This is a genomic window from Ruminococcus sp. 1001136sp1_2201st1_G3_2201SCRN_220225 (genome assembly GCF_040924365.1).
GTDB lineage: Bacteria > Bacillota > Clostridia > Lachnospirales > Lachnospiraceae > Blautia_A > Blautia_A faecis.
Window position 1 is genome coordinate 1 of record NZ_JBCOME010000016.1, and the last position, 57,671, is coordinate 57,671.

A 57,671-nucleotide genomic window follows, 5' to 3' on the forward strand; every position below is an offset into this window, starting at 1 on the left:
ACCTCCAATTATGGAAACATCAGCATTTCCAAAATTGGAGGTTTTCTCATTCATTTTCAGGCTCCCAGTGTCAGGAGCTCTCCAAAACTCTGAATCTTCACATCAGCAGCCGCATATCCAGCTGCAATCCCAATTCCCACAGCCTGCATTCCCGCGCTCTTCGCTGCGTCAATTCCAGCATAAGCATCTTCCACCACATAACAATCCTCAGGCTTTTCTCCAAGGAACTCTGCTGCTCTCAAAAATACTTCCGGATCCGGTTTGGACTTGGTAATATTCGTTCCATCGGAGATCGCATCAAATGCATCCAACAGTTGAACCTTTTCCAGGATAAATTTTGCGTTCTTACTGGAAGAGCCAAGTGCCAGCTTATACCCCCTGTTATGTAATTCCGCAAGAGTTCTTCTTACATCTTCCGTCACATCAGCCGGTGTCATGGATGCCAGAAGCTCTCTGTAAGTATTGTTCTTACTCTCCATCAGTTCTGCTTTTTTCTCCTTGGAAAGAGCCGGTCCTTCATATCTCTCCAGAATAATTTCCAGGCTCTCCGATCTGCTCACACCGCGAAGACGGTTATTTATGGTCTCATCAAAATAAATTCCCATTTCATCCGCCATCTTTTTCCACGCCTGATAGTGAAATTTGTCAGTGAAAACAATAACACCATCTAAATCAAATATAAAAGCTTTCATATATTTCTCCATTCCGTTAACAACTGCAAATAAACCTGCCAGCAATCATCTTAAATATAATTTTTCCCACACAAAGGATCCGCCGGACTTACCCCTGTAAATTCCGAGCGTCCCATAATCTTATCCATTGCTGCCTGAATAAATTCCGGGTTCCCACTGTATGTATTAATGTAAGTTTTCACCATCGGTGCATCAAACAGATGGAATGGATAAGCTGTAGAAATCATCAGCGCCGGAATCTCCGGAGCAAACCAGGGTGCATCATCTCCAAGCCCGAAGCACACATTCCAATTCAAGCGAAGAGTGGTATTATTGGAAGCATTTTCCATGTTACAGATATAAACATACAAGTCGTAGTCCTGCTTCATCTCCTCCACACTTCGGTACATTTCGTGCATCAGTTTTCCTTTTTCCGGTGTCATACCTGCCGGATTCACGAAATCTTCCATAGAGATAGATACCCGGCGGTCACGGACCGTCACCTGGAAGCCTTCCTGCTCAAACTTCTCTTTCCATGACTGCACAAAAGCATTCTCTGGATCCAGATCTTTCTGGATTACATTCAGATAAACCCGCTTGTATTTCTTAGGGGAAATTGGAAGCAGTTCCTGCTCATCCCTTACCAGAGTTATTGCCTGGTCTGCCACCTTTTTCGCCCAGCTTTTGTGCTTCTCACAGCCCACAATTTCCAACGCCTCTTTTTCTGGAACCAGAGTGCCCTCCGCTTTCTTCTTATGAAGCCCCAGTGACGCTTTTGTGGCCAGAATTCTGAGAACTGCCTCATCCAGTCTATCCATGCTCAAATTTCTAGTTTTCGCACCAGCCAGAAGATATCCAAAATCCTCTTCCAGACTTTTGTTGAACAAAATCATGTCACAGCCTGCATTGATTGCCTGAACAATCGCCTCGCTGCGCTTCATAGCTGCGGTAAACCCAACCATAGGTGTTGCGTCTGTGCTGATCAGCCCGTTAAATCCCAGCTTTCCTCTGAGAAGCCCAGTAAGAAGCTCCTTGGATAAAGAAGCCGGACGCAGCATCTCTTCCCTGGTTGCCTGGGGATTGAGCGCCTTCACATAAGCAGGCTGGGCAATATGCCCTACCATCACGGTCTTCGCACCTTTCTTTATCAGATTCCCATAAACATATCCATAGGTTTCATCCCATTTTTCTGTAGAAAAAGAATTAACACTTGTAAGAATATGCTGATCTCTTTCATCCACCCCATCTCCTGGAAAATGTTTGATAGCAACAGCCACACCGCATTCATCTGCTCCCTTCATATATTCCAGGGCAAAATCCAGCACCTTCTTTGGATCACTTCCAAAAGTTCTTACATTGGTAATGGGATTGTGAAAATCATAATTAATATCCACAATAGGCGCAAAAGACCAGTTCAGCCCCAAAGCTGCACCCTCTTTGCAGGCGGTATATCCCATTCGGTATCCATTTTCCGGATCATCTGTAGCCGCCACTGCCATAGGTTTTCCGAAGGAAGTTCCCTCATAGGCAAGTCCGTCTCCGCCTGCTTCCGTATTAGCCGCAAGTAGCAGCGGAATATTGGAAAACGCCTGCAGCTTTCTATAAATATCCTGAATATTTTCCGCGCTGTCTGCACGATACATCAGACCACCCACCTGAATATCCTGGGTAAAATGCTTCAGCGTTTCTTCCTCTCCGTTGAACCCCATGGGGCAAAATACCTGTCCGCATTTCTGCTCCAGACTCATATTTTTCCAGGTATCCAGAACCCAATTTTCTCCTTCTTCATCCAGAAAAAAAGGATTTCCTTTCATATCGATCTCTGTCATTATTTTTCCCCTTTCAATGAGCCGTCTGCTGTAAAATACTTTCTAAGAAAATACGCCGGGCCACAGCTCCAGGCATGGCAGTAGCTGTTCACGATGGTGCCGCCATATGGTGATTCTGAAGGGTTTTCCGGATTATATAATTCCCAGAATGTATCCGCTCCCAGATCGGTCATGCCGCCCCAGTATGCTTCCATTTTCTGCAGAGCCATTTTTTTCTCCCCCACAAGAAGCAGCGCCGCAATATAATTGTGATACATGTATGGCGTCACCATTTTTTCAGCTTCCGAAATGGTCTCCACCCTGCGCAGAAGATTTACTGCTGCCTGGTCTTCAATCGCCTCTCCCAAAATCATCCACACCTGGGAAGCAACTGAAACCTGTCTTTCTTTTCCACTGATGTAGCATTGTTTTTCTCCATCCCAGAGATATAAATTCGCCGCATTTCTGCACTCACAGTAAAGCTCCGCCAGTTTTTCCTCCGTCATAACATCTCCTAGCACCTGGGCAATCCGGATAGCTGCACTAAGCGCATAAAGAAAAATCCCCTGGGCAGACGCCTGTTTATTCAGATTCAGATTCCAATCCACAAAGCACCAGCCCAGCACATCTGAATCTCCTACCAACATTTTCTCATCCAGCTGCTCTTCTGCCAGTTCGATCTGTCTTAATGCTACAGGCCATAACTCCTGCAAAGTTTCCTTATCCTTTGTAGCTTCGTAATAGTCCCAAAGTGTGTTTATGAAAAACAGGGAATAATCAAACATCTGGGTATCATCCACTTCCGGTTCCGGGGAAAGAAACAAGCACGCCCCCATCCTTCCTTTTTCCATAGGAAGTGCTGCAAACAGATACAGGCAGGCTTTCACCATATCATTATTGTTATAAGTTTCATAATTGGTCAGTGCCTGGATACGAAGATCTCCCATCCACAGTCTGCGGTCTCTCTTCGGACCGTCCTCAAACACCTGCTGCATACAATTGTGAAGGGTTCTGCATGCGATCTGATCCATTTTTGCCAGCTTATGATTCTGCGCCTTAAATGCGGAAAGCTCCTGGTCTTTCGCAGAAGAAACAGCGGTACAAAAAGCATCTTCCACAACAAGATCAAACTTGGAACTAATATCCAGAACCTCGATCATCACATACCTGAACGCATATCTCCTTGGCAGGCGCAGCTGGGAAGGAACCACATCCACATGGAGCTGTTCCTCTTCGATCCAAGAAGAACAGATCCAGCCCTGATAGCTTTTTCCATCTTCAAAAAGCTCCGTCGCATTTTCTGCAAAGTGAAGCTTCAGCCACACAGGCGCGTCTGGATGACTCCCCCTGTAATTCAGATTTAAAGTCAGATACCCAACCTGATGATTTCCAAAATCCAGGCATACCCGGTTTCCCTTTTTCAAAACTCTCTTTCTGTAATCAACTGCCTGCTCAATGACAATACTGTTATCATTTTTATAAAGTTCTACTGTCTGCACTGCATCTACTTTTGTCTCAACCAGATCCGGAAGCAGATTTAATGCTTTATTCAACAATTTCTGATTTTTCATTTCAGCCATAAAAACCTCTTGTCACATAGAATTTTGTCAAAATTGTTATAAAAATGCGACCCTACGGAGTTTTCCGGCAGGGCCGCTGCAATCTCAGAGCGTGTTTGAAAAAGGCTTTCTGCAAGATGTGCGTCACAATTTGTGGGAGATTTTGCCCGGATGAGGGCGTCGTAGCGGGCTACGACAACCGAATTCGGGTGAAATATACCGCAAAGTGGGGCGTGCAGATTGCAGGAATGATTTTTCAAACAGGCTCAAGTTATTGTCTGATTTTTCCCGTGAAAATTCTTACCAGTAATTTTTCATTATTCAGATAAATCAGGAATGCCATCAGCAATACTGCATTGATAATAGACTGCATGGAAGCGGTCACCACATTTGAGAGAACTGCAAATGTGGAATTCAGCAAAGACATGCAAACCGCAGCCAGCAAAAATCCAAGTTTCTCATTGCTATACCTGCTTATGTAAGAACCAATAAACATTGGCAAAAATGCTGTAAACATAATGGAAATAGAGCCAAAGTTCAGCTGGCCTCCATTGATGGTCGTACTTCTTGCCGCATTCAAAAATCCAACAATTCCCATCAGCGCACCGCAGATCCCATAACAGCCAATGGCATTTGGAATCTCTTTGATTCCTGTATTTACTGCTACCTTCTGCCCATTTTTCAATGCATTATAGTCATAACCAAACCTTGTATAATCAAACAGAAGAATGGAAAGGACCAGTACCACAGCAATAATAATCGCCGCATAAATCCAGGTTCCTACAAAGCCTGACATGGAAGAATTCTGTACCTCTGTCATTACATATTTTCCGCTTGTAATGGTGTACAAAACACCTTCATAGATCAGGGTTACACCCAAAGATGTTATGATGGGCGGAATCCTGAGAGTCACATAAATAAGACCAGATACCATTCCCAGCACAGCGCCGGCCGCAATAGTGATTACCAGCATAAGTGCTGCACTTCCTGAGCCGCCGCCTAATACTGCATAGCTTATCTTCGCTCCCACTACAGCAGACAGAGAAGCCATGGCTCCAAGTGAAAAATCAAATCTTCCACTGTTCAGGTTAATGGACAGGGCAATTGTTGTAATCATAACAATTGCAGTATAGACCACAAAATTATCAAAGCCCTTCTGATTTGTTATGATGTTTTCTCCATGTGACAGACAGATCACTTCCAAAATAAGTAAGGTCAGTACAGGGATCGTAAATGTTCCCGCTATTTTCTTAGGGGTGCTCATAAATTCCAGCCTCCATCCAGCCTGTCCGATTTCCTGGATATGGGCATCCAGGGTTATCGGTCAGAGCTTTCATAAATTAATTTCCAGTTATTTAAATTCGTAACTGTTTAATGTCTTCACAGTTACCTGCAAAACAATTACTTAGATTCTACTAATGTTTTTACATCCTCAAATGTAACGTTATCGCCAATAATACTGTCCAGAGTTTCTTTGTCATAGATTGGTGCATCACCACTGTCAGAAACAGAGTATTTATCAAATGTGTCGCTGTCAGTTGCTACCAGATATCCCTGGCTGATAGATGGAGCGTTTCCGTCCTCGTCTCTGATCACATTTCCATTGATTGCATTCATTACCAGTGCAAAAACTGGTCCGATAGAAGAAGAATATTTTCCAGCAAGATAAGTAAGGGTACCATTTTTCATAGAATTTCCGTTTGTCTCAGTAAAGGAATCAATATCTGAGAAGGAGATTCCTGCCTCACTTAAGGACTGTGCAAAGAATGTGGTTGCCATACCTACGGAAATAAATGCATCCGGTGTTTTCTGGATTGCTGCGTTTAACTCATCCGTTGTGGTGTCACCATATCCCTGAAGATAGGAAACAACCTCTACATCGCCTTCTACTTTAGATAAATCAACTGTCTGATCCTGGAAAATCTGTCCAGCGATAGCGTTCATATCGCTTTCTCCGCCATAGGTGCAACCCAGTCCGTTAAGGACACCAGCAACACGGTAAACATGCATTGGGTTCGGAATAAAAGCTCCATAGATTGCTACTTTGGAAACACCCTGCTCTTTGTAGTAAGCTCCCATATCTTTTCCAGCTTCAAACTCTGTATCATTTCCAGGTCCTACCTGACCAGCAAAATATTCATAAGTTTTGTAAGTTTCATACTGTGCGTCATCCAGCACACCGGAAGCTACCGCATAGTAAACTCCGTATTTTTCACAAGTCTCAATCTGCTGTACACGATCGTTGCTGGAAAAAGAGATGATTGCCTGACACCCCTGGGAAGCAAACTTCTCAATTGCTGTTTTCTCATCTTCTGCACTTTGCAGCGCATCTGTGTAGTTAAATTCTACGTCATAGTTACCAGCGATATAATTCTCATAATAAGAACGGAAGCCCTGTGCTTCCTCGCCACTTACGTCTGCAACCAGCACACCAATCTTTGCCTTGTCAGCAGCCTTTACTTCACTTGTTCCTGCTCCTGCAAGAACTGCTACAGCCATAGTTCCTGTTAATGCCATGCTTACCATTTTTTTCATTGTTCGTTTCATTAGAATTTCCTCCTTTTTATTTGCAGCGTTATACGCTAATTCACCATTAAAAATCCCATATATCGGACAGTTATTTCTTATTCTCCATTATCTTGGAAGTATATTTGTCTTATAATTCATGCTTGTTACATATACAACGATCAGGAAAAATACTGCACTGATCACCTGGGTGATTCCATAAGCCGCACTTCCGTCAATCACCAGCTCCAGAATGTCATTGAGCAGGATAAAGGAAAAACCGCCAACCAGTGCCGCATAAATTCTGGAACGTGCTCCGCCTGAAATAGGCATTCCGCCAAATACAATTGCAATAAAAATATTCATACCAATGCTGGAGGCCGTAGTGGTTGTTACAGATGGTGTATAAACCAGAGTAAGAAACGCTCCAAGCCCTACGCCCAGGCCTGCCATTACGAAAGCAATAATGGTATATTTGTTGGATTCAATTCCGGTAAGAGCTGCGCACACCGGATTTCCTCCGATAAATTTCTGCCTTCTTCCCACTTTTGTAAGATTGAAAACAAAATAACTGATAATAAAGAAGACTGCCAATACTACGATTTTAAAAACCATATTGTCAAACGGCTTTACCACTACTCCCGGAATACTGATCCCACCAAGTGCACCACCCTTTGTGGTAACGATCTGTGAGGCAATCGCAGAAAGCACAGACATCATGGCAACTGTAGTAACAAATGCTGGAATATGAAATACCGAAGCCAGCAGGGAATTTACAAGGGAACATGCAACTCCGCTTACAAAGATTGCCAGGATCATTAACACTACATTCTGTGTAGTATTGTAAGTAACCACACCCATGGTTGCAGAAAACAAGGTTGCAGCGCCAAGACTGATATCAAAAGTTCCCAATGTGTAAATGAAAATTGCTCCTGTAGCAACCACCGCCAACACAACACCTTCGTTAAAAACAATCTGCAGATACATATCCAGCCGATAGCCTTTTGCACTGACTACTGCCAGGAAGATTCCGAATAAAAGCACCAGAGCCGCAAATGGAAGAACCTTTATCGCAGTTTGGGCTGCTTTATATTTATTCATATTATTTTTCATAATCTGATGTTCCCCCTTAAATCATATATCCAATTACATCTGCGTCTGTCAGGCTTTCACTTCGCATAAATTCACCGGTAATGCTTCCGTCTTTCATAATCAGAAGCCTGTCGCTCATTCCCAGCAGTTCCGGAAGCTCCTCGCTGATCAGCAGGATTGCCTTTCCCTCTTTTTTCAGCTCCATCATCAGCTGATACATGGACTGTTTGACGCCAATGTCAACACCTCTGGTGGGGCAATCCAGGATCAGGATCTCACTTCCACAGCCGATCCATTTTCCAAATACAACCTTCTGCTTATTTCCACCGGACAGCTGGCTTGTCAGCTGGTCGCCATCAGAACATTTAATAGAAAGATCTTTTATCTGTTTTGCCACATATTCTTTTTCCTTTTTATTTGTTATAAGGAATCCGTTTACGGCATATTTTTCCATTCCGCCAACTGCAATGTTGTCCTGGATACTTGCGGACAGGCAAAGGGATTCCACATCCCTGTCCTTTGACACATAACCAATCTTGTTTGCAACTGCGATGTGGGGACTGTTGATCTTCGTTCCATCGTAAGTGGTTACTTCTCCCTCTTCCAGGGCAAGTGCGCCGAACATGGCTTTTCCCAAAGTGTGCATTCCGCAGGCGGCAAGTCCGCCAATGCCTAAGATTTCGCCTTTTTTCAAAGTAATGCTTACAGATTTTAACTCCTCTTTATACTTCAGATTCGTGGCTGTTATGGCAGCTTCTTTCTGACTGCTTGGGGTAAAATCACTTCTGTAATAATCTCCCTGAAGCTCGCGGCCGATCATACTTGTACGGATTTCATCCGCATTGAATTCTTCTTTTTTAAACGTACGGATCAGGTTTCCATCACGGAGAACAGTGAGTGTATCACAAACTTCCATAATCTCTTCCAGGTCATGGGAAATAAAGATTATTGCTTTTCCACTGTCCCGCAGCTTTCGGATCAGGGAATACATGATCTCACGTCCATCCTGTGAAAGTGCTGTGCTTGTCTCATCAATTACCAGAATGTCTGGATTTTTCAGCATAACCTTAGCGATTTCTACCAGCTTTCTGGTCTGAAAATCCAGTGAAGCAATAGGCATATCGCCGGTTACATGTTCTACTCCAATGGCTCTCATTGCCTCTGTCGCTTTCTGGTTCATTGCCTTTTTATTGATCATCCCCAGCTTGTTCCGAAACTGGGAAAGCTCTGCCAGAAAAATATTTTCTGCAACGGTTACCCCCGAAATGGTTCCGCTCTCCTGCACAACCATTCCGATCCCGTTTTGTAGCGCATCTATCATACTCACTGGTTCCCAACTCTGCTTTTTGAAAGTCATTCTTCCACTGGTGGCTTTCTGCATGCCAGCTGCAATAGAAGATATGGTAGACTTTCCAGAACCATTTTCACCGATCAAACCTCTTATTTCCCCTGGATATACCTCCAGATCTACATTTTTCAGTGCTATTACGCTTCCAAAATTCTTGGAAATATTTTTCATTTCAAGAATCGGTTCACTCATGTTTACCCTCCGTTCACTTGAAAACTGTTTATGAGATTATTATATTCTTTCCCCTAAAATTTCAAATTCACAATTTAGCTCAGTTTTATTGATGTATTTGATCTAAGATGTTAAAATACATCATATAAATCGCTTTATTTTAATATTTTGATTGTGTGAAAAGATTTTGTAAAAGGGGGATTTTTATGGATGTTGAAGAACTGAGACATCAGATTTATCAGTTTAATGATGAAGAATTGTTTTATAAAGAACAGTATGAAGCCCGGGAAGCCGGGCAGATTTATGCTTATATCGCAAAACAGGAGATTCAGGAGGTTATCCGCCGCCACTTACTGATTCCGGAAGTGAAAGAAACCATTCCACCGGAATTTAAAGACTCTTTCTTTTTTGATATGGCAGACAAAGATAGCATTGTGGTACAGAAGCATAACCGCTATAGCCCGGCGCTGATTCACTCCCACACATTTTTTGAGCTGGTATATGTTTACGACGGGAAGTGTACACAGGAGATTTCCGGACAGACCATTTCCATGAAAACAGGAGATTTCTGCGTAATCCCCCCTTCTGTAGAGCACTCTATTTCTGTTTATGATGATAGTATTATTATCAACATCATGCTCCGCCGCAACACTCTGCATAGTATGTTTTATAATTTTTTGAATACGCCAAATAAGCTCTCTTCTTTCTTTTTGAATAATATTTATGCCAAAAGAGCAAATGATTATATTCTTTTTCATTCAGGAATGGATTCTTACATCCGGGAATCTTTTTGCTGGATGTTATGGGAAAGTATGAATAAACAGGAATACTCTTATCAGTGCATTACCAATGTACTGCTTCTGGATTTCTATCTATTGGTACGAAATTACTCGGAATCTGTGCAGATGCCTCTTTTCAACAGCAAGATTGATGTGCAGCGTTATGCGATTATTCAGTATATCCAGGATAATTACAGAGATGTGACACTTTCGACTGTGGCAAAGCGTTTTCATTATTCCAATGAATACACTTCCCGTTTAATTAAAGATCTGATGGGAATGACCTATACAGAAGTGGTCCGTACCGTTCGAATCGAACGGTCCCAGGATTTCCTGGCAAATACAACTATGACTGTGGCAAATATTGCGGAAGCAATCGGATATGATACCACAGAACATTATATCCGCCAGTTTAAAAAACATACTGGGATGACGCCTTCTGCTTATCGAAAACAGGAGGCCAAAAATCGGTTGTTTTAATTTTCCATTCTTTTCAGCTCTGGCAGCACCGTCAGCAGCATGATAAAGCCTGCAGTACCCAGGCTGATAATATTTTTGCATTCTCCATGCATCCTGAAAGTTCTTTTTTCTTCAGGAGCCGTGCCTTCATTTCTGCCTTTTTCTCAAGGAAAAGAAGTACATAGGCTGCAGATAAAAACTGGGAGATTACAGTTGCAATGGCAGCTCCCCGGAAACCAAATCCAAACACAAAAATGAATAGTGAGTCTAGGATCAGCGGGAAGCAGATTTCTATTTCAAAGTCGATTCGTTTCATTTTTTGTTTCTCTAAAAAACACTTGAACGCACTTTTTGACTTGTGCAGTAAAAGGTTAGTCATTAGCTTGCCGGAACGTTGCGACGCGCGGCGGTAAATATACATTGTGAAATCGCGTCCGGGATAACGACCAACCAATTAAATAGCAATAAGAAAAGCCCTTTAGGAATTTTTATTTGCTTCCCAAAGAGCTTTCAATATACAATCTTATTAACCTGCCAGATGAAGGATTCCAATGAGGAATACCCATCCAAGTCCATAATATGTCACAACAGCAACAAGGTCGTTGACGGTGGTGATCAATGGTCCAGAGGCTACGGCGGGGTCTACACCTACTTTTTTGAAAAACAGAGGGATACAGGTACCTACGGCACTGGAGATCAGCATTGCAAGGAGCAGGGCGACTCCGATGCAGCCGGATACGGCGTATGCAAATACCAAAGTCTTTCCTTTAAATAAGTAAATGTAAAGTCCAATGAGTACAAAGGACAGTATACCAAGCAACGCACCATTGCAAAGACCAATCCGCATTTCTTTAAATACAAGTTCCAGTTTCTGCTTGCCGGTGAGGGACTCATCCATCAGAACACGGATGGTAACAGCCAGGGACTGTGTACCGACATTTCCAGCCATGTCCAATATAAGGGACTGAAAGGCCATGATAATGGGGAGCTGGGTTACTACGTTCTCAAAGACACCTACTACAGAGGATACAACCATTCCAAGACCAAGAAGAACGATCAGCCATGGCATACGTTTCTTCATACTCTCTTTCAGCGGCTCCTTCAGATCCTCCTCTGCGGTAAGACCTGCCAGCATGGCGTAATCCTCTCCCATTTCATCATCAACCAGGTCGATGATATTGGAAGATGTGATAACACCTAAAAGGCGGTTGTCATTATCCAGCACGGGAATGGAATCCTCGGAATACGCTTTCAGTTCTTCGATACAGTCGTCAATATCCTCTTCGGCATATACATATGGGTAAGAGGTTGCCACCAGATCTTCCAGGGATTTATCCTGTCTTGCAATGATCAGGTCTTTCAGATCAATGGCTCCGTAAAATTTCTGCGACTCGGTTACCACAAAGATTGTGGAAATATTATCGTTCTTAGCAGCCTGCTCTACAAGGCTGTTCATAGCCTGCTTCACAGTCAGGTTCTCACGAATGATAATGCAGTTAGTCGTCATACGGCTGCCGATTTCATCCTCATCAAAGGAAGCGATCATCTCAATATCGTGGCGGACATCATCATCCATTAATTCGAACAGCAATTTCTTTTTGGCTTTATCAATCTTATGAAGAACCTCTACAAGGGCATCAGTCTCCATGCGTGAAAGAATGGCTGCACCTTTTTTTACATCCATCTCTTTCACATATTCTGCTGCATTATCTGAGTCCGTATACTCAAAAATATCGGACAGCATATCCAGTTCCAGAATACGGTACAGTTTGCAGCGTTCCTGAACAGTCAGCCTCGGCATTGCATCTGCAATGTCATTGGCATGAAAATCTCCCAGCTTATCGCTCATAGCTGCCGGAGAGGTATTACTTCTTACTACAGCCAGAATGTCCTGGGTGTAGTCCTGCACTCTTTTCTCCATCCTACTTTCTCCAATCTGACAATAAGACAGTTCACCATTTCCAGGTGTTTATCTTATGTATTTTTGACAGACTTATACAAAGTCCGTTTTTACGGACAGTAAAATCCGTATTTAAACAGAATTCTAGCGTGTAGCTTTTCTGTTCTTTGAGCGTGTTTGAAAAAGGTTTTCTGCAAGATGTACGTCACAATTTGTGGGGGATTTTGCCCGGATGAGGACACCATAGCGAGCTACGGCAACCGAATTCGGGTAAAATATACTGCAAAGTGGAGCGTGCAGATTGCGGGAATACTTTTTCAAACAGGTTCTAGGGAATATTGGATTCTTCTGAAGAACTCATAGGATAGAAAAAAGAAATGAAACAGTGTTCTTAAGCGCAATGCGCCTTTTACATGAAAAGAAGAACAGAATGTGCACGATGCTCATCTGTCATTTCGTTTTTCCATCCTATGCAACTACTTCGCCCATGAGAATCGCAACTATCCATTCTGTTCACCTGCCTTTATTTTCTAATTTTGGGGAACTATTTTTGTTCCCACAGGTCATTCTAACTGCTTTTATAAAAAAAATCAATTCCTAATTTACTATTTATTTGATTTTTCACTGGCTTTTTTCCTTTTTCTTTCCGTTTCTTTACAATACTGGAAAAACCTGTGTGGTTTTATGTGGATTCAAGGAACAGCAAGTGAAGATATTAGCAGATTTTAATCGTACTATTATAGTTTTTATATGACAGTTACGCCCCTTAAGTCCTTTTTCTTGTATTGTTTTTTTATAACAATAGTAACTTCTTTGCTGTATTTCACCGTTTTTACTTCAAGAAATATAATACTTATAACAGCTGGCGCAATGGTCTGATTATAATCCGCAGCACTCCATAGAAAAGTTTTTTCTGCCAGTTCAGCACTTTCGTTTCATACTGTCCCCCTTCAGTCTCCTGTCCGTTTGACAGAACTTCTTTACTTTTTTCTATGTAAGTACTTTCCGTGGACTGAATCTGCTGATTCAGCTCTTTGCTGTCGATAACAAGCATTAATTCCGTATCCAGATAAGTACTTCTCATGTCCAGGTTATAGGATCCGACGACAGAGAGTCGGTCGTCAAGCAGGACTGCTTTGGTGTGAACTGGAACCTCGTTCATCAGCTCATATACATCGGCACCGGTATTCAGGATTTTCTTTTTCTGATTCAGGTAGTCGGTACAGCCCCAGGGGTTGGAGCCTTTTTCTACTGCGTTAAGAATGATCTTTAACCGGGCATGGGACGCGATTTCATTTAAAGTGTCGTACATGTATCCGTTGCAGATCACATATGGGGTCTGGATCGTTACATTGTCTGCGTTCTGCGCCAGATAGCGAATTGTCTGAAGTACCAGGGGCGTTTTGGGACCTGCATGGGTTCCGTTGTTGACAAGCGTAATTTTATTCGCCGGAATGGTATCCTCCTGCCAGGAGCTGTAATCTTCAATATCGGTGTATTTTTCTTTCAGGGAAGCGTAACGCATTTCTAAAGACTGGTACTGTTTTTCGTACTTTGAAAGCTTTTCCTCTGTCTCGTCTGTTATCTCATTTTCAGCATTCGATTTTCCATTCACAATATCAGAGTTTTTCAAATTACTTTCTGTACCCTCACTGTCGTCTGCTGCTTCTTCTGACACAGAAATATCTGAATTATTCTTTTTTCTTCCACTCTTTATTTTCACGCAATCTTCATTCCAAATCTGCTGAAAATATGCTTCCAGGTCCTGCAGAGATTCACCCTTGCCGTTTGCTGTATCGCATACCAGAATATCCCGATCCACATTGATATCTGTGGTATAATCTCCAAGGAAAATATCATTGCTGTTACGGCCACCCAGCAGATACATTTTGTCATCCACAATCACATATTTATCGTGCATACGGTAATTGAGCTTAAATAAGCCAACCGGGCTCACCGGGTTGTAAACACCTACCTCCACGTTTTCCCTCGCCGCAAGTGCCTGAAATTCCTTGCTTCCATTCAGGAACAACTGCTGGTAAATTCCGTCAATTAAGAGCTTGATTTCCACACCTTTTTCAGCAGCGTGATTCAGCGCCGCAAGAAGATCCGTTCCGCTTTCATCCGCCCGCAGATCAAAGGTTGCCAGCACAATACTCTTCTTCGCTGCTCCAATCATCCGCAGTCTCCACAAAAGAGCCTCTTCATTGTCATCAATACAGCGGATCCGTTCGCCCCCTGGCGTATCGGAAGTAAATTCTGTCTGTTTCAGCATTTCCGCAAATTTTTCATCTGGCTTCCTGCAATACAGCGGTGCAAAAACATTTACCAGCACTACGATAAGCAGAAACCATAGAAGTATATTCCTTATTCGTTTTAGATTTTTCTTTATCGCTATACACCCTTTCTAAAATCAACATTCCCACAAATATTTCTTCAAATCTACACAACCATTTTCTTTCAGAGTAACTCCTTCCCCTTTCAGCAGCCACTCCTGCTCCGCCCAACCAGGCGCCAGTCTTCCCATATGATTCACCACCCGATAACATGGAAACTCCCCATAATTTCCTACATGAGACAGCACCCTCGCCACCAATCTGGAATTCTTCTCCCGCCCGATCAGCTTTGCGATCTGTCCATAGGTTGCCACTCTCCCCGCCGGAATTTCCTCCACCACTGAAAGAATCTCATAGGCAAGATCATCGTTTAATTTGGAGATATTTTCTTTGCGCTTGTTTGTTTTCAGTAAATCTGAAAAAGGATCGTCAATCATAACTTTTGTCACCCACTTTTATTCATTTCTATTTTGCTGTGTAGTATTACAACTGCTAATGTACATATCATTCATTTTTATTTATTTCCTTTATGTCATCTGTAAAATCACATATTTCATCATTATTTTCATAATATATTCAGCTATGCTTTTCGTCAATAACTAATATGATTAACATTTCCACTTCTATTTTCGAAAGAATGTTTCGGCTAATCTTGCATATAATATAAAATCAGCCGTTTTTTCTGTAGAATTGCAAAAACCTATTTGAACTGTGGACAAGAACCATATATGTATTACTACCGTGATAAAGATGCCAGAGAAATTGACATTGTTCTGGAACATGATGGGATACTGAATCCTTTGGAAATCAAAAAAACTCTAATCCAGGTTCCGAACTCACTAAAGTATTCGCACTTCTTGACAAGGCTTCTGTTCCCTGGGGAAAAGGTGCAATTTCAAAATGCCATCACACCGGATACTCCAAGTGTGATGGCATTTTGATTTACGGATGGGTAATTGATGTTCCCGCTGGGGAATCACAGATACTGGCTGAACTCTATCTTTTCCTTATTCGGCCCCTCAATTGTAAAAAATCTGACACCATTTTCCCAGAATGGTAAAAAATGGATTATATCCCTGGTGGTATTCAGATCCGCCTGATTGATCAGTTCATATACTTTTTCGATATCTTTTACATCAATTGCGACGTGATCAATAGCACCTGATTCCATTTTTGCGGCTTTATTCTCATAGGTCTCAATTACCAGATTATTCAGCTTGAGAAATGAAACTTTCTCATTTGCTTCCTCATTGACAGTTTGCAAAGCGACCTCAAATCCAAGCTTTCCATAAAATTCAATGGTTGCTTCTATATCATTTGTGGGAATTCCTACATGCTGAATTCCATTTAACTGCTCCCTTAACATTATTTTTCCTCCTGATCCTTATTTTTCTCGTATAAAAGCCCTGCTTCATCCAGCTTTTCCAAAATCTGTCTCTTTTTCTCTTCCGTCTCAACTGGAATCTGCAATTCTCCATATGCAAAATCCGGCAGGCTTAAGACTCCAAGCATGGATTTCGCGTTCACAATATAGCGTCCATAACAAAGATCCACATCGCAGGAAATTGATTCTGCAATACTGACCAATTTACTTGCATTCTGCATAGTTCCCAATGTTACTTTTATTTTCATCGCTTTCACGCTCCTACGCAAACAGACTAATCACAATAGCACAGACCAGACCTGTAATTCCAATAATGGTTTCCATCATGGTCCAGGATTTCAAAGTCGTTTTCTCATCAATCTCAAGAAGGGAACTGACCAGCCAGAAGCCTGAATCATTTACATGACTGAAAGCAGTTGCTCCTCCGTTGATGGCACAGACCATGGCAGCCAGATAAAGTGGTGACAGTCCTGCTACTCCAGGCATAGCGGCCATGATTCCAGCTGCCATTGTCATGGCTACCACAGCAGCTCCAACGGACGAGCGGATCAGTGCTGCAATGAGAAAAGCAATCAATACTAACGGAAGTCCGCTTTTTTCAAGGGCTGGTCCAATAATATTTCCCATTCCGCAGTCCTGAAGCACCCAGCGGACAATTCCGCCGCCAGTAATTACCAGTAGGATTTGTCCTGTAGGGCGCAGGGAACGATCCAGAATTTTCTTTAACTGCTCTCCATCATATCCCTGTTTTTTTCCAAGGAAGTACATGGCACACAACACAGCAATGATCAGCGCTACAAATGGAGTTCCCAGAAATTCCAGCACTGGTCTCGCCGGAGCAATACCAGGAATATAAGTTGAAAGTGTGTTACACAAAATTAGTACCAATGGTACAAGGATAATACATAACACTGTAGAAAACTTCGGAAGATTTCCTTCTTCGGCTTCCCGAACTTCCTGAATATTTGAAGGAAGTCCTGCATCAATTTTACTTCCGATAAATTTTGACCATAAAATACCGGCAAAAATCAGTGACAAAATTCCAACAGGCACACCTACTGCTATCATAATGCCAAGATCCACGTTCAGCATATTTGCCACCAGGACAGAGCCTGCTGATGGCGGAATAAATGCAAAGCCTGTGGCAAGTCCAGCCAGAAGAGGGATCACATAATATAAAGTAGATTTCTTTGTCTTTTTTGCAAGTCCGAATGCCAGTGGAATGAGAATCACCACGCCAGCCTCAAAGAATACGGTTGTACCAACTACCAGCCCTGTGATTCCCAATGCAATTCCAGATTTTTTCTCACCGAATTTATTGATCAAAGTCTGGGCAACACATTGTGCACCTCCTGATACTTCCAGGATTCCTCCAAACAAAGAGCCAAGTCCAATTAGCAGGACAATTCCCTGCAAGGTATCACCCGCACCTTTTTCCACTGTACTTACCAGGGTTGGAACCGGCATTCCGGCTCCAAGCCCAATAACCAATGCTGAAATCAGCAGTGATAAAATCGGATGAATCTTAAATTTAATGATAAGAAGCAGAAGCAATATAATTCCTGTCCCTGCCGCGATCAGCAGTCTGGCTGACTCTGCCACAAATACCGGTTCTGTCATTTTGTATTTCCTCCCCAAATTTCTCATTCAATAGTCTACAGTTAAACAGATAACAACACCCGCATTTTTGCTATCCTATATTCAGGACTTATCAGCATAGTGCATCCCAGATAAATTTATTACGCTGCAACATATTTATGAATTGTAGCTCTCACAGCTCCAGGCCCTGCGATCATTTCCCTGAACATGTTCTCAATCTTCTCTCCCACACCAGCTTTGTAAAGATCTGTGAAAAACAGGCGCTCGTTAGAAAGGATCGGTTTCAGCTGATTCTTAAAAGTCTCAGGCTTTCCAATAACAATATCCTTTAACTGTTCTTGAAGTTCCTCATTCATCGGATCTGGTGCCAGTTCATATTTATTCCCTGCATCATCCACTGCCAGCATATATCTTAACCAGCCAGCGATTCCAAGAGGAATTGCTGTGAGCTTAGATGCATTCCCGAATCTCTTCACATATGCCTTTACAGTCTCTCCAAAACGGATTCCAACCATCTGGGATACATCCACAGCAAGACGAAGGTTGGTATCGCCAAGGTATTCATTTGGGAAACGATCGTTAAAAAGCTCATCCACAAATGCCTGTGGGGAAAGGATTCCAGGATCAGCAACTACCGGAAGTCCCTCACTATAGGCTACCATACGTGCCATTTTCATCATGTCTTCATTTGTATTCAGCATATGGGCAAAAAGGTCATATCCAAGAACCACGCCAAGAGGACCAGTTGCAGAATGAACCGGATTCAGACATACCGTTACTTTCATTCTCTCAGAAAGATTTACTGTATTTCTGTCTGCCATGTATACGCCGAAACCTTTTTCCAGAGCAGGACGTCCATTGGGGAAGCTGTCCTCGATTACAAGATACTGTGGTTTCTCAGCATTTACAAATGGTGCAATGTATGTTTTCTTACTTGTGATAACAGGCTGCATACTTTCTACGCCAAGCTTCTCAAGGTCGGCTGCGATCTGCTCACTGGGACGAGGTGTGATCTTATCGATCATGGTCCATGGGAAAGCAACCACTTTCTCATCACTTACATAGCTTACAAATCCATCATCTACAAATCCGGCTTTCTTCCATTCTTCTGTCATGGTCAGCACAGACTCACGAAGCTTCGCACCATTCTGGGAGCAATTATCCATGGATACAAGAGCGATCGGATATTCGCCTGCTTTATATCTCTCGTAGAGCATTGCCACCAGAACTGCCATGGCACCTGTGGCCTTATCCGGACCATTCTGGATATCAGCCTGTACAAATGGGAACCAGGTTCCGTCAGCTTTATGTAATGCATATCCTTTTTCCGTGATGGTAAAGGATGCCATCTGAAGGGATTTGCTGGTGAAAATTTCTTTCAGACGGTTCCACTGTTCCAAGTCTGAAGACTGAGCCTTTACAGCTTCTGCCAGAGCGCCCAGAACCTTATATTCACGGGTTCCGTCTCCATGAAGGATTACATTTAATCCAAGATTGTCATATGGTTCATAAATCTTATCCACTACATCATAGTCAAAGGTCTCCACACAGGTAATTCCTCTGTCCAGAATTTCGTCTTCCAGAAGTCCGTCTGCAATACCACCGATAAATACACGGAAAATATTGCCGATTCCAAAATGTACCCATACCGGAGCTTCTTTCGCTTTGGCAGATATTTTCTCCACATCATAACCTGGAAGCTGAATTCCTGCATTTTCCCATGCTTCATGCTCTTTGATTCCGTTTAATGTTAATTTCATGTTCTGTTCCTCCCTAATTTTCTTATTGTACAGATCTGATTCTCAATCCCAATCTGTTTTGTTGTTCTTTATGTTTCTTTTTGTTTTAACTTATGTGTATGTCTTAATTGTAAGTTGAGTATATATCTTTTCTTTTCAAAAATCCATTGACAGAAATCCTAATTTTTATTTCTAATTTTTGTATGGTTTTACCAGTAATTTTCTGCTTATTGCTTTTTTAACTGTTCTATACTAAAATGCAAGTAAGACTTAACATTATCTGATAAAGTAAAGATTACATGATTACTGTTCACTTCATAGTCTGCAATACAAGCTTTGTTACCAATGGACAGTAACATTACCTATTTGAATATTTATTAGCAGTCACTAACCTTATGTTGTACTAAAGACATAACCAGGAGACCATCATGAGTGAAAAAGGATTAACCACCATTGCTTTAAAGAAAATAAACCGTTCCAAAATTTACCAATACATTTACCGGAGCAAACTGACCTCAAAGCTACAGATCGTTCAAGATCTGCAGATGGGTCTGTCTACTGTCAGCCAGAATTTAAATCTTCTGGAAAATGAAGGGCTGATTGAGAAAAATGGTTACTTTGATTCCACCGGAGGACGAAAGGCCAATGCCATTCAGATTGTTTCGGATTTCAGAATTTCCATTGGTGTTGGAATATTAAAAAATATGTTTCATATCACCGCCATTGATCTGTACGGAAACACGGTCTATACGGATACAATTCCGCTTACCTACTCAAACACAGCTGTGTATTACCAGCAGATCACTGACAAAGTCAAGGACTTTATTGACAAAAACCAGTATCCGGAGAATAAAATTCTGGGGGTTTCCATCGCTACCCAGGGAATTACTTCCCCGGATAATACCACTGTTATCTACGGAAACATTATGAACAACACCGGTATGCGTCTAAAGGATTTTTCCAGGCATCTGCCTTATCCCTGCCATCTGGAACATGACTCCAAATCAGCTGCTTTTCTGGAATTGTGGAATCATCCGGAGCTTGACAGCGCTGTTGTCCTTTTATTGAATCGAAATCTTGGCGGTGCCATTATCACCAATCACCAGATTCACCAGGGACGTTCTATGCACAGCGGAACAATCGAGCATATATGTGTCAACCCTGACGGACCGCTTTGCTACTGCGGAAACCGGGGCTGTCTGGAAACCTATTGCTCTGCCAACTCCTTGGAACAGGCCAGCGGCATGACTATAAAGGAATTTTTTCCTCTTTTAAGAGAAAAAAAATCCCCCCAGCTTATACAAATCTGGGAGGATTATCTGAAACATCTGGCTTTTGCAATGAAAAACCTGAATCTGGTTATTGATGCACCAATCATTATCAGTGGATATCTGGCACCTTATTTTACGGAAGATGACACGGATTATCTGCTGCGGCAGATCAATTCCATGACTCCATTTGAGCTGAAAGAAGAACAGATTCTCGTGGGCACACATGGACAGTATACACCTGCGATCGGGGCTGCACTTTTTTATGTGAAGGAATTTATCCAGTCAGTTTGACACTAAAAAAGCTACTGTTCACTCTGTGACCAGCAACACGCTTCGGAATGCACAGAAATCATGCATTCGCATGATTTCGCGCCGAGGTTCTCGGTTTTTCTGTGAGCTTTGCTTACAAAAAACACCTCGCAGAATGTTACCAATAAACAGTAACCTAAAAAATCAATGCAAAATATGTAATTACACATTTTTCTTGACAAGATTTTATCCTCTTATTATAATTACCATCGTTAATTAACTGTGGTAATTATTTTTTTGTAAGGAGAAAGACCTATGGACATTGAACTTATCAAGCGGATGATGGATGCCTGTTATCAGGGCAAGCGGATCCGGGATATGCTGCCGCCTCTGCCAGATGGAGTTGCATCTTCTTATATTCAATATCTGGATATCATTGAAAAGCTGGAAAAGCAGGGAATCCAAGTGAAGGTATCAGATGTAAGTGATGCTCTTTCCCTCCCACGTCCCGGTGTAACCCGTACAGTGAAGGACATGGAAGCCAAAGGTTATGTGAAAAAGTTTGCATCTGCAGAGGACGGCCGGGTTACTTATCTTACTGTCACAGAAGCCGGAAAAGCTCTTTCGGAAAAGTACAATAAGCAGTACTTTACTATCCTGTCCGGTTATGTAGACAGTATCCCGGAAGAAGACATTCTATGTACCATTCGGACCATGGAGAAATTTTATAAGATTATGTGTGAAAGGAGAATCGACCTTGACAAATGAAAAGAATGATTTTACACAGGGAAGCATTCTGAAAAAGCTTGCCCTTTTTATGCTTCCGATTTTCGGGGCCCTTGTACTGCAGGCAGCATACGGTGCCGTAGACCTTCTAGTAGTTGGACGCTTCGGCTCTACATCCGGACTGTCTGCTGTTTCTACCGGAAGCCAGGTACTGAACCTTGTTACCTTTGTGGTGACACAGTTTGCTATGGGAATCACAGTCCTCATAGCCCGCTATCTTGGCGAAAAAAAGCCGGAACGAATTGGCTCTGTTATTGGCGGTGCTGCAGTTGTTTTTGCTGTCATTTCTGCCATACTTTTTATTGTAATGATTGTTTTCGCCCACCCTATTTCCGTGCTTATGCAGGCTCCTGCGGAGGCTGTTTCACTTACCACAAGCTATGTAAGAATCTGTGGAAGCGGCATCTTCTTCATTGTTGCCTATAACCTGCTTGCTGCTATTTTTCGTGGGCTGGGTGACAGTAAATCGCCGCTTTTATTCGTTCTGGTAGCCTGTATTGTAAATATTTTCGGAGATTTGTTTCTGGTTGCAGGGCTTCATCTGGATGCCGCCGGCGCAGCTCTCGCAACTGTTTTCGCACAGGCGGTCAGTGTAGTATGTGCAATCGTCATCCTGCTGAAAAAGGAGCTGCCCTTTTCCATCCAAAAATCCGACTTCCGTTTTAATTCCCAATGTAAACGCTTTCTGGGAATCGGGCTGCCTCTTGCTCTCCAGGAATTTCTTACCCAGCTGTCCTTCCTTGCACTTTGTGCATTTGTAAACAGATTGGGACTGGAAGCCTCCTCCGGATATGGGGTTGCCTGCAAAATTGTAAACTTTGCCATGCTGATTCCAAGCGCACTGATGCAGTCCATGGCATCCTTCGTTTCCCAGAATGTAGGAGCGGGAAAGCCGAAGCGTGCAAAGCAGTCCATGTTCACCGGAATCGGAGTCGGACTGCTATTCGGATGTTTGGTTTTTGTTCTGATTCTATTGAAGGGTGATGTACTTGCCAGTCTGTTCTCAACTGATGCAGCAGTTATCCAGAAAGGCTTTGAGTATCTGAAGGGCTTCGCGCCTGAAACAATTTTAACAGCAATTATGTTTAGTATGGTTGGTTATTTTAACGGAAATAATCAGACCTTATGGGTTATGTTTCAGGGATTGTTCCAGACACTTCTGGTGCGTCTTCCAATGTCATATTATATGAGCATTCAGCCTGCTGCCAGCCTGACAAAAATCGGTCTGGCAGCACCTGCCTCCACACTGGTAGGCATTTTGCTTAATGTAATTTTCTTTCTGTACTTCAACAAAAAAATCAATAACAGGCAATAAGTAAAAAAACAGTCCCCAACGCAGTCTGTAAAATGTACTGCGTTGGGGACTTATTTTGTGACGGGGTTATTCTTATTATACCCGTTCTGCTTTCTTTTCAGTTTCCGGTTTTTCCAAAAGCTTCTTAATACCCTGGATTGCAACCAGCACACCTAATATTAACAGTAATACTGCAAATATCAGCTGTAAAGAATTTCCAAGATCCAGACCTGTTGTTACAAATGCTTTGGAAAGCTTTACAATTGTCATTCCAAGTGCGGTAAAGGTAACTGCCATCATAAATACCATTGGTACCCAGAGCATCCAGCCCTGACGCTTGGTTTTCTTTAAGAATACTGCGCAGGCTACCAGTGCCAGTACAGATAACAGCTGATTTGCAGAACCAAACAGTGGCCAGATTTCTGCATATCCAACCTTGGTAAGCAGGTAAGCAAGTACAAGTGTAATGATGGTTGCAAAGTATTTGTTTGTTACCACTTTCTGGAATGGACTCATATTTTTCTCATCTGTGTCGGAATCAAGGAAAAATTCCTGGAAGGACAGACGTCCTACTCTGGCTACAGAATCAAGAGATGTAAGCGCAAATGCGGATACTGCAAGATTGATCAGAGTGAACACAAGGGAGTGAGGCAAACCGATCACAGAAAGGAAGTTTGCAATCGCACCTGCGAAAATCTGTGGCTGGGTGGTAAGTCCCTGTGCAGCTGCCTCTCCTTTTCCAAATGATGCAACTGCGATCAATGCGATGATTGCAAGCATACTTTCCATAAGCATTGCACCAAAGGAAACCGGCAGCATGTTCTTTTCATTTTTGATCTGCTTGGAAGCAGTACCGGAAGATACTAGGGAATGGAAGCCGGAAACTGCACCACAGGCGATTGTTACAAATAAGATTGGGAACATGTATTGTCCATCTACATTAAAGCTTGTAAATGCCTGAAGATTACATGCCGGGTTTGCTGCAAATACACCGATAACAGCGCCCACGATCATGAAAATCAGCAGATAGCTGTTCAGATAATCACGTGGCTGAAGCAGCGCCCATACAGGAGCTACACTGGCGATCAGAATATATACAAAGATAATAATGTGCCAGGTTCCAAGGCTTACATACATCGGGAACTGCAGTCCCAGCACAATTGCTGCAACCAACAGCACAATTGCAAAAGCAGTATTTACCCATTTATTGAACTTTGTGTATTTCAGGAAAAATCCAAGTCCAACAGCTTCAAAAATGAATAACATGGAAGTTGTCGCAACAGCTCCGTTTGCCACTACCTTTGTCACTTCTCCTGCATCATTTGTGGCAAATCCGTTAAAGGTTCCGGCTACAACATCTGCGAATGCCGCAACAACCAGAATACAGAACAGCCAGCAGAATAAAAGGAATAATTTTTTTCCAAGTTTTCCAATGTACGCTTCAATAATGTATCCGATTGTACGTCCTTTGTTCTTTACAGAGGCATACATAGATGCAAAGTCCTGAACTGCTCCAAAGAACACACCACCGATCAGGATCCAAAGAAGTACCGGAAGCCATCCAAAAATGGCTGCCTGGATTGGTCCGTTGATCGGGCCAGCACCGGCAATGGATGCGAACTGATGTCCAAATACTACATTGGTATCGGCCGGTACATAATCAACTCCATCCTCCATTTCGTAAGCCGGAGTTTTGGCTTTCGGGTCAATTCCCCATTTGTTCTGGAGGTAACGGCCATACAGAAGATAGGCGCCGCCCAGAACTACGATAGCGATTACCATCATCATAATTCCACTCATAATCTTTCTCCTCGTCTTTCATTTGTAGTCAAGTGGTTAATATATATAAAAAACGCCCTTGCTATCCAATGGATAACAAAGGCGGAATTTCCGTGGTACCACTTTGTATTATCGTATCTATTACTAAATACGACCACTCATTGCTGTCTGTATAAACAGCTTCTTCTGTAACGTGAAGACTACGTCCCAGCTTACTGAAATTAGTTATTATTTTTTCAGCGGGATGCTCCCAGGTGATACCACAAAATACCTTCTGCCGCCTCTCACCAGTCTGCGGCTCTCTGTGTTCCGGTTATCTTTTGTAATTTGTCCTGTTCAATGCATTTCTCTTTATCTAACTAAAGTTTTACTACTTTTTTTAGAAAATTGCAATACATTTTTTGTATATATTATACGATTTTATCAATCTGTTTTTGTGCATTTTCGCTGGCCGGTATCAGTATCTTCAGGTCAAACCAATTCTCCTTTGTATCAATGGAAACAGCGCCATCATATTTATTTACCGTATAGCGAATGCTTTTCAGTCCATAACCGTGGAATTCTTTGTCCCGCTTCGTTGTGATAAACGCTCCGCCCTGGTAATTCAGTTCGGTATCATAATAATTTTCAAACCGGAGAAGCAGAAAGTTTTTCTGTTTTGAGACACTGACGTGTATTAACCTTTTTTCTTTATCCGGAATCTTCAATTCACATTCAATGGCATTATCCAATGCGTTTCCAAAAATACTGCAGATATCCATAACCTCCATAAAATCCAGCAAGGTTCCATCTGCAACGCAGGTAAAGGTTATGTTATGCTTTGCGCAATAAAGGCTCTTGGTAGTCAGCACGGTATCCAGCACTTTATTTCCTGTTTTGTTCTGACTTTCATATTTCTTTATATCTGCTTCCATTTTATCCAGAAATGCTTCCCTTTTTCCAGGATCAGCTTCACTTCTTAACACAGCAATCTGATGCTTCAGATCATGATACTTATAATTAATCAGCTCAATGCTTTCTTTTGACTGCTTGTATTGCGCATACTGATTCTGAAGCACATTCTGTACCGCCTCCAGTTCTTTTCTCACCCGAAGCTCACAGCACTGTATCAAATGTGCATATAGAATTGCAATTCCTGCAACATCTACTATAGTACGGATATTCCCTATTTCAAAAGAATATCTGCCTGTAAATGGCGTGTTCACATTCACATAACTCATATTGCTGACAGCAAATACGGCAATACTGATCAGGAGTCCGGAAAAATATTCCCTTCTGGTGATTTCCATCTGTCCATCCTTTGGCAGATGAACATGGAGAATTTTGTACAAAATCACTGCAATCACACCATAGATCAGAAGAATTGCCATTCCCTGCTGCCACCAGGACATCCTTGCTTCTTTCCCTGCATAGCATAGGATCTGCCACCCGGCAGAAGCCATAAATTCGGCTGCTACAAAAGCAATCATTCCAAAATATGCCGCATCAGTCAGCCTGATCTCACAGCAGCAAAAAACAAAAGCAACCATCAGAAAAACCGCAAATATCATACAGGGGATCCAGAAAATCAGCCTTACCCCACCGGTAGAGATCAGAAATATGCTCTGTATTCCAAACGCACCTGCCACAAGACAGCCTGTTACAGCCGGTGAAAATCTTTTTTTGAAAGGCAAAATAAAAATCAGACAAGCCATCCACTCTGCAAGTGCCGTATAAAGTCTTGGAATATCGGGCAGATAATATTCTGTCATTTTATCACCTCTCCCCAATATCTGGTCAGGGCTTCCATGAAGACCTTTCTTCGTGCACGGCTCAATGTCAGATTTTCTCCCTTCACCAAAGCACATCCATCCTGGATCCGGTCCACATGCTGGAGGTTGATCAGATATCCCTTATTTCCACGGCAGAAATTCATCTCCGAAAGCTTTTCCTCCATCTCCTTCATTTTCCCTGTTGTTTCATAGTTTCCCAGTATGGTATGGAGTATCAGAGTATGTCCCTGACTTTCAATATAATAAATATTTGCAACATTGATTCTGACCATGCCGCCTTTCATATTCACCATGATGATCTTCGTTTTCCGCTTTTTCATCCGGCTGATAGCACGGTTAAGCCGCTGGGAAAATGCGAAATAGGACACCGGCTTCAGTACATAATCCAACGCATCCACTGCATATCCCCTGATCGCATATTGTGCCATATTCGTAATGAAAATGATCACAACCTCCGTGTCAATTTTACGGATTTCTTCAGCGGCAGACATTCCGTCCATAAATTTCATTTCCACATCCATCAGGATAATATCATACTGGGATTTATATTTATTTACAATCTGATCGCCATCTGAATAGACTGTAATGTCAAACATCTCTTTGTTCTCTTTTTCATATTGATGCAGAAACTGCTGAAGCTGCTTTGCATACAGTTCTTCATCTTCTACAATCGCAATGCTGATCATACCAGTCCTCCTTTTTTCCTGTTATTACAACTCCTTTCATAATAAATAATTTTCCCTCACTCTGCAAGACAAAAATCACATAAAAAAATCCCCCTTTTTTCTCTGAAACTTTTACAGATTCCTTGCTCTGCTTTTTCCAGATTTAAAAGGGGGACTTATGTCTCCAGATTACTGTTTAATTATTCGTTTACAGCCTGTTTTTTCTTTTTTCTCCAACGTACAATTACAATTGTATCAACTACAATAAGAACAACTGCAAGAATCACGTCAATCATTACAAACAGTTTTGTCATATTGGTCATTCCGCTTGCCGGATTTCCATCTGCATAATATCCGCTGTTTGCTACTGTATAAAGGATATTTTTGCAAGCCTGACGCATTGCAAGAACTGCTGTTGCGCTCTCATCTGTCAGTTTGTTGGACTCTGCACTGTTAAATCCAAGCATCAGATCATTTCCGTTTCTGATACAATGATCGGTGATCATGTAACCATAGGAACCGTCATAATCGGTTTCTACCATTCCAACGAATCCCCATTCTCCACGGAGCACGTTGTTCAAAAGCTCGTTGTTTGCACAGCTTGGCACTGTACCGATCCAGTTGAAGGAGGACATAACTGCCATTGCTTTTCCTTCAAAGCCCTTTGTTGCAAGCTCAAATGCTTTCAGATATCCTTCACGGATGGTCTGCTCAGAAGCAAATGTGAGAAGGAAGGAGCATCTGTTTGTTTCCTGATCATTTAATGCAAAATGCTTCATGTATGGATAAACACCCTTGGTGGCTGCTCCATTCATTTCATTTGCTGCCATGTATCCGGACAACAGACTGTCTTCTGAATAATACTCGAAGTTACGTCCTGCAAACGCTGTACGGTGGATGTTCATAGCGGGTCCGTACCATCCGTAGTTGTCAGCATCTACATATTCCTGTCCCATAGAAACGCCGATTTCATTTGCAAGTTCTTTGTTCCAGGTCTGAGCCATAAGAACTTCAGATGGATAAGCAGTTCCATATGCCTTTGTGATGAAGTTGTTTAATCCTGCAGGTCCATCACAGTCAGATGTGGCAATTTTACCTACTGATTTGATTTCTGCAGTCTGCCATCCACCAACATTGATCAGAGTAGTCATATCTTCAAAGCTAAGCTGGTCTAACAGCTTATCCCAGTCTGCATCGTCATAATCTTTTCCGGTAAGGTCAGCAAGCTGAAGTCCGTTGTCTGCTCCCATTTCCGGCATTTCATCAGAATCATTGTTATATTTGGTTCCATCATAAATACCAAATACATTCTCTTCTACGGCTGCTCTTGTCTCGTCGCTCATTACATAAGCATCCTCTTCCGGCACACCGCATGCTTTGTCATAATTTGCAAAACCGTCCTCACGGGAAAGCTGCTCAAAGTCGCCTCTCGCATAATCCTCAAACTGGTTTGTTGCAACAGTTTTGTCAGAAGAGCGACCATCTTTGCTGTAATCAATATCTTCATCAACGGTGAACTTCTCTTCACCAAGAACTGTATGAGAGTCTGAACGAAGAGAAATTGTGTATTCGCCAGCCTCTAAGATATAACCGCCTCCGGAGATCTTAATACCTTCAGAATCATAGGAAGCCATATCTTCTTTGTTGATGGTAAAGGATTTTGTCTGTGATTCTCCCGGCTCAATAGAATCTGTTTTCTCAAAAGCGATCAGGTTTGCTGCTGCTTTCTCAATTCCACCGTTTGTGTAAGGTGCTGTGTAATAAATTTCCACAACATCTTTTCCAGCAACAGAGCCTGTGTTCTCTACTGTTACATCAAAGGTGACGGTATCTCCGTTATCCTTGAAATTCTCAATCTGTTTGTCAAAGGTTGTGTAGCTGAGTCCATATCCAAATGGATACTGTACCATATCCTCATACTTGATAAGACCCTCTTCAGCTGCTGTTTCATAGAATTTATATCCTACATAAATTCCTTCTGCATAGTTTACAAATCCCATGCTTCCTTCGTAAGCCGGATCATTTGCTGCGATCTGCTCTTTCAGATCTTCTACGTTTGTATAAGCATTCAGACCCATATTGTTGTAGTATGGAGTCTCTGTCAGATCCTTTACAAAGGTATCTACTGTTTTTCCAGATGGGTTTACAGAACCATTGATGATCTCGCCCAGTGCTTCGAAGCCTGTTGCACCTGCTCCAGGAGCAAAGATAACAGCACCGATCTGCTCATATTTGTCAACCCAGTCCAGTTCCATTGCATTATTTGCATTTACAACTACAATAACATTATCAAACTGGGAGCATACTGTATCCAGCATATCTTCCTCTGTGTTGGAAAGCTCGAGATAGCTTTCTCCCTCATCGAAGTCATCATAGTCTCCATTGTTTGTGTAGCTTCCTTTTACATATCCGTAATTATCCGGGGAAACCGATACTTCCTCTGCCATCTTTGCATAGCTTCCATCAATTACAGACTTCATATCGGTTGGAAGGTCTGCACCCTCTCCACCGGAACGTCCAATTACAACTACAGCTGTGTCAGAATACTCTTTTGCTTCGTCCATCAGGCTGTCTGTGTAATAATCCTTTGTCGGCTCAGGAAGTGTCCAGTCCTGCTGTGCCATAGCAATTGTAGGACGGTCAGCTCTGTAGTCAGTATACATCTTGGTAAGAGACTCGTTTGTCTCATATCCGGCATCCTTTAAGGACTGCAGGATACCGATTGCTGTGGAAGAATCAGAAGATCCTGATCCTGTTCCGCCAAACAGCGGGTTTGTAGAATCCCAGCCGAATACATTCAGTTTCTTTGTATCTGAGGAAAGAGGTAAGATACCATCGTTTTTCAGTAATACCATTCCTTCTTCAGCAACCTTCTGAATGGTTGCACGGCTCTGGTCTGTAGTCTCTTGTGCAAGTACTACTTTCTTTGCGTTTAAAACACTTGATACGTTGTTGTACATCGGTCCGTAGCAGATTACATTTACAAGCACTGCAACAATTGCAATAAATGCAATGGCAGCCTGCCAGCGGATCACATGGCGGAATCCCTTTTTGGCTTTATGAGCCACAACCATTACTACGATCATCACAACAAGTAAAGCAAAGATTGCGATAACGTAGCCGATCAGCTTCTCAATATAGGATGTAAGGTCAGCCTGACTTACACCGAGACTGCTGAAAACCGGGCTCAGTAAGTTTACTAAAAATCCTGTCATAATCATTTCCTCCCTTTGTTATTTGCAGGAGCATTTTATCATATTTCAGCAGATTCTGCTGTATTTTACATAAACGGTTCTTTTTTTACATAAACGGTTCTTTTTTTTACATAAACAGTAGTTTTTATGGCATTCGTTTTATTAATCCATTCGGAAACACTTGGTGTAAAAGTCAATAATCCGACCTGCTTTTTAAAATGTTCAGATTGGAACACTTTAAATTGCTACATCTTGTACATTAATTATCCTATTCTGGCAGGCTACTTTCCAAACAGAGTCGTCCCCACCCGATTAAGTCATTTGGCAACTTTTCCGATCCTTGCAAGGCTTTTGCACCACGACGGAGATAGGCTTTTAGTTTTTCGCCATAGAGGTAGGGATCGTTTCGGCGGGTGATTCCCCATTCCATAAGGAGGGCGGCTGCACCGGTAACGAAAGGCGTGGAAAAGGAGGTGCCAGTGAAGGATGCATAGCCTCCACCAGAGCGGGGAGCATAGATATCAACACCGGGAGCGACAAGGTCGGGTTTTGGATAGGGGAGGGCACGACAGCCGCGGCCAGAGAAATCGGCATAGGTGTTTTGGCGGGCATCGTAGGCGCCGACACTGATTACGCGCCTGGCAGTGGCAGGGATTGTGAGGGTTCCCTGAGGACGTGGAAGATAGAAGGCTGTGCCTGGGTTTAGCGTTTTGCCACCTGGAAGCCACAGGAAATATTCCCCGTTTTTTATATTTCTTGCTGCTAAGATTATTTTCCACACACCGCTGTCTACATAGGGGGTTTTCTCATCCTGCGGCAGAAAATCCACATAAATCTCCTGCGTCACATGATACGGTGCCGGTTTTCCATAGTAGATCAGAAGTTTCGTATTTCCCGCCTGCCAACGCTGGGCGCCCAGTGTTTCAAAAAGTGGACCAACACGCTCCCCGGCTGGATGTTCCAGATAAATTTCCATCTCATCTTCGTAATTTTTCCAAAGCTGCACATTTAAGGTAGGCTCAAAGGCACCAACACCAAGTTCAATTTCCTGGATTTCACCTGGCGAAAGCATGCCTCCGGTATGCAGAGCATCATTTCCATTGTTGCCCATTCCTACACAGATCACATTTTTCCCCATGCCGGACACATTGTCCAGGTAAGTTTCCAGCAGAGAATCGCCTCTGTGTGAGCCATAATTATTTCCAAAGCTTAAATTGATCGCAATTGATCTTCCAAGCCGTATGGCCTGCCGAACCAGATAATCCACGCCTTGCATCAGCTCTGTAGTTCTTGGAAAAGAATCCTGTCTTGGAATTCCCATTTTTACAACCAGAAGGTCACTTTCATATGCCACACCCCGGTTCACTGCCCCACGGGAAAAATCGCTGCCAGCTGCCACTCCAAGCACAGCGGTTCCATGACCGCTTACATCTTCAGACGGAACAAGGCGCCGTCCCTCCTGCACAGAAAGGGACAACGCCTCATTGATTTCCTCGTTAGTATATTCAGTTCCTGTTGCATAGCCTTCCGGGGGATTACCGGGAATGCTCTGATCCCACAAACGCAGAATCCTGGACTTTCCATCTGCTGTGAAAAATGCAGGATGCCTGTAATCCACCCCGGAATCCACAATTCCGATCAACACGCCGTGCCCTGTCAGCCGTAGATTTCCCGGCTCATCGCGCTGTACCTGGGTAATACAGCTTGCCTCTTTCGAAAAAAGATCTTCGAAATACAAACGGGTGGGCTTTTCTATAAATTCTATCTGGGGACGCCGAGAATATTCATCCAGCATACTTTCAGGAAGCGTCACAATGGCATACCTGCCAAGGAGAGGGACCACGGAGATTTCGGGTCCACCAAGCAACACCTTAACAGAATCACCCATTTCACTATACTTCACAATAATTTCCCACTTTCGTGTCTGCTTCTCATACCCCACATTCAGATTCCGGGATTTCTCTCTTTCCTCTTCTGTAGCATCCATTGCAAGGTTTAAAAGATTATCCAGCTTCTGATCTGGCATATTCCCTCCATTTTGCAGCATATGCATACACAGAATATACTTATCTTTAATTTACGCCAACCCGTTTTAAATAATGCCTCAGAGCCTTCTTATCAGATTGTAAAGCGGACATTCCAGGTCCGCTTTGCTACTTGCTCATGAACGCAGTTGCTTCGCGACCTGTCAGTGGGAGCTTTCAACTCCCACTGACATAAGCATCCCCCTTACCCACCGCTTAGTGCTCCGCGCACTTGAAGCGGGGGGGTAAGGGGGATGCTTATCTGCGTTCAAATACCAGTTATTTTTCCTCTACTTTCACCTTTTTCAGCAGAAAAACCATCACCAGCAACACAACTGGAAAAATCAGTCCTACGCCCATACCCACGCGGATGTTATCTCCTGCATTCTGTGTGACACGGCCAACGATTCCAGGGCCTATACTGCCTCCAAGATCTCCTGCCATGGCAAGAAGAGCGAACATGGCAGTTCCGCCTGCCGGGAATTTCTTAGAGGAAATACTGATGGTTCCAGGCCACATGATTCCAACGGAAAATCCGCAGACAATACAGCCGATCAGTCCTGCTGCCGGATTTGAGGACAGAGATGCAAGAAGATAGCAGAATACGCATAAAATTCCGGATCCTGCCATAAATTTCATCAAGTCCATTTTATCTCCGTATTTTCCAAAGATCACACGGCTGATTCCCATCGTAATGGCAAACATGCAGGGGCCGGCCAGGTCTCCGATGGTCTTTGACAGTCCAAGTGCCGCCTCTGCATAGGCAGATGCCCACTGGGACATGGACAGCTCTGATGCCCCTGAACACACCATCAGACACACGGCAATCCAGAATACAGGCTTACGAAACAGTTCCCTGATCTTCATGCCTTCCCCTTCATCCACCAGATGTTCGATGGGACAGGTGGCAAAGTTGTAAACATTAACTGCCGGAACGATTGCCCACAAAACTGCCAGCCACTTCCAGCTGTCCATTCCAAAAACTGCGAAAAACAGGGTGGAAACTGCAATGGTTCCCACAGAGCCCCAGCAGTAGAAGGAATGAAGAAGACTCATGGTCGCCTCTTTATTTTTGAAAGGACATGCTTCCATAATAGGACTGCAAAGCACTTCAATCAGTCCGCTTCCAACAGCATAAACAATAACACTGATGATAATTCCCACAAAAGGATCTGGCAAAAGCTCCGGAAGAAATGCCAGCCCCACCAGTCCTAAAGCGGAACTGATCTCAGAGGTCACAATGCACACGCGATATCCGATTTTGTCCACAAATCGGGCACAAAACAAATCAACCAGCAGCTGGGTAAAGAAAAAGCAGGTGGAGATCAGTGCAATATTTCCAAGGGAAATATGATAATCTGTGTGAAATTTCAGAAACAGCAAAGGTGCAAAATTCGCTGCTATGGCCTGGGTGATAAAGCCCATATAACAGGCTCGTTTGGTTTTCTGGTAATTTTGCATGATTGGTTCTCCTTTTTTCTTCTTTAAAGAAGATTTTTGTCTTATTGGATTATATTATATTTGATTGTGTTTTTCATTGGATTATTTATGATTTTTATTGTATAATATCGTAAAAACAATAATTTTCTATTTTTCGGGGCACTTCTCAGAGCATGTTCGAAAAAGGTTTTCTGCAAAATATACCGCAAAGTGGAGCGAGCAGATTGCGGGAATGATTTTCAAACAGGCTCCAGGTCTCGATTTGAGGATAAACAAGACATGAAAGAAACCAACGTATATACAAAAATTATTACCGATGAAAATTTAATGGAGACCATTCCCCACGGAAGCCAGGACTATCCCTTTCGCTACTATTATGAGCATTTAGCCCAGTTTGATTTTAACTGCATAGACTGGCACTGGCATACGGAGCTGGAATTTGTGTATGTTCAATCCGGAACCGTAACTGTCTGGATTGGGGAAAAGCAACTGGAGCTGCCATCTGACAGCGGCATTTTTATTAATTCCAAATTCCTTCACCGTTTTTCCTCTCCTGTGGATGCTGTCATCCCAAACTTTCTCTGCATGCCCTCTTTCCTTGCAGCTACAGACAGCTATATTTACCAGAATTATGTGAAGCCTATCATTTCATCGAATATTCCTTTTTGGATTTTTCGCAGGGAGATTTCCTGGCAGGCCAGAGTTCTTGATCTTATGAAGCAGATTATTTCTGCGCAGACTTCCGGTTCTTCCTGCCATCTTCTGACCTCTGCCCTTATGCAGCAGCTCTGGCTGGAAATATACAAGCATACAGACCTTTCCACTATACCGGAAATCACTGGACAATTCTCTGTAAACCGCGCAAGACTCCAGCTGATGATGCAGTTTATTCACGAAAATTACAGAAGAAATCTTTCCCTGGATGAGATTGCTGCACAGTCTATGATCAGCAAAAGCTCTGCCTTAAATCTTTTTCGGAGCTATCTTCACATCACGCCGGTTAACTATCTAATAAACTATCGGCTGAAACAGGCTGCCCTCCTACTCTCCCATACAGAGAAAAAAGTCAGCACCATTTCAGCCGAAACCGGTTTTCACAATGTAGATTATTTTTGCAGAGCCTTCAAAAAACACTACCAGGTGACACCTGGAGAATATCGGAAAGAAAAGTGGGATAAATAGCTGTTATTTGTTAATTTTACATTCCGCATTCAATGCATTTACAACAGCTTCATACATCGGTTTCGCCTGCGGTGCAGCTCCAATCAGCTCTGCCAGTGTCATTCCATACACAAACTGGATCATCGAACCATCCAGCATTCCCGGTTCCATTTGATTGAACATTTCTACTGCAAGGGGTTCTGCCACAGTCTCACCAAGGGTGCTGTCCATACTGAAGCGCTCTGGCCTGTCTGCCTTTGCATTTAAAGTACTTTTGGAACTGCCTACGTTGAAAAAGCTGAAGGTTGCCATAGAAATATCATTCCTATAATGATTCATTTCTTTCACATCACCACGTAGCAATGCGCGTACAAATTCATTATATGGTACATTTTCGTCTGAAAACCAGTCTCTTATCATATTTTCAAACATCATTCGGACTTCCCGATTTGTAACACTTAAATATTTCCCTTTTGGATCAGGGAAATTATATCGTCACATAAAGATAATTGAACACCAGCTTTCTCTGATACTCATAATACTTCGCCTTTTTCTTGATCATCTCCATTACCGCACGGTCAACCTCATCTCCGCGGAGGTCGAAGGGATTGTAAGAATTGACATTATCCCGAATCCGAAGTATACATTCGCCATTGTTGTCCATTACTTTTACAGATACATAATATTTCTTATCTGTTTCGCCGATGCCAAATTTCATAATGTTCAGAAGCAGTTCTTCCACGATCAGATGAATAAAAAACGACTGCTTAAAATCCAAGTTCCATTCATCACACAACCCTTCCAGATTCTGGGACATTTTTTCCATGCTGCCTTCCTCGATGGGATAATATTCCTCAAAAACCCGGTTGGTAAAACTGTATTTTTCTTTTATGTAATCTTTTATTTTTCCAAATATCTGTATTGCCAAAACCAGCAGCAGGCAAATTCCCTCACTTATCACATACACAAGCGCAAGCCCTACAATACCCTTTTTCTCAATCAGCAAAAATCCGGCCACCAGCATGAGAATGAAGTTGCGTAAAACAGATAACCCGGAAGCATACCTTGTCTTTCCTATTGTTTGCCAGAAAGATGTAGTTACCACATTCACTCCTGCCAGAGCCACACTTAATGCGTAAATACGAAACGCCACTGTTGCTGTTTCCAATGCCTGGCCATCATTCAGACCAAAGAAAACCAGAATATTCTTTGCGCCGGCAGCAAAAAACAATGCCATAAGCATTCCTGCAGCTGCAACGATCCGCAGTCCATCGTGGTACACTGCCAGCATTCCTTTCCAGTCCTTCTCACCGCCTAAAATAGAGATAACCGTTGAGGCTGCAGCTCCGGCTCCGTCAAACATGGCTCCCGGAATAGTGCTCATGGTATAAATAACGCCAAATACAGCCACAGAAAAAGTGCCATTTTCAAAATTTTCCTTTAACAGCATGGTATTAAACACCAGCATAACCACTGCCTGAAAAATAAATGCAGAGCCTACGCCAAATCCATTTTCCACATATTCTTTGATCTGATTCCAGGTGGGAATGTGAAAATGAAAGCTTAAAAGCGCCTGCTTGTTCCAAAAATGAGTAAGCAGAATCAGAGTTCCTACTGTTTCCGCAATACATAAAGACGCCGAAGCCCCAACAAGTCCCCAGTTCAGCACTTTCATAAACAGCAGATCCAGGCTTAAATTTGTGACAATAACGCCAGCTGAAGAAATGGCAGCCAGCTTTGGTGCGCCGTCTGTACGCACTGCTATGGAAAGAATATTATACACTACATAAATCGGGGCAAAAGCAAATACCACAGTCAGATACTGCAGGGCCTGTGGCAAAAGCTCCGGTGTGGCACCAAGCAGACTGCATAATGCGCTGCGAAATACGAGAGATACTGCTGCGAAAAGCACACCTGTTATCAGGCCTGCACTTAATACGGAGCCGAAAACCCGATTTGCACCTTTCAGATCTGCTTCACCAAGTTTTTTCCCAATTAAGACGCCTGCACCGCCGCCTAGGGTGATTCCCATAAGTAAATAAAGCAGAAATACCGGTGTAGCAATGTTCGCCACAGCCAATCCGGTACTGCCTATAAAATTTCCTACCAAGGTTGCGTCCACAAGGGTGGATACGGTAACCCCAAGAGAAGAGCATACTCCCCAGAATAAAAAGGTTCTGTATGCACTTTTGGCATAGTTTGTTTCCATATAATTTTCCTCCTGCCCCATCATTTTCCAATAATAAAATTATATCGTTTCTTTCCCCTTAAAACAATTCTATTTTTATTTCTATTGCGTCATAATTTCCAATTACGAAACAAAACGGGCAAGTTCTCTTCAAATTACAAAAAAAACGAGCCATCCTCCACAAACGCAGATTCCTGCGTTCATGTTTCAGACGGCCCGTGTAATTTTAATTTTCAGATTTCAGCTGCTTTTCGCAGATCCGAATTTCAGATTTCAGCTATTTCCAGCAAATTCGAAATTCAGATTTCAGCTAATTCCAACAGTTCCGAAATTTAGATTTCGGCTAATTTCAGCAGATCCGGAATCTTGGACTCCCAGCCAAGTGCCATGATATGAACACCCTGGCAGTATGGCTTACACTCTTTGATAATACGTGCAGCGATCTCAACACCGGTAATTCCAGCTTTTGTCTTTTCTTTGTCAGCCTTCAGCTCCTCGATCATCTCATCCGGAACATGAATGCCGGCAACGTTATTATTCATGAATTTCGCCATTCCAGCGGATTTCGGAATAATAATTCCAACCTGTACAGGTTTTCCGAACTGTTTTGCTTTTTCCATAAATTTGATAAATTTCTCCGGCTCAAATACAGCCTGTGTCTGGAAATAGTCAGCGCCTGCTGCAACCTTTCTCTCCATCTTCGCAAGCTGTGCATCAACAGAATCACTGCATGGAGACACGACAGCACCCTTGGAGAATTTCGGAGGCTCTCCAACAAGCTGGTTTCCGCCAAGATCCACACCGGACTCCAGAAGCTTCACTGTGTGAAGAAGGGATACGGAATCAAGGTCGAAGACCGGTTTTGCCTGAGGATGATCGCCCATCTTAGTATGATCACCGGTAAGGCAGAGAATATTGTCAATACCGAACATAGCTGCGCTGAGAAGATCAGACTCCAGAGCGATACGGTTTCTGTCACGGCATGCAAGCTGGAAAATGGGATTCATGCCTGCATCTTTAAGAACCTTACACATTGCAAGAGATCCAAGACGCATAACAGAAGACTGGTTATCTGTTACGTTAACTGCATGAACACCTGTAAGGTATGTTTTGGCTTCTTCTACCAGCTCATCTACATGGATTCCTTTCGGTGGTCCTACTTCTGCTGAAACTGCAAATTCACCACGATCGAATAATTCTTTCATTTTCATATTATATTTGCTCCAATCATTAAAAATTTAGGATTAACCTTTTATTTCACTTCATCATCTGTAGCAAAATTGTGGATCTGTGTCGGGCATTTCAGCACATCAAGGCGTCCAATCTCTTTCAGGCGTCTGTAAATACGTTCCCATCCACACTCCATTTCGCTGTCCACTTCGCATTTTCCATTCTTGGAACCGCCGCACTGGCCATTCACAAGGCTCTTGGAACATGCTGTGATCGGGCAGATTCCACCTGTCAGATTCAGATAACACTCACCGCACTGATCGCATTTATATTCTAATGGTGTCACTCCCTGGAAACCAGGTACCGGATATGTATCACAGGCAGCACAGACCATCTTATCTTCCAGATATTCAGAAATTGTCTGCACGCCAACACCACAGGAAAATACAAGAACCAGATCTGCTTCCTGAATTTTGCTCATATGTTTCTGAAGACGCAGCTCCATGTTCTCCGGATTACAAATATAATCAGTAGTCATAATTCCTGTCACATTTCCTTCAGCGGAAAGCTCCTTCTGAAGTTCAACAGCTTCTTTTTCCGGAAAATGAACCTCTTTACATCCATGACAGTTAATAATGAAAACTTTTTTTCCGGCTGTCAGTGATGTGATTGCTTCTTTTGCTTTTAACTGGGTAATCAACATATCACTTCATCCCCCTTACTGCATTTTTTCCGGCTTTAATACTGTCGATGATCGGAATCTTGGAAGAACAGATATACTGACAGCATCTGCACTCAACACAATCCATAACATTCATGTCCTTCATGCCCTGCCAGTTCTCGTCTTTGGCATATTTTACAAAGTACAGCGGAGACAGTTCCATCGGACAGACATCTACACAGCGTCCGCATTTGATACATGGCTGCTCTTTGGTCTCATCTGTATCAATTGCAATGATACCGTTGGAGCCTTTCATCATAGGTACATCCAGTGTATTCAGAGGGAATCCCATCATAGGTCCGCCCATCTTAACCAGAACATCCTCATCTGTAAATCCACCACAGTAGTCGATCAGCTCTCTTACGCTTGTACCAATTTTGATGATAAAGTTTCCAGGATTCTTGATCTTCTCACCTGTAACAGTTGCAACACGCTCAATCAGAGGCATTCCTGTCTGGATTGCGTCTGAAATTGCCTTTACTGTACTGATATTATCTACTACAACACCAACATCTGCCGGAAGACCGCCGCTTGGAACAATTCTGCCCATAACACGCTTGATCAGAGTTTTCTCAGCGCCCTGTGGGTATTTGGTTCTGGCAACAAATACTTCCATATCTCCGATATTGGCAACTTTTTCCTGCATTAATTCAATGGCATCCTGCTTGTTATCTTCAATAACAATGATACCCTTCTGGGCACCGGTTGTCTTAAGAACTGCTCGCAGACCAAAAATAATATCATCTGCATACTCAAGAAGTACTCTGTGATCTGCTGTCAAAAGCGGTTCACATTCGCATCCATTGAGAAGGATGGTATCAACTGGTTTCGCCGGTTTCAGCTTGACACAGGTCGGGAAACCTGCACCACCCATACCAACGATTCCTGCTTCACGAATGATATCAATGATTTCATCCTGAGTAAGCTTGTCAAGGTCTCCATGTGGCTGTACGGATTCGTGCAGAGTATTTTTTCCATCCGATTCAATAACAACAGCCATCACTTCACTGCCTCTTGTGCCGTGCATACGAGGTTCAACAGCAACTACCGTTCCGCTTACGCTGGAATGTACAGGAGCGCTGATAAATCCAGCAGCTTCGCCGATCTTCTGACCGACTTTTACAGTGTCACCAACCTGAACGATTGGATTCGCCGGAGCACCCAGATGCTGAGACATGGAAATTACAACCGTCTTCGGATCCGGGAACTTCTTAAGAGCAATGTGCTCACTGAATTCCTTGCGCTCTGACGGATGAACACCACCATAATAACCATCTAGTCTGTTTTCTCTGATTGATTTCACATAATCATTGATCACCTTGAAATTAACCTTGGAGAAATCACGAACCTGTACGGGCTGATTAAGGAATTCTTCCAGACGTCCCTGTTTCGCCAGTCTCTGGTAAATTTTCTCCCATGCACAGTCCTTATTGGGATCTACTTCGCACTTTCCATTCTTTGCTCCTCCACACTGACCATTCACAAGACTCTTGGAACAGTCAACGATGGGACAGACACCACCGGTAATATTCAGATAACACTGTGCACATGCATCACAGCTCTTCTTGGTAAGTGCCATGCCATGATGACCTCTGTAGTTAAGGGTATTGCTTGCAGCAACAACCGGCTTACCTGCCAGATCTGCAACAGTCTGAATACCAAGGCCACAGGAAATTACTACCACATTCTCTGTTCCTTCCGGAAGCAGGTCCTGCAATTTTCTTTCTGTGTGCATTTTATTGCATAAGAAATCAACTTTCGCATTACCTGTGACCGTCTTTCCCTGTTCTTTGGCAAACTTCAGGAATTCATCGCAATCCGGTTCCTCAACCGTCTCAAATTCCTTAAAGCACTTATTACAGGCAATCACAAACAGGTTGTCCTTGCCGTTCAGCACTGATGCAAGCTCATCACTGCTTTTCAGCTTGTACTTAGTATAATTTTCCAATTGCTCACCTTCCTTATAATAGAAATTATATTCTTATACTATCTGTTCTTATCCGTTCCCTCCACAAAAAAACTTATAAAAGCAGATAAATAAGTTACTGTTTTTCCTTTATAATTTAACACAAACTGACTATTTTATCCAGTCTTTGTGACTATTCTGCCTTCAAATTATCTACAAAAATTCTAAAAAGCCAAAAAAGACGTTCTCTTTCTTCGCCAGAAAAGAAAACGTCTCATTCTTTATAAACTATTTATCTGTTACCGCATTCTACGCATTACCGCCACATTCCCCGCCTTTTCCGAATGGTATAATACATACTGTTCTCCATGGCCATAACCTTCTGAAGAGGCACGCTTTTGAATACGGGCATTTTCATCTTGTATTTGATCCAGAAGAAGGAGTAAATACCAAGCATCAGGAAGGTAATGCCGGTTACCAGCCAGATCATGTTCCGCTCTACAGGATCTGTAGAAATATTCAGAATCATATATACTGTTCCACAGATTCCGATAATTGGGAAAAGAGGACCACAGGGAACCTTGAAGGAACGAGGTGCCTTTGGAAGTCTTTTTCGCAAAATCAGTACATCAATATGAGCCAGTATGTAAGAGATCATCCAGAAAACAGAGCCAACCAGGATCAGGAAGGAAATGGCATCTGATGAGCCATCACTGAGGGCTGCGAATACGAAAATAAATGCACTTACAAATACAACTCCGAAATACGGAACCCCATGTTTATTTGTTTTTGCAAAAACACGAGGCATCATGTTCATTTTCGCCATTCCCTGACAGATTCCTGCCAGACCGTTTACTGTAGAATTCTGGGTACTTACAACTGCGAGTGCCGAGACAAACGTCATCCACACTTTTCCCGCATTACCAAGAAGATTTCCACCATAAAGCAGGTGTGGTGCAGCGGAATTTTCCAGTTCCGCCCAGGGTGTATAGTTATGGAAACCAAGAACCATCACAGACTGCACCAGACAGATCAGGGCAAGTCCGATCATCATTCCAAGAGGGACATTTCTTCTGGCATTTTTCACATTCTTAGATACCGGTATTACATATTCCGCTCCGATAAACAGCCAGAATGCCACTGCTATGGTGGACACAACACCTTTAAAATCCGTAGCCATACTGTAAGGCTGATGCACCACTTCCCCAGTACCAAGTCCCAGCATACCGATCACTCCAAGGATCAGCATGGAACCGACCAGAAGAAATGCTACCAGATCCTGGATCTTGGCAAACATATCCACACCGTACAGGTTGGCTATCATAACCACTACTGTCATAATGAAGGTGTACATCAGGCTTGGAATCGGCAGATGAATGGTAGATGCCATAGCATAAGCAAAAATAGAAGCCTCAACACCTGATGACATGATATTGCAGATCAAGTATCCGCCTACCATAGAAATCAGTGTCGGAAAAGGTCCCATACAGGCCAGGGTATACTGAGCCAGACCTCCTGTGGTATTTGGCATCAGAGCATTCAGCTCAGAGAGCGATGCCACCGTGGTCATATTTAAAAGACAGGCAATCACCATCGCCCCGATAAATACCACACCAATACTTCCGGCTCCCTGTCCCAGAGAAACCAGACAACTGGTCGCAATAACAAGTCCCACTGAGATGGAAACCACACTTCGCAGTCCCAAAGTTCTGTCCTTTTCTTCCATCCTGAATCACTCTCCTTCATTACTGATCAAATATCGCGCTGCACCGGTCTGAGGGGAATAACGCTGGCGCTTTGTCTGAATAGCTTGCAGAAAGCCTTTTTCAAACACGCTCTATAGTGCATCGATTCCCTCATCGCCAGTTCTCACACGGATCACGTTTGTAATATCATAAACAAAAATCTTTCCGTCACCAATATGTCCTGTATAAAGCTCCTGTTTGATCAGCTCCACGATCTCCGGCACCCTGGACTTCTCTACAACCACCGCAATCTGCTGCTTCGGAAGCAGCTCCATCTCATAGTTTTCATCCACTTCATATTCCTTAGTGCCTTTCTCAATACCGCATCCCAGCACCTGTGTCACTGTCATTCCGCGAACGCCAGCCTTGCTCAAAGCAGATTTCAATCCGTTAAATTTTGACATTCCTGTGATAATCTCAATTCTTGATAATTCCATAACAATCATCCTCCAGCCAGATTAATATCTTTATCCTCTATTCCCGTTATCTTTCATCCTAAAATTGGAATTTTAAACTCTCTATTCTATTTTCCCCGCTGCTAAGTTCTTACTTCTGTCCTTCGCCGCCAGATACTTTTTATATTTCTCCGGTGTGGTCCCTGCAAAAGCCCGGAAATCCTTCAGCATATGAGACTGGTCATAATACCCGCAGTTCAGAGCCGTCTCCTCACTTCCCGCCTGCTCTGGCGACTTGGTAATTTCTCCCAGAAAAGCCTGAAAACGGATAAACCGCTCAAACTCTTTGGGCGAGATCCCATGGATTTCCTTAAACACTCTGCGGATGTAACACTCAGAATATCCTGTCTCACGGCTTAGCATCTGAATGGAAATATTTCCATCTGTAGCGTAAATCCTCTGCCGCATATATTCTTCCAGAACATGTGCAGAATCCTTTGAATGATTTCCCTGATTGCTAGAAAGATACTGCATCAGGATCTGCGCCCTCTGCTTCACATCCGCCGCCTCCGCCAGGCACTCCGTAAGTCCGCTTCCATACTCATTCCGGTCGATCTCCATGTCTGCATTTACCACTTCTTTTATGGAAAGAGATTTTGGCAAAATACATTTTCCTGGCAAAAATCTTGCCCCAAAATAATATCTACCATCATCAAACTCCCAGTTCTTTGCCTTCAGCACCGTTCCACCAACCAGAACTTTTACATCTTTTTCTCCAATTCCAAAAACAAGATCTGTGCTCCCATCTGGAACTGCCCGAAAATTCCCTGAGTTTCCATTTTTTACATTAAATTCATAAAAACTGGAAATTCCCATTCTTCTGTTCAATAATTCCTGATAATCTTCCGCATCCAGTGTCAGATAAGGCTGCACCGGGGTTACGATTTTCTTGTCTTCCATAGGCTCAGCTCCTGAAATTCACCGCTATGGAGCCTTTCCTCACGCCATCTCCGGTTTGTCCCACAGCGGTAATTTTATTCCGATGCCAAGCTTCACTGCATTGCGATAAACGGTTCCCCCCCAGGCAATGTCCTCAACTGGCATGCCTCCTACAGAATATACAATAATCTCGTCATCACTTGTTCTTCCCGGATGTCTCTTCTCAATAATGTCTGTAATGTCGATAATATCCTCTGCCTCAATTTTTCCATCATGCTTCAGGTCTGTGAACTTGGTTCCGATGATCTGAACCTGCGGATAGGTAGGATAAGGATACTCTTCCTCCCAGGCCTCATAAAGCTTGGAGTTATCTACCACCAGCTTACAGCCTGCAAGAAAATCATCGTCAAATCTTGCAGCTGACGGCATACTGATCAGCGCGCCCTTTTTGATCCAGTCTCCGTTAATATAAGGGAAGGAAGAAACATCATCGCGGACAGTTGTGGTAAAGCTGATGATATCACTGTCCTTTACTGCTTCCTCCACAGAATCACAGATCTCAATATTTTTGATCTGAGGTAGCTCCTCCCTGATAAACCTGGTAAAAGCATCCAGAGACCGCTGGCTTCTTCCCTTTATTTTTACCGTATCCAGGTTCGGGCAGACACTGACGAAAGCTGCCAGAGATGTTTTTCCCATAACACCAGGTCCGATAATGGACACTACCCTGGAGTCTTTACGCGCCAGATATTTCGCGCCAACTCCAGGAATTCCACCGGTACGGTAAGCGCTTACCAGATTTGCTGACATCAGCGCCAGTGGAGCACCAGTATCCTTATCGTTCAGCATCATCATAAGAATAGATCTGGGCAATCCCACTTTCTTGTTCTCTACATTGGAACCATACCATTTCATTCCAGCCATCTGATAACTGCCGCCCAGGTACGCCGGCATTGCCATAAATCTTCTGTCATCTGCATTCTTCGGCATTCCTGGAAACTGTGGATCATCCGGGAACATGATCATGCAGCCATGGGAATTATGATTAGCACCTCCCATTACATAGTCGCCTTTATATAATGTAATCAAAAGATCCTCCATCACATCCACGCAGGATTTCATATCCTTCACACCTGCTTTGATCATATCCGGTTCACTTAAATATAAAAAATCAATTTTAGCATCCATATCCATGTCTCCCTTCTGAGTCTGTAGCTGTCAAATATATACTCATCCAGGAGCCGCTTTATTTCGCTTGGCTTCGCTAGGATGGAGTATAGCACATCTTTTTATTTTTGTACACTAGCATTTTAACGTGTGAAATTTTTAGCTTATTTTAAATTGCGGCATGAAACCTATCATACCTGAACGCTGACAGATCCAACGTTGTCTCCTCTTCCAGTGCCGTCTCCGCCAGCAATTTTCCCACAATCGGTGAAATTCCAAATCCATGTCCGGTAAATGCACAGGCCACGATCAGCCCCGGTACCTCGTCCACATTTCCCAGAACCGGTACACCGTCAATGCAAACATCCTCATAACCAGCCCAGGTCCTTACAATCTTTGCATTTGCCAGCTTCGGGATATACTTCATAATTCCACGGCAGATACAAGGAGCTGTAATCCCCGAAGTCATATTATGTCCATTGTCCTTATTCACTGTTTCAAATCCGGAAGCTCCGCCGAATACAAAAGAGCCATGGTCTGTCTGGTGTCCGTAGAAATCTGCATCCGCAGTACCAAGCATCTGACCGAACATTTTCGGCTCTGCCTCTGTAACCAGCGCCTCGATCAGATCATTTGACATTGGAACATCAATTCCCACAGTACCAAGAAGCTTCCTGCTGGCATAACCAGCCGCCACAATTACCTTATCGCCCTCGTAAACGTTTTTCTGCGTAACAACCTTTCTCAGCTTTCCCTTCACCTTCTGAAGCTCCACAACTTCTTCCCCGGTGAAAAACTGAACGCCCAGTCTCCTTGCTGCCCTGTAATAGCCCAGAGTGGTCAGAAGAGGGTTTGCATGTCCGTCTGTAGCGCACCAGCTGGCTCCAATTACCTCATCACTTAAGAAAGGATTGATTTCCCGAACCTCTTTTCCATCGATCATTTTTACATCCAGCCCACAGGCAGTTGCCCGGTCTGTAAGCCCCTGGAGGATTTCCATATGACGAGCTGTTTTTCCAAGCCGCAGGTTGCCCTCTTTGTGATATTCCACATTGATTCCCAGCTCCTCGGAAAGAACCGGCCACATATTTTTCACTGCATACATGGCAAGTGGCAGCTCCCTTGGATCTCGGCCTGACTGACGGACACCGCCTCCATTTCTGGCAGAACCACCATTTCCAATACTCTCATCACGGTCAAGGACGATTACGGAAGTCCCCTTTTTGGCCAGATAATAGGCTGCGGCACATCCAATTACGCCGCTTCCCACAATGATCACATCTGCTGTCTTACTCATCGTCCTCACCTTCCTTTGCGTAAATTTTCATCTCTAAGGGTCTCATAGGAGCTCTTGAGGTTGCCGGTTCCAGAAGTGCCGGGGAAACTCCAAGCTCTGCCGCCACGATCCTTTTTACCAGTTTGGCACAGGTCTGTCCCTGGCAAAGCCCCATTCCACAGCGTAGATATCTTCGGATTTCCGTGATGGTGAACATTCCATCATGAACTGCCCGTCTGATTTCTCCTTTTGTTACTTCCTCACATCTGCATATAATTCTGTCATCGTCAGGCTCCGGGACGTATTCTCCCAGCTGAACGGTTCTATCATAAATACTTTCCATCATACAATCCCTCCGCCTTATTTTGCTCTGTAAAATCTGGCCTTCATTGCCATATCTGCTGGAACCTTTATAGTAAGAAGATTGGTATGGTCAAAGGCTTTCACACTCTTTACCGATACCACCTCAGCCTCACAAACCGGCTGGCCGTTTCTTCCAAGTCCCAGTCCCTTTTCCCCTTTTTCCGGCAAAGGAAGAAATTCATAAGGAATGGTGACTGTGGCAAAACCAGGCTCAAAGGTTTCATCTACCAGGAAGATGGCCTGTCCTGAACAGGAGGCTACGCACATTCCGCAGCCAACACATGTGGCGTTTTCCTCCACAGCCGGAAGGGAGGTAATATGTGCCCCAATCTTAATGCAGTGCTTTGGACATGCATCCTGACAGGGGTTGCAGGGAATGTTCTGTGTGCACTCCATCACCGGATGAACACCAGCTCTGTGGGTAACACCTGGGAAACGCTCGATCTCCTCATCTGCCACATAGCCTTTTGTGAGAAGATTCATGGAAACATCGATTCCCTCTTCTGTCTTTTCAATCAGCCTGCCTCTGTTCTTAGGGGCAAACATGCCCTGGCGAAGTCCGTCAAGGGCTGCCTCATTTACCTTTGCCCCTTCTTCCAGTTCTGCCTCCTCTATGTAGCCAAGATATCTGGAAGCTGCAATTCCAGCAATTCTTCCCTCAATCATGGCGGAGCTTGCTTCCTCGATTCCGGATACATCGCCCGCTACGAAAATTCCTTTAATGGAGGTCTCCCCATACTCATCTACGATTGGCACCTGGCCACCGCGCTTCGGATTGTCTTCCATCTCACAGCCGGCCATTTTTAACAGCTGTGACATTGGGGAAAGACCAACTGCCAGACAAATGGTATCCACGTCGAAATGCTTTTCTGTTCCTGGAATAAACTGAAAATGATTGTCAACTTCCGCAATCGTTACACCTGTCACATGATCTTTTCCTTCTGCTTTCACAATGGTATGGGAAAGGTAAAATGGAACTCCCGTTCTGGCAACCTTTGCAGCATGTACGCCATAACCTCCGATTCTCGGTGCCGCGTCAACCAGTGCAACCACATCACAGCCACACTGTTTCAGCTGGAAGCTGACAACCAGACCAACATTTCCGCTTCCCAGCATCAGGATCCGGCTGCCAGGCTTTACACCGTGAAGGTTCATCATTGTCTGTGCTGCGCCTGCTCCGATCACACCCGGAAGAGTCCAGCCGTCGAAGGTAACCATATTTTCTGCAGCTCCTGTGGCAATAATAATGGCATCTCCTTTATAATGGAAAATTTCTTCTCCCTTTTTTACCACGATTTCTTTATCCTGATACATTCCAATGACTGTGGAATTCAGTTCTACATCAACACCTGCCTTGGCAGCCTCTGTAAGAAGCTCTTCTCCGATGACGAAGCCTCTGATCTTTGCCTTATGCTCTTTGGAACCGAAGAATTTATGGATCTGCTTAAACAGCTGTCCGCCAGGCTTTTCATTCTCATCAAATACAACTACCTTCAATCCTCTTTTTGCTGCCTCAATTGCTGCTGACAGACCAGACGGGCCTGCGCCAACTACGATCAAATCATATCTTTTCATCTTGTCTGTCCTCCTGTTTTCTGTTCCTCAAACGGTTCTGCCGATACACCATATTGTGTCTGAACCTTCATTCCTGCTTTCAGCGGGGTTACACAGGTTCTCACATTTGGAACTCCGTCCACAACCATAACACAGTCCGTGCAGCGTCCGATCGCACAAAAGATTCCTCGAGGCGTATGCTCCTTCTTCGTGTAACGGTGGATCAAAATTCCCGCCGCTTTTAATGCCGCTGCGATTGGTTCCCCTTCATACCCCTGAATCTTCTGACCATCATATGTGAAATTTACTAATCTTCCCTTCTGCGGTACTCCTAAAATCGGATGCTCTGTAATACGTGTACCCATGGTATTTCCCCCTTTTTGATAGACGGACAAATCTGCTGTCCGGGACTTTCATCGCCAAAAAGGCGCCTGCAAAATAAATTGCAGACGCCTTTGTCTTTTACGTTGTTGATTCTTTTTCTTAAGTTGTTCGTATTATAGTTTATGTAAATGGATATGTATTGTAAAAAACGATACCAGAGCATGTTTGAAATATTTCCAACACTATTTTTACAAAATCATCTACAGATATGTTATAATGGGAGTATCTGTTGAATATCGTTAAAAGAAATATTATGCTTCCATTCAGCATAGAACATTAAAGCATTAATGAAAAGATACTTACGAGGTGTAAAGCTTATGAAATACAGAGATGAGTTCCACATTGCATCCACTGCGATTCTGCTCAGTGTGGCCATGGTGGGAATTTCCGTAGTCGTTCCCAAAGAAAACAGAGTACCAACTGCCAAGACCACATTAACAGAGGCTCCTGAAACAGCTGCAGAAGCGGAAGCTGCACAGCAGGAAGAATTTCCAATTTACAGTCAGGACAGTAATTATGACGAGACTTACGATTACAGCCAGGGAGATAGTTCCTACGATAACAGCTATGATTCTTCTGGCGGTGATTCTTCAGGAAGCGACCAGATCACTTATCCTACTGAGGATTCTGGAGATAGCTCAGGAAGTGACACTTCCGATATTCCGGATTATACAGAAGATACCTCCGATGATTCCGGACAAGATAACGATGAGAACTGGGATTATATTGATAATGGAGATGGTTCTGGTTCCGATAACGGAGGAAACTATACGGAGGATACCTCCGATCAGGATATTGAATACTATGAATAAAAAGAATCCTGCCCGGCAGGGCTTGGAAATTCCAACAGAATTTCCTGCTACATAATAAAATCCCCGGATTTCCGGGGATTTTATTATTATCTGATCTTATTCAAAAATCCAAATGGTTCCTTATCTTCCAGAAAATGCATCAGCATATATGCCGTCATGATCGCTACATTCTCTTCCTTCAGAATCCGCTTCACTTCCTCGCGGTCCGCCAGAATCACTTCAATCTCTTCCGTATCTTCCTGTGCCTTGGAACTGATTTCGCCGCTGGCATATCCATATACAGTCGCACAAGACTCGTCTGTCATTCCTACAGTAGTGAAATAAGGCTTCTGGTAAGCTTCTGCTACCGGAATGGGATCAAGCTTCAGTCCGGTTTCCTCGTACATTTCACGAATTGCGCCTTCATGGTAATTCTCATCCGGCTCTACCAGACCAGCTGGAAATTCATAAATATAATCGCCTAATGTATAACGATATTGGCGAATCAACACCACTTTGTCATGTTTTTCGCCATAAATGCTATAAATGATCACACCGTCCGGATTGTTCTTATGTGTCACCATTTTCAAGCTGTCTACATCTTTTGCACGGGAAGACACAAAATAGTTTACCGGGGTATTGTGCACACTGGTGGCTTTTACATTATAAAGGTTTACATAACGATTATCTGTCTGTTTGGTAATGCTGTTGATTTTTCCCATAGGAACCTCTTTTCGTCAGTTCTTGCTGTTCTGGTCAGAGGTCTATCTAGATCTCACCAAGGAACAGAGAATCAGTCACCGCGAAGAATCACACGAATTCTTTTATAAATAAAGAACACGATCACTGAGGTTAATGTGTATTTGAATAAATTGAATGGTACAAGGATCATAATTGCAAAAGTAAGAAGGTTGGTTACACCGCTGTGTACTGCTGCACCCATTTCAATAAATGCCTGTACCGGCATTCCAAATGCCTTGCCGTATGCAGGAAGAAGTACAAATGCGTTTACAAAGCATGCAAGCACTGTGGTAAGAATTACACCAGCTGCCATACCTGCCACTGCATGTGTTCTTGTCTTCTTATGCTGATAACGATAGATCAGTCCGGCTGGAACTACATAAGAACAGCCAAAGAGGAAGTTTGCCACATCACCAACGCCTGCTGTCATAGTTCCCTTAGTTACCAGATGTACCAGAATCTTCACCAGTTCGATCAGTATACCTGCTACAGGTCCCATTGCAAAAGAACCGATCAGTGCTGGAATCTCAGAGAAATCCAACTGATAAAAGGACGGTGCCAGAAATGGCAGCGGTACCTCAAAATTCATCAACACACCTGCCACAGCGCCTAACATTGCTACCTGGGCAATGGTTCTGGTGCGGCTTCGCTCCATTACATTTCCATTTTTGATTACTTGTTCGCTCATACTCATTGCTCCTTAAATTATAATATTTAAAGAAAATTTCTGCAAGTATGGGATTAAAATGTTACCAGTAAACAGTAACGGTTACTGTTCACCAGTAACGTTAAAATCACCACATAAAAAGCCCCGAAATCTCTTCCGGGGCAATGAGCACGTACAAAAAAATCAACCGATCTAAATATTCTGCGCGTTCTTCTCTCATCCAGACTTTACTGTCGGTTTTGGAATTTCACCAAATCAGCCGCCAAAGCGGGTCGCGGACTATACCGCCGGTAGGGAATTTCGATTTCCAAGGATTTCGATCACCCTGCCCCGAAGAAATTTTCTTTTCATGGTGGATTATACAATAGAAATAGGATAATTTCAATAGGAAATCTATTTGTACATTTATTTCATATTTTCTATTATATATCTATTATCATTTGTCTTTATTTGCCTCCACAACATGCACATCCATCTGCGGATACGGAATAGAAATTCCGTTGGCATCAAAAGATTCTTTGATTTTCTCATTCAGCCGCCATTTGATCTTCCAGTATTTATCGGTGGGAACCCAGACGCGAAGCCCCATGACTACGGCGCTGTCAGCAAGTTCGTCTACAAAGACCAGCATGTCTTTGTCCGATTTGGTTCCGGGATCTTCCTGTAAAATGTGCTGCAAAAGCTTTTTTGCTTTCTTAATATCAGAATCATAGGAAATTCCCACTTTGATTTCCAGGTTACGCAAATTCTGCGCAGTTACATTGATAATGGTGCTGTTGGATAATTTTCCATTTGGAATGATTACATGCTTATTGTCAATGGTGATCAGGGTCGTATAGAACATCTCAACCTTATATACGGTTCCCTCCGTCCCACCAGCCTGATCCTGTATAATATAATCTCCTACCTGAAATGGCTTAAACAAAAGTAGCATAACGCCGCCAGACAGATTCTCCAGACCGCCCTGCAAAGCAAGACCAATGGTAACGCCGGCAGTTCCCAGAAGAGCTGCTACTGAAGATTCCTTCACACCGAAATTAGTAGCTATATTAAAAATCAGAATCAGATACAGCAAAAATTTTCCAAAAGAACAGATGAACTGGGCAACCCCCATGTCTATGCCGGCCTTTTCCATGGAACGCTTCGCAACTTTCAGCAGCCACTTGATCAGCTTTGTTCCCACATAAAAAGCTACAATAGAAAGAACCACTTTCATTCCGAAGCTGATCAAATCCGGAATATGACCGTTAAAGTAAGCCTTGATCTGATCCCAGTTGGAGCTTACTTTATCCACTGTTTCCTGGACAGTCTCCTGAACTGCATTCTCTATAACCTGTCCTTCCAAATTCCCATCTCCTTTTTTCAGTCCTTTCCCGTAAACAATTCTGTTTCTTGCTATCCAAAAACAATTTCGTCCTGTTTTCCACCGGAAATTCATTTTGGAAACAAATTATCCACCGTCTACTGCAAGACTCTCCACAGTATCAACTGCGCTGCCAGAATTAACGGCACACCCAGACGGAATTTCCATTTTCTGATTTTATGATGAAAAAATTGCATTCCAAGAAGAGCTCCAGCGGAACCGCCAATGGCAGCCACCGCAAGAAGCTGGGCTTCCGGGATGCGCCACTGTTTCCGGATGGCTTTCTGTTTATCGATGCCATACATCCCGAATGCTGCAATATTAACGAAAACCAGATATACAACAAGAATATTTTCTAACATTTTAATCCAACTCTCTAATTTCCCTGCCAAACACGCTATAAAGCGTGTTTGAAAAAGGCTTTCTACAAGGCAATGGCAAGAGAAATAATGTTTTCCCTCTTCTCTTTATTTATTTAATCCCTTCATAGAAAGGCTGATCCGGTTCTTCTTCTCATCCACACCGAGAACACGAACCTCCACAACATCTCCAACGCTTACAGCTTCCAACGGATGTTTGATAAATTTTTCACTCATCTGGGAAATATGAACAAGTCCGTCCTGATGAACTCCGATATCAACAAAAGCTCCGAAATCGATTACGTTGCGGACAGTTCCTTTCAGGATCATACCCTCTTTCAGATCCTTGATATCCAGTACATCTGTGCGGAGAATCGGCTTCGGCATCTCATCACGCGGATCTCGTGCCGGTTTCTCCAGCTCTTTTACAATATCCCGAAGAGTGATCTCTCCAATTTCCAGTTCATCAGCAGTCTTCTTGTAATCCCCGATCTGTCTGGAAAGTCCGGCAAGCTTGCCTCCTGCAATATCCTCAGCGGAATATCCCAGTTTCTCAAGAAGCCTGGAAGCCGCCTCATAGCTCTCCGGGTGAACGCTTGTCGCGTCAAGAGGATTGGAGCCGCCTGTAATACGCATGAAACCAGCGCACTGCTCGAATGCTTTCGGTCCAAGCTTCGCAACCTTCAGAAGATCTTTTCGGCTTGTGAAACGGCCATTCTCCTCACGGTAAATTACAATGTTCTTTGCAATAGCCTTGGAAACACCGGAAATATACTCAAGAAGGGAAGCAGAAGCAGTATTTAAATCCACACCTACTTTATTTACAGAATCCTCAACCACACCTGTCAGAGCCTCGCCAAGCTTCTTCTGGTTCATATCATGCTGATACTGCCCTACACCAATGGATTTCGGATCGATCTTAACCAGCTCAGCCAGAGGATCCTGCACACGTCTTGCAATGGAGGTAGCACTTCTCTGTCCTACATCAAAATTTGGGAATTCGTCTGTAGCAAGCTTGCTTGCAGAGTAAACAGAAGCACCTGCCTCATTTGTAATCACATACTGAACCTTCGCTTCCGGAATCTCCTTCAGCATATCAACAATAACCTGCTCAGACTCTCTGGAAGCAGTACCATTTCCAACAGAAATCAGGGAAATGCCATACTTCTTGATCATAGCTTCTACTGTATCCTTCGCAGCGCGAATCTTCTTCTCGTTAGTAGGAGCAGTTGGATAAACAACTGTGGTATCCAGAACTTTTCCAGTAGGATCTACAACGGCCAGCTTACAGCCTGTACGGAAGGCCGGATCCCATCCAAGGACAGTCTGTCCGGCGATTGGAGGCTGCATGAGAAGCTGCTCCAGATTTTTGCCAAATACTTTGATGGCTCCGTCCTCTGCCTTCTCAGTCAAGTCACTTCTGATCTCGCGCTCGATTGCAGGAGCGATCAGACGCTTGTAACTGTCCTCTGTCACTTCTTTCAGAATCGGTGTAGTAAATGGATTGTCTCGGGTGATCACCTGCTTCTCAAGGTAACGAAGAATATCTTCTTCTGGTGCAGCTACCTTGATAGTGAGGAATTTCTCTTTCTCACCACGGTTCAGCGCCAGCACACGATGTCCAGCCAGCTTCTTCACCGGCTCCTCAAACTCATAATACATCTCGTATACAGACTGTGCCTCCGGATCTTTTGCCGTAGAACTGATGGTTCCTTTTTTTGCAGTAAGATCACGGATGTGGATTCGATAATCTGCCTCATCGGAAATATGCTCTGCAATAATGTCCTTTGCACCAGCAATGGCATCTGCCACAGAAGCAACCTCTTTTTCCTCGGAAACAAAGGCTTCTGCTTCTTCCTCGATGGACTTGCCTGTCATCTGAAGCATAATAATATTTGCCAGCGGCTCCAGACCTTTTTCCTTGGCAATTGCTGCCCTGGTACGTCTCTTCGGACGGTACGGACGATAAAGATCCTCTACCACTACCAGTGTCTGTGCTGCCAGGATCTGTGCTTTCAGCTCTTCTGTCAGTTTTCCCTGGTCCTCAATGCTGGAAAGAACCTGATTCTTCTTGTCTTCCAGATTTCGAAGATAAGTCAGTCTCTCGTTCAGGTTACGAAGCTGCTCATCATTTAAGGTTCCAGTAGCTTCTTTTCTATATCGTGAAATAAAAGGGATGGTGTTTCCCTCATCGATCAATTTAACAGCAGCTTCTACCTGCCATTTCTGCACCCCAAGTTCCTGGGTGATTACCTGTAAAATATCCATTTTTTCAATCTCCTCTTGTTGCTTGTATTTCTAATTTCTGTAACCGTCATTATTTTCTGTATCATATCCGTTTCCAGAATCATTGGTCCAGTTATGAAAGCCGCCGTCAGCAGTTCCATCTCCTGGCAGTCTGTAGTCCAGTTCCCCATCCAGATCCCGATAAAATGCCACCATGGACATTTCCATATAAGGCATGATCCAGAAAAGTGCAATATAGAACGTGAACACAGATAATAACAAAAGCGGGATAAAGCTGAGATTCAGCTTCACATATCTCCAGATATTTCCCTTCATCAGCCTTGCGCTCTCTTTCAGTGCCTGGATTCCTCCAAGCTCTGTGTCATCCGCCATGAGAAAGTAGGTCATGGCAAATGGAAGGGAAATAAGAAAATTCAGCAAAGTGCTTACAGCCAGCAGTCCCAGAGTCATGGAAAGCCACTGGATCTGGGAATCCACAGTCAGTCCCGGATCTGTGGTAAAGCTCACATAATAGTAAGGGATTGCTGTGACCAGCTGGATCAGCGCCAGCACAAAGCCTGCAACGATCACCCTGTCTGGCTGGTTTTTGAAAAAGTAGCCCAGATCTCCCAGAGAAAACTCCTTTCCCCTGGAAATATTCAAAAGCATATACCCCAGACCAGCGGAAATGATCCCCACGATCAGTGACACCACCAGCATAAATACTTCACTGAGAACCAGATCCAGCGCGGATGTGCCAGAAAATAAATTGGTAGAAAGGATTGTTCCTAAAGTATTCAGACCATACACTGCCAGAAGCCCAAGGATCACAGTTCCAACATGTCCCTGCAATGCCTTTTTTGCCTGCAGTTTGATTTCCTTCGTACTTCTTTTTTTCATAATCATCATTCTCCTTTGCAGTGAAACAGCAGGCCGGGATTCTGATGCATCCCGGCCAGATATATTGCAGCACCATTTCGCTGTTTTCACTTTTTGCTCCATTAAGCCATGCCAGTTGTTCCCAATATAGCATTCTTCCATCTGACATCTGTAATTTTTTAATTACGCCGTTCTCTTGTTTCCCCAGAAAAACAGCGCTACCGTACCAGGACCTGTATGGCTTCCGATGGTAGTTCCGATGTTATTGATCTCAACCTTCCCATTTAATTTCGGGAAACGCTCTTCCACCAGCCTTGCCACTTCCCTGGCATCCTCTATACATGCGGACTGGGAAATATAACATTTCCCACTATAGTCAAGTCCGCCCTCAGCGTACTCTTCCATTTTGTCTACAACAGCCCGGATCACCTTTTTCTTGGTACGGATCTTAAATCTTGGGATCAGTTTTCCCTGATCATCCATATTCAGCAGCGGGCAGATATTCAGCATCGTGCCGAAAAAGCCGCTGGCCTTGGAAATACGGCCTCCTCTGATATAAAACGTAAGATCTGTGGAAAAAAACCAGTGATGCAGGTTCAGCTTGTGTTCCTCCGCCCAGGCATGAACCTCCTCAATGGGTCTGCCCTCATCCCGAAGGTCTGCAAGTTTATCCATAAAAAGCCCATATCCGGAGGATGCTCCCAGAGAATCCACCACCAGGATCTTACGCCCCGGATATTTTTCCTCCAGATCCGCTTTTGCAACGTTAGCTGAATTGATAACGCCAGAAATTCCTGAAGACAGGCAGACATGGAGCACATCTTTTCCCTCTTTCAGAAATCCTTCGAAATATTCTTCGAATTCATCTGCATTTACCTGGGAAGTCTTGGTGGATGCACCATCCTGCATGGCCTTATAAAATTGGTCAAATGGCATAGACTGTCCCAGATCATCTGCATATTCTTTTCCATTTAGTTCATAATGAAAGCAGATATAGGAAATATTTCTTTTCTCAAAATGTTCTTTCGTAAGGTCTGCTGTGGAACAGCAGCTGATCACATAGTCGCTCATATTTCCCTCCTGTTACTAATTTTGCAAAACCTCCAGATCGGGTTCTCCCTTATTCTGGAAGAATTTCATTTCTGTACGCAACACTTGCCACTGTATCCGGATCCTCATCCTTGTTAAACCAGAACTGTGCCCGGTTGTCAATCTTGGTATCTGCAGTCTTATAAATATTCAGGTAATCTCCGTCCTCATCACACGCATAGCCTTTTTCCTCTGCAGCTGCGATCAGGTCCGCCTTCTTCGCACCCAGGGTAAATCCACCGGAAAGAGTAAGGGTAAGAGCATCACTGTCGTAATTGCCTACCTCAAGCTCCCGTACAAAACAGTTCTCGATGGCAGTTGCATCCTGGGTAAAATTGTAAACACTGAAATGCACACTCTGGTTATTCTTCATCATGTCTACAAATTCCAGATCCCGGCCAGCCACATAAGCGCCATCTTCCACATCCTGAAGCTCCCAGCCATTCTCAAGGAATGCAGACACCGGAGCCGGAAGGGAATAAAGATCTCCGCAGAATTCCAACTGTGGAGCCAGCAGATCATCTCCCAGCTCAGTAGGAGCGGTATAGGAAGATACGATTTCTGGAACTTCCTCGCTTACACTTCCCTTGTCATATCCTTCTGGCTCTACGAAGTTACGCATATCTACCTGCTTCAGAGTATTGTCATCCTTATATACATAGAAATGAACTTCCTCGTAATAATCTTTCGAGTAGGAATACTTGGTATACAGGTCTCCCTCGTAAGTATCGCTTGGATCACCATAAGCAGCTTTGATATCATC

Annotated in this window: 53 protein-coding genes, 1 pseudogene, 1 riboswitch and 1 other annotated feature (1 of these 56 running past the window's edge); of the genes and pseudogenes, 10 read left to right on the top strand and 44 right to left on the bottom strand. The window is 43.4% G+C overall.

The genetic code is table 11. From position 1 onward, the window contains the following. Positions 1-56: 56 nt before the first annotated feature. Genes pgmB through AB5642_RS07170 form a run of 4 tightly spaced genes read right to left on the bottom strand, consistent with a single transcriptional unit; the run spans position 57 to position 4,256 of the window. Complete coding sequence (pgmB, locus tag AB5642_RS07155; RefSeq protein ID WP_173717891.1) at positions 57-692, bottom strand: beta-phosphoglucomutase; 636 nt, start codon at positions 690-692, stop codon at positions 57-59. Positions 693-742: 50 nt separating this feature from the next. After that, the gene (locus tag AB5642_RS07160; RefSeq protein WP_173717890.1) at positions 743-2,500 is read right to left on the bottom strand and encodes a glycoside hydrolase family 3 protein; all 1,758 of its coding nucleotides are present in this window, start codon (positions 2,498-2,500) and stop codon (positions 743-745) included. Continuing rightward, positions 2,500-4,059, bottom strand: coding sequence for a GH116 family glycosyl hydrolase (locus AB5642_RS07165; protein WP_202026090.1), 1,560 nt, complete (start codon positions 4,057-4,059; stop codon positions 2,500-2,502). The genes AB5642_RS07160 and AB5642_RS07165 overlap by 1 nt, the downstream gene beginning before the upstream one ends. Further along, positions 4,047-4,256 (bottom strand): DUF6783 domain-containing protein, encoded by a 210-nt coding sequence (locus AB5642_RS07170; protein WP_308768373.1) that lies wholly within the window; start codon positions 4,254-4,256, stop codon positions 4,047-4,049. The genes AB5642_RS07165 and AB5642_RS07170 overlap by 13 nt, the downstream gene beginning before the upstream one ends. On the opposite strand from AB5642_RS07170, the gene AB5642_RS07175 reads away from it, so the two are divergent. Then, positions 4,176-4,367 carry a DUF6783 domain-containing protein gene (locus tag AB5642_RS07175; RefSeq protein WP_306467780.1) on the top strand — a complete coding sequence of 64 codons (192 nt, stop codon included), beginning with the start codon at positions 4,176-4,178 and terminating at the stop codon, positions 4,365-4,367. The genes AB5642_RS07170 and AB5642_RS07175 overlap by 81 nt on opposite strands. Here the strand turns inward: AB5642_RS07175 and AB5642_RS07180 are convergent. The 4 genes from AB5642_RS07180 to AB5642_RS07195 form a co-directional block, all read right to left on the bottom strand. Further along, entirely contained in the window at positions 4,310-5,302 is a 993-nt protein-coding gene (locus tag AB5642_RS07180; protein WP_173717889.1) for an ABC transporter permease, read from the bottom strand. The two genes, AB5642_RS07175 and AB5642_RS07180, sit on opposite strands and share 58 nt — an antisense overlap. 137 nt (positions 5,303-5,439) lie before the next feature. Further along, entirely contained in the window at positions 5,440-6,585 is a 1,146-nt protein-coding gene (locus tag AB5642_RS07185) for a substrate-binding domain-containing protein (protein ID WP_173736033.1), read from the bottom strand. 87 nt (positions 6,586-6,672) lie between these two features. Then, positions 6,673-7,656, bottom strand: coding sequence for an ABC transporter permease (locus AB5642_RS07190; protein ID WP_237925871.1), 984 nt, complete (start codon positions 7,654-7,656; stop codon positions 6,673-6,675). Positions 7,657-7,672: 16 nt separating this feature from the next. Then, positions 7,673-9,175 carry a sugar ABC transporter ATP-binding protein gene (locus AB5642_RS07195; RefSeq protein WP_173717887.1) on the bottom strand — a complete coding sequence of 501 codons (1,503 nt, stop codon included), beginning with the start codon at positions 9,173-9,175 and terminating at the stop codon, positions 7,673-7,675. Positions 9,176-9,360: 185 nt separating this feature from the next. Between AB5642_RS07195 and AB5642_RS07200 the strand changes: the two genes are divergently transcribed. Further along, positions 9,361-10,413, top strand: coding sequence for an AraC family transcriptional regulator (locus tag AB5642_RS07200; RefSeq protein ID WP_173717886.1), 1,053 nt, complete (start codon positions 9,361-9,363; stop codon positions 10,411-10,413). A 31-nt stretch (positions 10,414-10,444) separates the two neighbouring features. Here the strand turns inward: AB5642_RS07200 and AB5642_RS07205 are convergent, their stop codons facing one another. The 3 genes from AB5642_RS07205 to AB5642_RS07215 form a co-directional block, all read right to left on the bottom strand. Further along, positions 10,445-10,708 carry a polysaccharide biosynthesis C-terminal domain-containing protein gene (locus tag AB5642_RS07205; RefSeq protein ID WP_330590165.1) on the bottom strand — a complete coding sequence of 88 codons (264 nt, stop codon included), beginning with the start codon at positions 10,706-10,708 and terminating at the stop codon, positions 10,445-10,447. Between the two features lie 210 nt (positions 10,709-10,918). After that, positions 10,919-12,313, bottom strand: coding sequence for a magnesium transporter (gene mgtE / locus AB5642_RS07210; RefSeq protein WP_148461056.1), 1,395 nt, complete (start codon positions 12,311-12,313; stop codon positions 10,919-10,921). Between the two features lie 123 nt (positions 12,314-12,436). Next, positions 12,437-12,571: a DUF6783 domain-containing protein gene (locus AB5642_RS07215; RefSeq protein WP_368371521.1), complete on the bottom strand. Its 135-nt coding sequence runs from the start codon at positions 12,569-12,571 to the stop codon at positions 12,437-12,439. Between AB5642_RS07215 and AB5642_RS07220 the strand changes: the two are divergent. Continuing rightward, positions 12,530-12,655 (top strand): annotated as a pseudogene (locus AB5642_RS07220) (DUF6783 domain-containing protein); the annotation flags it as partial. The gene AB5642_RS07215 and the pseudogene AB5642_RS07220 sit on opposite strands and share 42 nt — an antisense overlap. 490 nt (positions 12,656-13,145) lie before the next feature. Here AB5642_RS07220 and AB5642_RS07225 read toward each other — a convergent pair. Both AB5642_RS07225 and AB5642_RS07230 read right to left on the bottom strand, forming a co-directional pair. Beyond that, a complete protein-coding gene (locus tag AB5642_RS07225; protein ID WP_368371511.1) occupies positions 13,146-14,567 on the bottom strand; it encodes a phosphatidylserine/phosphatidylglycerophosphate/cardiolipin synthase family protein in 1,422 nt (473 codons plus the stop codon). A 138-nt stretch (positions 14,568-14,705) separates the two neighbouring features. Then, entirely contained in the window at positions 14,706-15,011 is a 306-nt protein-coding gene (locus AB5642_RS07230) for an MGMT family protein (RefSeq protein ID WP_195590586.1), read from the bottom strand. Between the two features lie 345 nt (positions 15,012-15,356). Between AB5642_RS07230 and AB5642_RS07235 the strand changes: the two genes are divergently transcribed. Beyond that, positions 15,357-15,569 (top strand): hypothetical protein, encoded by a 213-nt coding sequence (locus AB5642_RS07235; protein ID WP_202026088.1) that lies wholly within the window; start codon positions 15,357-15,359, stop codon positions 15,567-15,569. Between the two features lie 35 nt (positions 15,570-15,604). Here AB5642_RS07235 and AB5642_RS07240 read toward each other — a convergent pair whose 3' ends face one another. From AB5642_RS07240 to AB5642_RS07255, 4 genes are all read right to left on the bottom strand, one after another. Next, positions 15,605-15,994 (bottom strand): VOC family protein, encoded by a 390-nt coding sequence (locus tag AB5642_RS07240; RefSeq protein WP_173770033.1) that lies wholly within the window; start codon positions 15,992-15,994, stop codon positions 15,605-15,607. Further along, complete coding sequence (locus AB5642_RS07245) at positions 15,994-16,260, bottom strand: HPr family phosphocarrier protein (RefSeq protein ID WP_368371512.1); 267 nt, start codon at positions 16,258-16,260, stop codon at positions 15,994-15,996. Before AB5642_RS07245 ends, AB5642_RS07240 begins: the two co-directional genes overlap by 1 nt. A 13-nt stretch (positions 16,261-16,273) precedes the next feature. Next, positions 16,274-17,632, bottom strand: coding sequence for a GntP family permease (locus AB5642_RS07250; protein WP_173773984.1), 1,359 nt, complete (start codon positions 17,630-17,632; stop codon positions 16,274-16,276). Positions 17,633-17,751: 119 nt separating this feature from the next. Next, positions 17,752-19,371 (bottom strand): mannitol dehydrogenase family protein, encoded by a 1,620-nt coding sequence (locus AB5642_RS07255; protein ID WP_368371513.1) that lies wholly within the window; start codon positions 19,369-19,371, stop codon positions 17,752-17,754. A 407-nt stretch (positions 19,372-19,778) separates the two neighbouring features. Here AB5642_RS07255 and AB5642_RS07260 point away from each other — a divergent pair, with 407 nt between their 5' ends. From AB5642_RS07260 to AB5642_RS07270, 3 genes are all read left to right on the top strand, one after another. Then, the gene (locus tag AB5642_RS07260) at positions 19,779-20,912 is read left to right on the top strand and encodes an ROK family transcriptional regulator (protein ID WP_368366009.1); all 1,134 of its coding nucleotides are present in this window, start codon (positions 19,779-19,781) and stop codon (positions 20,910-20,912) included. A gap of 273 nt (positions 20,913-21,185) precedes the next feature. Then, positions 21,186-21,638, top strand: coding sequence for a MarR family winged helix-turn-helix transcriptional regulator (locus tag AB5642_RS07265; protein WP_195590562.1), 453 nt, complete (start codon positions 21,186-21,188; stop codon positions 21,636-21,638). Next, positions 21,628-22,971, top strand: coding sequence for an MATE family efflux transporter (locus tag AB5642_RS07270; RefSeq protein ID WP_368371514.1), 1,344 nt, complete (start codon positions 21,628-21,630; stop codon positions 22,969-22,971). Before AB5642_RS07265 ends, AB5642_RS07270 begins: the two co-directional genes overlap by 11 nt. A 75-nt stretch (positions 22,972-23,046) precedes the next feature. Here AB5642_RS07270 and AB5642_RS07275 read toward each other — a convergent pair whose 3' ends face one another. The 6 genes from AB5642_RS07275 to AB5642_RS07300 all read right to left on the bottom strand — a co-directional run bounded on the left by AB5642_RS07275 (position 23,047) and on the right by AB5642_RS07300 (position 33,845). Beyond that, positions 23,047-24,750, bottom strand: coding sequence for a carbon starvation protein A (locus AB5642_RS07275; protein WP_148461049.1), 1,704 nt, complete (start codon positions 24,748-24,750; stop codon positions 23,047-23,049). Between the two features lie 74 nt (positions 24,751-24,824). Beyond that, positions 24,825-25,078: a binding site (T-box leader), on the bottom strand. Positions 25,079-25,139: 61 nt separating this feature from the next. Then, positions 25,140-26,480 carry an ATP-binding protein gene (locus AB5642_RS07280; RefSeq protein WP_368371515.1) on the bottom strand — a complete coding sequence of 447 codons (1,341 nt, stop codon included), beginning with the start codon at positions 26,478-26,480 and terminating at the stop codon, positions 25,140-25,142. Further along, complete coding sequence (locus AB5642_RS07285; RefSeq protein WP_173716530.1) at positions 26,477-27,187, bottom strand: LytTR family DNA-binding domain-containing protein; 711 nt, start codon at positions 27,185-27,187, stop codon at positions 26,477-26,479. The genes AB5642_RS07280 and AB5642_RS07285 overlap by 4 nt, the downstream gene beginning before the upstream one ends. Before the next feature lie 179 nt (positions 27,188-27,366). Further along, complete coding sequence (locus tag AB5642_RS07290) at positions 27,367-30,381, bottom strand: glycoside hydrolase family 3 C-terminal domain-containing protein (RefSeq protein ID WP_173736046.1); 3,015 nt, start codon at positions 30,379-30,381, stop codon at positions 27,367-27,369. Between the two features lie 247 nt (positions 30,382-30,628). Then, on the bottom strand, positions 30,629-32,386 hold the full coding sequence (locus tag AB5642_RS07295; protein WP_368371516.1) for a S8 family peptidase: 1,758 nt from the start codon (positions 32,384-32,386) through the stop codon (positions 30,629-30,631). A 277-nt stretch (positions 32,387-32,663) separates the two neighbouring features. After that, positions 32,664-33,845 (bottom strand): sugar MFS transporter, encoded by a 1,182-nt coding sequence (locus tag AB5642_RS07300; RefSeq protein WP_313719365.1) that lies wholly within the window; start codon positions 33,843-33,845, stop codon positions 32,664-32,666. A gap of 97 nt (positions 33,846-33,942) precedes the next feature. Here AB5642_RS07300 and AB5642_RS07305 point away from each other — a divergent pair, with 97 nt between their 5' ends. Both AB5642_RS07305 and AB5642_RS07310 read left to right on the top strand, forming a co-directional pair. Next, complete coding sequence (locus AB5642_RS07305; RefSeq protein WP_368366794.1) at positions 33,943-34,107, top strand: DUF6783 domain-containing protein; 165 nt, start codon at positions 33,943-33,945, stop codon at positions 34,105-34,107. Then, the gene (locus AB5642_RS07310; RefSeq protein ID WP_313719367.1) at positions 34,104-35,006 is read left to right on the top strand and encodes an AraC family transcriptional regulator; all 903 of its coding nucleotides are present in this window, start codon (positions 34,104-34,106) and stop codon (positions 35,004-35,006) included. Before AB5642_RS07305 ends, AB5642_RS07310 begins: the two co-directional genes overlap by 4 nt. 3 nt (positions 35,007-35,009) lie before the next feature. Here the strand turns inward: AB5642_RS07310 and AB5642_RS07315 are convergent, their stop codons facing one another. From AB5642_RS07315 to AB5642_RS07375, 13 genes are all read right to left on the bottom strand, one after another. Beyond that, on the bottom strand, positions 35,010-35,420 hold the full coding sequence (locus AB5642_RS07315) for a hypothetical protein (RefSeq protein WP_368371517.1): 411 nt from the start codon (positions 35,418-35,420) through the stop codon (positions 35,010-35,012). Between the two features lie 52 nt (positions 35,421-35,472). Next, positions 35,473-37,194: an MATE family efflux transporter gene (locus AB5642_RS07320; protein ID WP_368371518.1), complete on the bottom strand. Its 1,722-nt coding sequence runs from the start codon at positions 37,192-37,194 to the stop codon at positions 35,473-35,475. 311 nt (positions 37,195-37,505) lie between these two features. Beyond that, on the bottom strand, positions 37,506-38,384 hold the full coding sequence (locus AB5642_RS07325) for a methylenetetrahydrofolate reductase (RefSeq protein WP_118071790.1): 879 nt from the start codon (positions 38,382-38,384) through the stop codon (positions 37,506-37,508). A 41-nt stretch (positions 38,385-38,425) separates the two neighbouring features. Further along, positions 38,426-39,046 carry a methylenetetrahydrofolate reductase C-terminal domain-containing protein gene (locus tag AB5642_RS07330; RefSeq protein ID WP_118580418.1) on the bottom strand — a complete coding sequence of 207 codons (621 nt, stop codon included), beginning with the start codon at positions 39,044-39,046 and terminating at the stop codon, positions 38,426-38,428. A gap of 1 nt (position 39,047) precedes the next feature. Continuing rightward, on the bottom strand, positions 39,048-41,012 hold the full coding sequence (gene rsxC, locus AB5642_RS07335) for an electron transport complex subunit RsxC (RefSeq protein ID WP_195379620.1): 1,965 nt from the start codon (positions 41,010-41,012) through the stop codon (positions 39,048-39,050). A 274-nt stretch (positions 41,013-41,286) separates the two neighbouring features. Then, positions 41,287-42,696 carry an APC family permease gene (locus AB5642_RS07340; RefSeq protein ID WP_195379619.1) on the bottom strand — a complete coding sequence of 470 codons (1,410 nt, stop codon included), beginning with the start codon at positions 42,694-42,696 and terminating at the stop codon, positions 41,287-41,289. 111 nt (positions 42,697-42,807) lie between these two features. Then, on the bottom strand, positions 42,808-43,152 hold the full coding sequence (locus tag AB5642_RS07345; RefSeq protein WP_195379618.1) for a P-II family nitrogen regulator: 345 nt from the start codon (positions 43,150-43,152) through the stop codon (positions 42,808-42,810). 81 nt (positions 43,153-43,233) lie between these two features. Further along, positions 43,234-44,070: an AraC family transcriptional regulator gene (locus tag AB5642_RS07350; protein WP_195379617.1), complete on the bottom strand. Its 837-nt coding sequence runs from the start codon at positions 44,068-44,070 to the stop codon at positions 43,234-43,236. Between the two features lie 39 nt (positions 44,071-44,109). Next, the gene (locus tag AB5642_RS07355; protein ID WP_215660374.1) at positions 44,110-45,237 is read right to left on the bottom strand and encodes a tyramine oxidase subunit B; all 1,128 of its coding nucleotides are present in this window, start codon (positions 45,235-45,237) and stop codon (positions 44,110-44,112) included. A 148-nt stretch (positions 45,238-45,385) separates the two neighbouring features. Continuing rightward, positions 45,386-46,513 (bottom strand): FAD-binding oxidoreductase, encoded by a 1,128-nt coding sequence (locus AB5642_RS07360; RefSeq protein WP_195379615.1) that lies wholly within the window; start codon positions 46,511-46,513, stop codon positions 45,386-45,388. Then, positions 46,506-46,835, bottom strand: a complete 330-nt coding sequence (locus AB5642_RS07365) for a (2Fe-2S)-binding protein (RefSeq protein WP_118580504.1) — start codon at positions 46,833-46,835, stop codon at positions 46,506-46,508. The genes AB5642_RS07360 and AB5642_RS07365 overlap by 8 nt, the downstream gene beginning before the upstream one ends. Before the next feature lie 17 nt (positions 46,836-46,852). Beyond that, the gene (locus tag AB5642_RS07370; protein WP_195379614.1) at positions 46,853-48,430 is read right to left on the bottom strand and encodes an FAD-dependent oxidoreductase; all 1,578 of its coding nucleotides are present in this window, start codon (positions 48,428-48,430) and stop codon (positions 46,853-46,855) included. Then, complete coding sequence (locus tag AB5642_RS07375; RefSeq protein WP_118580398.1) at positions 48,427-48,774, bottom strand: (2Fe-2S)-binding protein; 348 nt, start codon at positions 48,772-48,774, stop codon at positions 48,427-48,429. Before AB5642_RS07375 ends, AB5642_RS07370 begins: the two co-directional genes overlap by 4 nt. A gap of 336 nt (positions 48,775-49,110) precedes the next feature. Here AB5642_RS07375 and AB5642_RS07380 point away from each other — a divergent pair, with 336 nt between their 5' ends. Beyond that, positions 49,111-49,605 carry a hypothetical protein gene (locus AB5642_RS07380; RefSeq protein ID WP_173771540.1) on the top strand — a complete coding sequence of 165 codons (495 nt, stop codon included), beginning with the start codon at positions 49,111-49,113 and terminating at the stop codon, positions 49,603-49,605. An 86-nt stretch (positions 49,606-49,691) separates the two neighbouring features. Here AB5642_RS07380 and AB5642_RS07385 read toward each other — a convergent pair whose 3' ends face one another. The 8 genes from AB5642_RS07385 to AB5642_RS07420 form a co-directional block, all read right to left on the bottom strand. Beyond that, positions 49,692-50,306: an NUDIX hydrolase gene (locus AB5642_RS07385; protein ID WP_118580392.1), complete on the bottom strand. Its 615-nt coding sequence runs from the start codon at positions 50,304-50,306 to the stop codon at positions 49,692-49,694. A gap of 71 nt (positions 50,307-50,377) precedes the next feature. Beyond that, positions 50,378-51,013 (bottom strand): ECF transporter S component, encoded by a 636-nt coding sequence (locus AB5642_RS07390; protein ID WP_118580386.1) that lies wholly within the window; start codon positions 51,011-51,013, stop codon positions 50,378-50,380. Positions 51,014-51,196: 183 nt separating this feature from the next. Further along, a riboswitch (FMN riboswitch) is annotated at positions 51,197-51,334 on the bottom strand. Between the two features lie 94 nt (positions 51,335-51,428). Beyond that, a complete protein-coding gene (locus tag AB5642_RS07395; protein WP_227198926.1) occupies positions 51,429-52,337 on the bottom strand; it encodes a mechanosensitive ion channel family protein in 909 nt (302 codons plus the stop codon). 116 nt (positions 52,338-52,453) lie between these two features. Continuing rightward, positions 52,454-52,717: a DUF1294 domain-containing protein gene (locus AB5642_RS07400; RefSeq protein ID WP_173770296.1), complete on the bottom strand. Its 264-nt coding sequence runs from the start codon at positions 52,715-52,717 to the stop codon at positions 52,454-52,456. Between the two features lie 105 nt (positions 52,718-52,822). Next, positions 52,823-54,982: a Tex family protein gene (locus tag AB5642_RS07405; RefSeq protein ID WP_368371519.1), complete on the bottom strand. Its 2,160-nt coding sequence runs from the start codon at positions 54,980-54,982 to the stop codon at positions 52,823-52,825. A gap of 30 nt (positions 54,983-55,012) precedes the next feature. Then, positions 55,013-55,840 (bottom strand): DUF975 family protein, encoded by an 828-nt coding sequence (locus AB5642_RS07410; protein ID WP_173716544.1) that lies wholly within the window; start codon positions 55,838-55,840, stop codon positions 55,013-55,015. Positions 55,841-56,002: 162 nt separating this feature from the next. After that, on the bottom strand, positions 56,003-56,890 hold the full coding sequence (locus tag AB5642_RS07415) for a DegV family protein (RefSeq protein WP_148461034.1): 888 nt from the start codon (positions 56,888-56,890) through the stop codon (positions 56,003-56,005). A gap of 49 nt (positions 56,891-56,939) precedes the next feature. Beyond that, positions 56,940-57,671 carry the 3' portion of a hypothetical protein gene (locus tag AB5642_RS07420; RefSeq protein ID WP_148461033.1) on the bottom strand. It continues 480 nt past the right edge of the window, so only the last 732 of its 1,212 coding nucleotides appear in the window; its start codon lies off the right edge, out of view; the stop codon is at positions 56,940-56,942.

Coding starts and splice junctions, on each gene's coding strand:
- pgmB (WP_173717891.1), bottom strand. CDS start 692: ATGAAAGCTTTTATATTTGATTTAGATGGTGTTATTGTTTTCACTGAC.
- AB5642_RS07160 (WP_173717890.1), bottom strand. CDS start 2,500: ATGACAGAGATCGATATGAAAGGAAATCCTTTTTTTCTGGATGAAGAA.
- AB5642_RS07165 (WP_202026090.1), bottom strand. CDS start 4,059: ATGGCTGAAATGAAAAATCAGAAATTGTTGAATAAAGCATTAAATCTG.
- AB5642_RS07175 (WP_306467780.1), top strand. CDS start 4,176: ATGTGCGTCACAATTTGTGGGAGATTTTGCCCGGATGAGGGCGTCGTA.
- AB5642_RS07180 (WP_173717889.1), bottom strand. CDS start 5,302: ATGAGCACCCCTAAGAAAATAGCGGGAACATTTACGATCCCTGTACTG.
- AB5642_RS07185 (WP_173736033.1), bottom strand. CDS start 6,585: ATGAAACGAACAATGAAAAAAATGGTAAGCATGGCATTAACAGGAACT.
- AB5642_RS07190 (WP_237925871.1), bottom strand. CDS start 7,656: ATGAAAAATAATATGAATAAATATAAAGCAGCCCAAACTGCGATAAAG.
- AB5642_RS07195 (WP_173717887.1), bottom strand. CDS start 9,175: ATGAGTGAACCGATTCTTGAAATGAAAAATATTTCCAAGAATTTTGGA.
- AB5642_RS07200 (WP_173717886.1), top strand. CDS start 9,361: ATGGATGTTGAAGAACTGAGACATCAGATTTATCAGTTTAATGATGAA.
- AB5642_RS07205 (WP_330590165.1), bottom strand. CDS start 10,708: ATGAAACGAATCGACTTTGAAATAGAAATCTGCTTCCCGCTGATCCTA.
- mgtE (WP_148461056.1), bottom strand. CDS start 12,313: ATGGAGAAAAGAGTGCAGGACTACACCCAGGACATTCTGGCTGTAGTA.
- AB5642_RS07225 (WP_368371511.1), bottom strand. CDS start 14,567: ATGCTGAAACAGACAGAATTTACTTCCGATACGCCAGGGGGCGAACGG.
- AB5642_RS07235 (WP_202026088.1), top strand. CDS start 15,357: ATGTATTACTACCGTGATAAAGATGCCAGAGAAATTGACATTGTTCTG.
- AB5642_RS07240 (WP_173770033.1), bottom strand. CDS start 15,994: ATGTTAAGGGAGCAGTTAAATGGAATTCAGCATGTAGGAATTCCCACA.
- AB5642_RS07245 (WP_368371512.1), bottom strand. CDS start 16,260: ATGAAAATAAAAGTAACATTGGGAACTATGCAGAATGCAAGTAAATTG.
- AB5642_RS07250 (WP_173773984.1), bottom strand. CDS start 17,632: ATGACAGAACCGGTATTTGTGGCAGAGTCAGCCAGACTGCTGATCGCG.
- AB5642_RS07255 (WP_368371513.1), bottom strand. CDS start 19,371: ATGAAATTAACATTAAACGGAATCAAAGAGCATGAAGCATGGGAAAAT.
- AB5642_RS07260 (WP_368366009.1), top strand. CDS start 19,779: ATGAGTGAAAAAGGATTAACCACCATTGCTTTAAAGAAAATAAACCGT.
- AB5642_RS07265 (WP_195590562.1), top strand. CDS start 21,186: ATGGACATTGAACTTATCAAGCGGATGATGGATGCCTGTTATCAGGGC.
- AB5642_RS07275 (WP_148461049.1), bottom strand. CDS start 24,750: ATGAGTGGAATTATGATGATGGTAATCGCTATCGTAGTTCTGGGCGGC.
- AB5642_RS07280 (WP_368371515.1), bottom strand. CDS start 26,480: ATGACAGAATATTATCTGCCCGATATTCCAAGACTTTATACGGCACTT.
- AB5642_RS07285 (WP_173716530.1), bottom strand. CDS start 27,187: ATGATCAGCATTGCGATTGTAGAAGATGAAGAACTGTATGCAAAGCAG.
- AB5642_RS07290 (WP_173736046.1), bottom strand. CDS start 30,381: ATGACAGGATTTTTAGTAAACTTACTGAGCCCGGTTTTCAGCAGTCTC.
- AB5642_RS07295 (WP_368371516.1), bottom strand. CDS start 32,386: ATGCCAGATCAGAAGCTGGATAATCTTTTAAACCTTGCAATGGATGCT.
- AB5642_RS07300 (WP_313719365.1), bottom strand. CDS start 33,845: ATGCAAAATTACCAGAAAACCAAACGAGCCTGTTATATGGGCTTTATC.
- AB5642_RS07310 (WP_313719367.1), top strand. CDS start 34,104: ATGAAAGAAACCAACGTATATACAAAAATTATTACCGATGAAAATTTA.
- AB5642_RS07315 (WP_368371517.1), bottom strand. CDS start 35,420: ATGATGTTTGAAAATATGATAAGAGACTGGTTTTCAGACGAAAATGTA.
- AB5642_RS07320 (WP_368371518.1), bottom strand. CDS start 37,194: ATGGAAACAAACTATGCCAAAAGTGCATACAGAACCTTTTTATTCTGG.
- AB5642_RS07325 (WP_118071790.1), bottom strand. CDS start 38,384: ATGAAAATGAAAGAATTATTCGATCGTGGTGAATTTGCAGTTTCAGCA.
- AB5642_RS07330 (WP_118580418.1), bottom strand. CDS start 39,046: ATGTTGATTACCCAGTTAAAAGCAAAAGAAGCAATCACATCACTGACA.
- AB5642_RS07340 (WP_195379619.1), bottom strand. CDS start 42,696: ATGGAAGAAAAGGACAGAACTTTGGGACTGCGAAGTGTGGTTTCCATC.
- AB5642_RS07345 (WP_195379618.1), bottom strand. CDS start 43,152: ATGGAATTATCAAGAATTGAGATTATCACAGGAATGTCAAAATTTAAC.
- AB5642_RS07350 (WP_195379617.1), bottom strand. CDS start 44,070: ATGGAAGACAAGAAAATCGTAACCCCGGTGCAGCCTTATCTGACACTG.
- AB5642_RS07355 (WP_215660374.1), bottom strand. CDS start 45,237: ATGGATGCTAAAATTGATTTTTTATATTTAAGTGAACCGGATATGATC.
- AB5642_RS07360 (WP_195379615.1), bottom strand. CDS start 46,513: ATGAGTAAGACAGCAGATGTGATCATTGTGGGAAGCGGCGTAATTGGA.
- AB5642_RS07365 (WP_118580504.1), bottom strand. CDS start 46,835: ATGGAAAGTATTTATGATAGAACCGTTCAGCTGGGAGAATACGTCCCG.
- AB5642_RS07370 (WP_195379614.1), bottom strand. CDS start 48,430: ATGAAAAGATATGATTTGATCGTAGTTGGCGCAGGCCCGTCTGGTCTG.
- AB5642_RS07375 (WP_118580398.1), bottom strand. CDS start 48,774: ATGGGTACACGTATTACAGAGCATCCGATTTTAGGAGTACCGCAGAAG.
- AB5642_RS07380 (WP_173771540.1), top strand. CDS start 49,111: ATGAAATACAGAGATGAGTTCCACATTGCATCCACTGCGATTCTGCTC.
- AB5642_RS07385 (WP_118580392.1), bottom strand. CDS start 50,306: ATGGGAAAAATCAACAGCATTACCAAACAGACAGATAATCGTTATGTA.
- AB5642_RS07390 (WP_118580386.1), bottom strand. CDS start 51,013: ATGAGCGAACAAGTAATCAAAAATGGAAATGTAATGGAGCGAAGCCGC.
- AB5642_RS07400 (WP_173770296.1), bottom strand. CDS start 52,717: ATGTTAGAAAATATTCTTGTTGTATATCTGGTTTTCGTTAATATTGCA.
- AB5642_RS07405 (WP_368371519.1), bottom strand. CDS start 54,982: ATGGATATTTTACAGGTAATCACCCAGGAACTTGGGGTGCAGAAATGG.
- AB5642_RS07410 (WP_173716544.1), bottom strand. CDS start 55,840: ATGAAAAAAAGAAGTACGAAGGAAATCAAACTGCAGGCAAAAAAGGCA.
- AB5642_RS07415 (WP_148461034.1), bottom strand. CDS start 56,890: ATGAGCGACTATGTGATCAGCTGCTGTTCCACAGCAGACCTTACGAAA.